At 65.2% G+C, this 46,084-nt stretch carries 37 protein-coding genes and 2 pseudogenes; 13 read left to right on the top strand and 26 right to left on the bottom strand.

Annotated elements, in window-relative coordinates; genetic code table 11:
- Positions 1–165: 165 nt before the first annotated feature.
- From A5724_RS16475 to A5724_RS34935, 14 genes and pseudogenes are all read right to left on the bottom strand, one after another.
- Entirely contained in the window at positions 166–1,131 is a 966-nt protein-coding gene (locus tag A5724_RS16475; RefSeq protein ID WP_067803913.1) for a sensor domain-containing protein, read from the bottom strand.
- A 51-nt stretch (positions 1,132–1,182) separates the two neighbouring features.
- Positions 1,183–1,497: a DUF4190 domain-containing protein gene (locus A5724_RS16480; RefSeq protein ID WP_232004866.1), complete on the bottom strand. Its 315-nt coding sequence runs from the start codon at positions 1,495–1,497 to the stop codon at positions 1,183–1,185.
- A 37-nt stretch (positions 1,498–1,534) separates the two neighbouring features.
- A complete protein-coding gene (locus tag A5724_RS16485) occupies positions 1,535–2,692 on the bottom strand; it encodes a hypothetical protein (RefSeq protein WP_067803921.1) in 1,158 nt (385 codons plus the stop codon).
- A complete protein-coding gene (locus A5724_RS16490) occupies positions 2,689–3,618 on the bottom strand; it encodes a hypothetical protein (protein WP_067803924.1) in 930 nt (309 codons plus the stop codon). The genes A5724_RS16485 and A5724_RS16490 overlap by 4 nt, the downstream gene beginning before the upstream one ends.
- Positions 3,618–6,041, bottom strand: a complete 2,424-nt coding sequence (locus tag A5724_RS16495) for a hypothetical protein (RefSeq protein WP_067803927.1) — start codon at positions 6,039–6,041, stop codon at positions 3,618–3,620. Before A5724_RS16495 ends, A5724_RS16490 begins: the two co-directional genes overlap by 1 nt.
- Complete coding sequence (locus tag A5724_RS16500) at positions 6,038–8,044, bottom strand: hypothetical protein (protein ID WP_067803930.1); 2,007 nt, start codon at positions 8,042–8,044, stop codon at positions 6,038–6,040. The genes A5724_RS16495 and A5724_RS16500 overlap by 4 nt, the downstream gene beginning before the upstream one ends.
- Positions 8,045–8,046: 2 nt before the next feature.
- A complete protein-coding gene (locus A5724_RS16505; RefSeq protein ID WP_082965078.1) occupies positions 8,047–10,701 on the bottom strand; it encodes a hypothetical protein in 2,655 nt (884 codons plus the stop codon).
- A 2-nt stretch (positions 10,702–10,703) separates the two neighbouring features.
- The gene (locus A5724_RS16510; protein WP_067803933.1) at positions 10,704–14,249 is read right to left on the bottom strand and encodes a tubulin-like doman-containing protein; all 3,546 of its coding nucleotides are present in this window, start codon (positions 14,247–14,249) and stop codon (positions 10,704–10,706) included.
- Complete coding sequence (locus A5724_RS16515; protein WP_197518687.1) at positions 14,250–16,925, bottom strand: vWA domain-containing protein; 2,676 nt, start codon at positions 16,923–16,925, stop codon at positions 14,250–14,252.
- Complete coding sequence (locus tag A5724_RS16520) at positions 16,926–17,456, bottom strand: hypothetical protein (protein WP_156752317.1); 531 nt, start codon at positions 17,454–17,456, stop codon at positions 16,926–16,928. It lies immediately after the preceding gene.
- A 5-nt stretch (positions 17,457–17,461) separates the two neighbouring features.
- Complete coding sequence (locus A5724_RS16525) at positions 17,462–18,112, bottom strand: DUF4190 domain-containing protein (RefSeq protein ID WP_067803939.1); 651 nt, start codon at positions 18,110–18,112, stop codon at positions 17,462–17,464.
- Between the two features lie 57 nt (positions 18,113–18,169).
- The gene (locus tag A5724_RS16530) at positions 18,170–18,862 is read right to left on the bottom strand and encodes a DUF4190 domain-containing protein (protein WP_082965079.1); all 693 of its coding nucleotides are present in this window, start codon (positions 18,860–18,862) and stop codon (positions 18,170–18,172) included.
- A gap of 221 nt (positions 18,863–19,083) precedes the next feature.
- Positions 19,084–20,202 carry a resuscitation-promoting factor gene (locus A5724_RS16535; protein WP_067804016.1) on the bottom strand — a complete coding sequence of 373 codons (1,119 nt, stop codon included), beginning with the start codon at positions 20,200–20,202 and terminating at the stop codon, positions 19,084–19,086.
- Positions 20,203–20,535: 333 nt separating this feature from the next.
- A pseudogene (locus A5724_RS34935) lies at positions 20,536–20,730 on the bottom strand (transposase); the annotation flags it as partial.
- Between the two features lie 312 nt (positions 20,731–21,042).
- On the opposite strand from A5724_RS34935, the gene A5724_RS16545 reads away from it, so the two are divergent.
- The 3 genes from A5724_RS16545 (at position 21,043) to idi (ending at position 23,259) form a co-directional block, all read left to right on the top strand.
- Complete coding sequence (locus A5724_RS16545; protein ID WP_067803946.1) at positions 21,043–21,381, top strand: hypothetical protein; 339 nt, start codon at positions 21,043–21,045, stop codon at positions 21,379–21,381.
- Between the two features lie 385 nt (positions 21,382–21,766).
- Complete coding sequence (locus A5724_RS16550) at positions 21,767–22,708, top strand: heme o synthase (protein ID WP_369830641.1); 942 nt, start codon at positions 21,767–21,769, stop codon at positions 22,706–22,708.
- Positions 22,705–23,259 (top strand): isopentenyl-diphosphate Delta-isomerase, encoded by a 555-nt coding sequence (gene idi / locus A5724_RS16555; RefSeq protein ID WP_067803949.1) that lies wholly within the window; start codon positions 22,705–22,707, stop codon positions 23,257–23,259. Before A5724_RS16550 ends, idi begins: the two co-directional genes overlap by 4 nt.
- Here idi and A5724_RS16560 read toward each other — a convergent pair.
- Genes A5724_RS16560 through A5724_RS16570 form a run of 3 tightly spaced genes read right to left on the bottom strand, consistent with a single transcriptional unit; the run spans position 23,240 to position 27,071 of the window.
- Positions 23,240–25,588 (bottom strand): FtsX-like permease family protein, encoded by a 2,349-nt coding sequence (locus A5724_RS16560; protein ID WP_369830642.1) that lies wholly within the window; start codon positions 25,586–25,588, stop codon positions 23,240–23,242. The two genes, idi and A5724_RS16560, sit on opposite strands and share 20 nt — an antisense overlap.
- A gap of 5 nt (positions 25,589–25,593) precedes the next feature.
- A complete protein-coding gene (locus A5724_RS16565) occupies positions 25,594–26,310 on the bottom strand; it encodes an ABC transporter ATP-binding protein (protein WP_067803956.1) in 717 nt (238 codons plus the stop codon).
- Positions 26,307–27,071 carry a class I SAM-dependent methyltransferase gene (locus A5724_RS16570; RefSeq protein WP_197518688.1) on the bottom strand — a complete coding sequence of 255 codons (765 nt, stop codon included), beginning with the start codon at positions 27,069–27,071 and terminating at the stop codon, positions 26,307–26,309. Before A5724_RS16570 ends, A5724_RS16565 begins: the two co-directional genes overlap by 4 nt.
- A 117-nt stretch (positions 27,072–27,188) precedes the next feature.
- On the opposite strand from A5724_RS16570, the gene A5724_RS16575 reads away from it, so the two are divergent.
- A complete protein-coding gene (locus tag A5724_RS16575) occupies positions 27,189–27,629 on the top strand; it encodes a PAS domain-containing protein (protein WP_067803962.1) in 441 nt (146 codons plus the stop codon).
- Between the two features lie 75 nt (positions 27,630–27,704).
- On the opposite strand, the gene A5724_RS35175 is transcribed toward A5724_RS16575, so the two are convergent.
- From A5724_RS35175 to A5724_RS16590, 3 genes are read right to left on the bottom strand one after another with little or no spacing between them, the layout of a single operon-like run.
- Positions 27,705–27,902 carry a hypothetical protein gene (locus A5724_RS35175; RefSeq protein WP_067803972.1) on the bottom strand — a complete coding sequence of 66 codons (198 nt, stop codon included), beginning with the start codon at positions 27,900–27,902 and terminating at the stop codon, positions 27,705–27,707.
- 10 nt (positions 27,903–27,912) lie between these two features.
- Entirely contained in the window at positions 27,913–31,011 is a 3,099-nt protein-coding gene (locus A5724_RS16585; RefSeq protein WP_067804022.1) for a helicase HerA domain-containing protein, read from the bottom strand.
- Positions 31,011–31,634: a hypothetical protein gene (locus A5724_RS16590; protein WP_067803975.1), complete on the bottom strand. Its 624-nt coding sequence runs from the start codon at positions 31,632–31,634 to the stop codon at positions 31,011–31,013. The genes A5724_RS16585 and A5724_RS16590 overlap by 1 nt, the downstream gene beginning before the upstream one ends.
- 97 nt (positions 31,635–31,731) lie before the next feature.
- On the opposite strand from A5724_RS16590, the gene A5724_RS34630 reads away from it, so the two are divergent.
- From A5724_RS34630 to A5724_RS16615, 6 genes are all read left to right on the top strand, one after another.
- Positions 31,732–32,136 carry a hypothetical protein gene (locus A5724_RS34630; protein WP_232004868.1) on the top strand — a complete coding sequence of 135 codons (405 nt, stop codon included), beginning with the start codon at positions 31,732–31,734 and terminating at the stop codon, positions 32,134–32,136.
- Positions 32,133–32,315 carry a hypothetical protein gene (locus A5724_RS34635; RefSeq protein WP_232004869.1) on the top strand — a complete coding sequence of 61 codons (183 nt, stop codon included), beginning with the start codon at positions 32,133–32,135 and terminating at the stop codon, positions 32,313–32,315. Before A5724_RS34630 ends, A5724_RS34635 begins: the two co-directional genes overlap by 4 nt.
- A gap of 764 nt (positions 32,316–33,079) precedes the next feature.
- A complete protein-coding gene (locus A5724_RS16600) occupies positions 33,080–33,274 on the top strand; it encodes a hypothetical protein (RefSeq protein WP_067803979.1) in 195 nt (64 codons plus the stop codon).
- A 191-nt stretch (positions 33,275–33,465) separates the two neighbouring features.
- Entirely contained in the window at positions 33,466–34,029 is a 564-nt protein-coding gene (locus tag A5724_RS16605; protein WP_156752318.1) for a hypothetical protein, read from the top strand.
- 34 nt (positions 34,030–34,063) lie between these two features.
- On the top strand, positions 34,064–34,555 hold the full coding sequence (locus A5724_RS33820) for an HNH endonuclease signature motif containing protein (protein ID WP_067803985.1): 492 nt from the start codon (positions 34,064–34,066) through the stop codon (positions 34,553–34,555).
- A 100-nt stretch (positions 34,556–34,655) separates the two neighbouring features.
- On the top strand, positions 34,656–35,540 hold the full coding sequence (locus A5724_RS16615; protein WP_156752320.1) for a hypothetical protein: 885 nt from the start codon (positions 34,656–34,658) through the stop codon (positions 35,538–35,540).
- Between the two features lie 36 nt (positions 35,541–35,576).
- Here the strand turns inward: A5724_RS16615 and A5724_RS16620 are convergent, their stop codons facing one another.
- The gene (locus tag A5724_RS16620; protein ID WP_067803991.1) at positions 35,577–36,482 is read right to left on the bottom strand and encodes a toll/interleukin-1 receptor domain-containing protein; all 906 of its coding nucleotides are present in this window, start codon (positions 36,480–36,482) and stop codon (positions 35,577–35,579) included.
- Between the two features lie 181 nt (positions 36,483–36,663).
- On the opposite strand from A5724_RS16620, the gene A5724_RS16625 reads away from it, so the two are divergent.
- Positions 36,664–37,032 carry a hypothetical protein gene (locus A5724_RS16625; protein ID WP_067803994.1) on the top strand — a complete coding sequence of 123 codons (369 nt, stop codon included), beginning with the start codon at positions 36,664–36,666 and terminating at the stop codon, positions 37,030–37,032.
- A 406-nt stretch (positions 37,033–37,438) separates the two neighbouring features.
- Here the strand turns inward: A5724_RS16625 and A5724_RS16630 are convergent, their stop codons facing one another.
- Positions 37,439–37,693: a hypothetical protein gene (locus tag A5724_RS16630; protein WP_067803997.1), complete on the bottom strand. Its 255-nt coding sequence runs from the start codon at positions 37,691–37,693 to the stop codon at positions 37,439–37,441.
- Between the two features lie 234 nt (positions 37,694–37,927).
- Here A5724_RS16630 and A5724_RS33165 point away from each other — a divergent pair, with 234 nt between their 5' ends.
- Complete coding sequence (locus A5724_RS33165) at positions 37,928–38,926, top strand: phage major capsid protein (RefSeq protein ID WP_082965082.1); 999 nt, start codon at positions 37,928–37,930, stop codon at positions 38,924–38,926.
- A gap of 17 nt (positions 38,927–38,943) precedes the next feature.
- Here the strand turns inward: A5724_RS33165 and A5724_RS16640 are convergent, their stop codons facing one another.
- The 4 genes from A5724_RS16640 to A5724_RS16655 all read right to left on the bottom strand — a co-directional run bounded on the left by A5724_RS16640 (position 38,944) and on the right by A5724_RS16655 (position 45,065).
- Complete coding sequence (locus A5724_RS16640) at positions 38,944–39,639, bottom strand: restriction endonuclease subunit S (protein ID WP_156752321.1); 696 nt, start codon at positions 39,637–39,639, stop codon at positions 38,944–38,946.
- A gap of 178 nt (positions 39,640–39,817) precedes the next feature.
- Positions 39,818–41,257: a class I SAM-dependent DNA methyltransferase gene (locus tag A5724_RS16645; RefSeq protein WP_082965083.1), complete on the bottom strand. Its 1,440-nt coding sequence runs from the start codon at positions 41,255–41,257 to the stop codon at positions 39,818–39,820.
- Positions 41,254–43,698, bottom strand: coding sequence for an EcoAI/FtnUII family type I restriction enzme subunit R (gene hsdR, locus A5724_RS16650; RefSeq protein WP_067804003.1), 2,445 nt, complete (start codon positions 43,696–43,698; stop codon positions 41,254–41,256). The genes A5724_RS16645 and hsdR overlap by 4 nt, the downstream gene beginning before the upstream one ends.
- Positions 43,699–43,823: 125 nt before the next feature.
- On the bottom strand, positions 43,824–45,065 hold the full coding sequence (locus A5724_RS16655; protein WP_156752322.1) for a hypothetical protein: 1,242 nt from the start codon (positions 45,063–45,065) through the stop codon (positions 43,824–43,826).
- Positions 45,066–45,457: 392 nt separating this feature from the next.
- On the opposite strand from A5724_RS16655, the pseudogene A5724_RS16660 reads away from it, so the two are divergent.
- Positions 45,458–46,084: pseudogene (locus tag A5724_RS16660) on the top strand (DUF3375 family protein); the annotation flags it as partial.

The following is a 46,084-nucleotide window of genomic DNA, read 5'->3' on the forward strand; positions in this document are numbered from 1 at the left end:
GATCACCGGACCCAACCACGCACTGCACGCCGTGCTCACGCTGCTGACCTTCTGGGCCTGCGGTGGCTGGGCCTGGATATGGCTGATTGTCGCCGTGGCTAACCGGCGTCGCGTGCATGTCGTGACCACACCCCCGCCGCCCCGGTAGGTGTCCCCCATCGCGCCTCAGCTCGGCACCCTGTCCAAGATGCGGTCGGCTATCGTCTGCACGCTGTCGCCAAGGTCGAAGCCCTGCGCGTCCACGTCGATGACGACATTCGCTTCCGATGTGATGGCCCGATCGGTGCTGAAACCGGATTTGCTACCGCGCAAAGTGTTTCGCAACACCATGACCGTGCCGTTTTGCACCGGTTCTCCGACGTCGAGCAGGAGCGGATTTCCGTCGACGATCAGCGTCACCGACTTCCCTGCGCAGCCGCGCCACTGGCCAACCGTCCGTGCCACGAGATTGGTTGCTGCTGCGGTGTTTTCAAACGTCGATGCGGTTTCGTTAAGCAGTATCATGCCGCTTTCCCCGTCACCAGAGAGCGCACGCGTGAAGGACGCGCGAAAAGAGCTGCGCTCATAGGCCGACGCACCCCCACCGAACAACGCGCCTATGCACTCGCGGGGGGTGACGTTGATTCCCTTGTCACCGTTGAGGCCTGGCCCCTCGTCTACCTTGGCGAGAGCGGGCGCATTGACCGCCTGCTTGACGTCGTCGATGCCCAGCAGAAGCTGCGGCAGCTGGGCCGCCTTGACCAGCCGCTCGTCCGGGGCGGCGGGACTCCTCGCAGCAGGAGGGGGCGACGCCGCGGTCGAGGGTCTGTCTGTTCCCGTGTCGACCACCACCCACGCGACCACCGCGACGAGCGCAATGACGATGAACGCGTAAGACAACGTCACCCCTACCAACGCCCGGTCGCGCCCGCGTTGCCCGGTGCGCCGGATCTGCGCAAGGCCGAGATGACCCAGCACGGCGCCGACGGGGGCGAACAGGAACGCGAATACCAGCGACAGCGTCGCGAACGTGTTCGTCTGCGAATGAGGCGGGGGCGGGGCCGATATGACCGGAGGCTCCGGATACGGATTAGCGCCGAACAAGTCATCGTGGTCGCGGCCGGCCGAGCCGCCATACCAGTCCTGGTTCATCTGCAGCTCACCTCCCCTCGACATTAGCGGCCTGGGCCATGCGAGCGCGCGTCATCTGGCGGGAACGCCTGCGGCCGCGACAAGCAGCGCCACGACGACCACCGTGATGAACACATACGACAGCGTCACCCCGACCAACGCCCGGTCCCGCCCGCGTTGCCCGGTTTGGTGGATCTGCGACAACGCGAGATGGCCGAGAATTAGACCCGCGGGTGCGAATACGAACGCAAACACCACCGACAACGTGGCAAGCGTATGGGTCTCCTGCTGCTGTGGTGCCGGCGTCTCGGGGGCAGCAGGAGCGCTCGTGAAGGGATCAAACGGATCGGCACCGAACGGATCTCCGCGGTAGCCGCCGTGCGTCATTTCCATCCTCCTCATCGACCCCCCAGGCCGCCACAGCTCACAACACCCCGGACCCCGATGTGACCCAACGTACGGGGTCCGCGCAGCGAAAGGGGGCGATACCGCGCGGGTGCAGGCGGTCACCGCTGGGCGGCTGGCCGAGTGAGGACACCACGAAGTACCGGTGCGTCAACCTCTTTCCGGTGGAAGGGTTTTCGACAGCGGCCACCATCGTCCCCGCATTCAGCCGCGTCAGCAGGCTGCGTACTTCTTCGTGCAGCAGTTGTCCGCCCGCCTCGTCGTAGGCCGGCCAGTCGGACGTGTCACGCGAATACGCCGCGCCGGCGTTGGACATGATCAGGCTCCACTCGGAGCCCTGCACATCGCGCAGTATCCGCAGGGCGTCGAATTTAGACAGGATCACCGCCAGCCTCGGGTGGCCGTGCCCGGTCGCCAACAGCACGTTGTTCAGCACGCTACGCGGGTCTCCCCCGCTGACCGACTGGGCGGGCAGCAGATCCTGCAACTGATCACGAATTGACTTGACCCGCAGTGGATCGAACATGAAGAAGACCGCGTCGGCGTTGGCGAAGAATCGGAACGGCGGCGCGCTCAGGTCCCCGGTCTCCAGATCCTCGCCCGCCACGTCACGCAGCACGAGGTAGCGCCGGACGTCATGCCAGATGCCGAGGCTGAAAATCAGGGGCTGCCGCTGCAGCGACGCCTGCGTGTGCACGGTCGGGGTCGGCGGGATGAGTCCGCGCTGCACGAAGAGCGGCGTCTCGTAGTGGGTGGAATACGCCGTGGCGGTGGCGCGCGTCGCGGGTTCCATTGAGGAGCCCAGGTTTTCGCACAGCAGCTGAAGTTGTTTGACCAGCACGGCGATGTACAGGCTCTTGCCCGTAGCGCGAGCGCCCGCCATGGCGATGCAGACGGCATGACCGTCGCGCCAGCCCTCCGGCAACGGGAAGTGACACACCGGGCACACTTCGACAACCGGGCCCTGCAGCGCCCTGCTGGCATCGGTCGCCGACGATGGCGGGCCGCGGTAGCCCGCAGGCCGGTCCCACCTGTAGAACGGCCCGCTCTCGGCGGGCGCGCCGTTGAACGCCGATGCGACCTCGTCGAGGTAGCGGCCGGCCCCGGCTTGCGGAGGCACCATCCACAAGTGGTGCGCCGAGGTCAGCACCGAAAAGCACCGCGGGCACTTCGTCACTTCAGCACCCCCACCAGAGCGGCGGTGATCCGGTCCAGCACCTGCGGGTGCGCCAGTAATTCAGCCGACGCGTCGTGACCCTGCCGGGGTGAGGGCAGCCGCGGCCCCGCCGCATCGAACCGGCGGTCATCAGACAAAACAATGATCGGAAAGCGTTGCCGCACATCGGAAGTCGGAATGTCAACGCAGGCGATGGTGCGGGGACCAGGCAGCAATCGCGACCAGCGCGCACCAGCGGACCACCGCGGCGTCGCGTTCCGCACCGCATCGGCCAGGCCCGCATCGTTGCGGCCGCCGACCACCACCGGCGTGACATCAGCCCCCACGAACACCGCCGACACGTTGCGGATGCCTGCCGCCGCGCCAACGCCGACCACGATGTCGGTGGCCGCGGCGGCGCTGCCGTCGGCGAACCACGGCCGCATCGACGCCGAAACGTCCAGGGCCACCACAACCGAATCGTCGGGCCGCGCCGGCGTGCGACCGATCAGCTGCCGCGCGGAACTGCGCGCCGCCGACCCAAGCGGGCTCAGCGGCACGTCGGCCACCGCGATGACGCCGACGTCGATGTGGGATCCGTTCGGCCGTAATGCGGCCAGCACCACGTCCGACTCGCCGCTCACGTCGACCGGATCGAACAGCACCTGCACCGGATCGACGTCCGCGGGGTTGTCGTGCGCGATTTCGAGATGAACGACGGTCCCGGCGCCGAATCTCGCCGCACCGACCGGTCGTACACCGACGGTCACCTCGCCTGCGATCTGCGGCAACACCGCGCGATGGGCAGTCGGGCGCACCACCGGCTGGTGCGCACCGGCGCGTACATCCAATTCCGCACCGGCAACGGAACCGGTGACGGACACCGCGAGTGCCTCGTTCTGAATGCTGACGCGCTGATTACGCTCGCCCACAACATAAATCGGCATCAGCGACGCTCCCTGGCCGCCACTGACGGCGCCACCCGCAGCTTGGTCAGCAGTTTCCGGTTTCTGCGCAGCGCTGCGCCTTCGGGTTCGGCGCCTGACATCTTCGCCATCAACACCGCCGCGTCGTCGATCTCCTGGTCGGTGAAGATCCTTGTGGCGGCTAGCTGTTGGGCGGCTTGCGCCAACACACCGTCCACGCCGCGGGCGCCCTCACGCACCAGACCGGCGGCCAGCACCGCCGGTGCCAAGACGACGTGCTGCTCGGTCAACGCCATCACCTGCGCTACCGCGTTGGCGCCGAGCGCCGGGTCCTCGGCCAGCGCCGCACATCCCGGCGGGTAGGGCTGACCCGTGATCGCCGCGAGCACCGCCAACGTCAAGAGGCGCACTGTGAAGTCCGGATGCAACAGGTCGGGGGCAACCAGGGAAAGTGCGGTGTCCCAGTGCGCGCTGCAGCTGGACAGGTAGGTCTCCGTGCGGCCTTCGTCGACCCACATCCGCGGCTCGAGCAGCCGCACGCCGGCGCACGCCACAGCGGTATCGTCCGCGTTGGCCTCCGTCACCGCAGCGGCCAGTTCTCGCAGTGCCGCCGAGTCCGGCGCGCCCACCAGGGTCAACAGCGCCGACTGCCCAGGCGGTGCGCCACCGGCGGCCGCCAGCAGCGCCGCCGGTTCCCACACGTGCGCGGCGGCCATCTGCTCAAAGCACGGCGATCCGCTGACGCGCAGCCACCACAACAGCAGCCAGCCGTCGACCGAGTCGGCCGTGGCGCGCGCCCCGCGAAGCGCCGCACGCGTCCATACGGCGTCCCACGGGCAGGCGTGCGCCAGCTCGGACGGAGCAGGCGCGGCGACACCCTCCGCCAGCCAGCCGAGTACGTCTTCGTCCAGCGCGCCCCGCAGCGACTCGGCGGCCAGCACCAGCCGAACCTGTGTGCCGGTGCGCTGCCCGAGCCGATGGACCAGCCGCGGACCGGAATGCGGGTCGGTCAGCGTTGGCACCACATCGCGGCGCAGCGCCGCCGGGAGCCGGTCGTCGTCGACACCGGCGCGCATCAAGAAATCGACCAGCCGCAGCACCTGCTCGGCGCCGACGTCACGCGCCTGCTCCAGCGCGGGCCCGATCGCCGCGGACAGTTCGGCCGGGATCGAGCCGCTGTCAAACTTCCTCGGGCCCAACGGGATTGGACCCAATTGACTCAACCAGGTGTCGTCGGTGATCGCGCGGCACGCATACGTCAGGTCGGCATGCTCAGCCGCCAGACCGGCGGGCGCGTGCTGCACCGCCTCCCAGGCGTCGGCGGTCCTGGTGCCGACCAACTGCGTCATGACTCCCGAAATGGTGGCGCCGGCCGCGGAGCCGGGGTCCACCCCGCGAGGGGTGTGCGCCGCGATGACGCTGCGCGCCTCGGTGTGGGCGTCGGCGTAGTTGTCCGCGCTCGCCACCGCCATCGCCATCGGCCAGGCCGGTGGCAGTGCGGTGTCCTGAACCTGGGTGGCGTAGCGGTCGATGTCGTCGAGCACCGCGCGCGCCGAGCCCGGCTCGAGCAGCACCACCTGCGCCATAGCCGACCAAGGCGTCACCGCGATGGGCTGCCCCGCCGACGTGCGATGTGGTTCTCCCCCAAGCTCACCCAACGACAGGGTCGCGGTCTCGTCGATCACCACCACCCCGGCGGGAACCGCGCGCACGTCGACGACCGGCACCGCGGTCAGGTGCTGCTCGTTGTGCAGCGCCGCCGCCACCTGGTCGGCGCGATCGAACGTGGAGAAGTTCAGCTGCGCGGCCGTGCCAGGCGACATCAGGAAACTCACCAGGCCGATCCACTGCGCGGCGGCGTCGACGGACTGTACCCCGAGCACCACCGGCGGGCCGCCGTCGAGCGCGGCGGCGACCGCGTCGAGCAGGCCGAACAAAGTGGCCAGCCGCCATGTGCTGGTGTCCAGCGCGAACGTCAGCACACTGTCCTTGGTAACCGCAACCGCCGGACCGGGCACCTCGTCGGGCAGGACGGCGCGCGCCACCGCGGCCGCCCCGTACGGACACAGCCAGCGCGGCGACCGCCAGCGCTGAATCGGCCGCTGCGGTGGCTCCGCCTCGGCAGCGCGGTCCAGCACGGCGTGGGCGAACACATTGCCGGGCCGGCCGGTGCTGTCGGATCCGGCCGGAACGGTATGCCAGTAGCCGGCTGTGCGGGCGTCGATGCGTCGGTACGCCAGCCGGCGCGGGCCCCGCTCGAGTTGTTCCGGTGTCGGGTAGGCCGGCAGCGGTTCGACGGCATGGAACGCGGTACGCATTCCGGCGAGCAGAGTTTGCGTTTCTCCGCCGGTCAACCCGCCTGCGACCTGCTTGATCTGCCAGCCGCCCGCGGAGCCCGGCGGGTCGAAGGACGTGTATGCCAGTTGGCCGTAGCGGTCGGTCATGGCGCCACCGCGGAGAGCCGCAGATTCTCGACCGGCGGGTCCAGCAGCGCGATCGTGCGCAGTCGCGCGGGCGACGGGGTGTTCACGAACAGCCGGATCCAGCCGCGCAGCCCGTGCACGTTGGCCGTCCACATCTCGCCGGTGCCGTGCGTCGTCAGCGCCGACCACCGCAGTTCCTTCGACGCCTCCCCGACGATCTGACCGTGTTCGTTGACCGGCACCGCGTCGACGGCTTGCCCGTCGTGCATCGACAGCGGGATGCGTTGCGGATTGTGGATCAACACGAACGCGGGAGAGCCGGGAAGCTCGTACTGCGAGCGCAACGCGACCGTGGCGTAACCGGGCCAGCCGTCGGGGTCCCTGGCGATCCGCACCGCGTACTGCAGGCGCAGCAGCCCGGCGTACTCCACGCTGCGGATCGCGCCCACAACGCGGCGGCCCGCCGAAAACGCCACCGGGGCCAGGTGCAGCGAGCACCCGGCGGCGGGTAACTCCTGGCGGGACAGCTGCATACCGCCGTATTTCTCGTACTCCTCCAGGGAGATCTCAAATGACTTGCCCGTCAACCCTTTTCGCGGATCGTGCCCCTTGGGCGCCAGATGCGCGACCACCGCCGCGGCGCCGGCAGGCCAGTCGAACGTGAGCACCTGTTTGTTGCAGTACTCCGCCAGGTTGACGTCGTGAATGACTCCGGTGCGTACCGAGGACACCGTGGTGCCCAGCAGTGCTCGACCGGTCAGCACGGTCACCGGGGTGAAGTAGGCCCGGCTCCAACTGTCGGGCCACGACACCCCCGACATCACCGCATTGTCGTGGCCGTGCTCGTCGCGGCGCAGAGACACCGGCTGCGTCAAGCGCTGGACCGGGTGCAGCCCGATCTGCTCGAGCGTGGCTTCGGGCAACTCGACCGCTTCTGCGCCCGCGCTGGGCGGGGTCTGGCTGCGGTAGATGACCACTGTGCCGGTCGGCGGCGGCGTCCACGTCAACTCGAAGCGCGTCCCGTCCTGGCTGTGGGCGCCCAACGACAGATCGGTCACCGGCGCCAGCACGGCCGACACGTCGACGGTCGCTTCGGTGGCCTCCGACAACCGGATGACACCGCCGATCGTGGCCGCGCAGCGCACCCGGTAGAGGTAGCGCTGCCCGCGCAGCGCCTCGGTGTCGACGAACCCGTCACGGGTGTCGCTGCCCCGCAGGATGCGGTGCTCGAGTCCCTCGCGGCCGGTCTCCTGCGCCGGGATGCGATAGACGAACACGTCGCTCACCGCCGACGGGACGGTCCACCGGCCGATGACCTGGCCGCCGTCTTCACGAATGGTGAAGTCCCGCACCGGGCTCACCAGCGCCGCCTCCGCGTGTTTGACCGGCTGAGCGGCCAACGCCTGTGCGCGGGTGGGTCCGCTGTTGACCCACACCTGGTAGTGGCGCACCGAACCACGCGGCGGCCGTTCGTCGAGCGCCGACGTAGCGGTGGTGACGCCGAGCAGATAGGCCCGGTCCGGCGAGTAGGGCGGGTCGTCTTCGTCGCTCACGATCCGATAGATGACGACGGTGTCATCCCCGGCGGGCGGGTATGGCGGCCACGTCAACTCGAGCGCACCGGACTGCGCTTCGTCGCGCCGCCGCCGCAGCCCGATGGGGTGCACGTCGCCGCGCTGCTCGCCCAACTGGAACGCCGCGAAATCATCTGTCTGATAAGGGATTTGCTCGGCAAGGGCATCGGTGGAAGGCGCGTTGTCAGTAACGACCGCAACGCTGCCCCTTCGGTTTTCCAGCTCGGCAAGCAGCCGGGCCATCTCGTCGGCGTGCTCGGCCGCCGAGGGCGGCAGCATGGCCCGGATCTGTGCGACGTCGGTGCGGCCCGAGCGCAGCACCAGACGAAGATGGGCTTCCTTGAAACTGGTGCGCGACACCGCACCGGCGTCGATGAGCCGCTGCCGCCACGCCATCAGCGCCGGCAGTCGCGGATCGTCGGCCGCGTCGATGTGCTGCGGGTCGGGCATCGCTAGAACACCATGTCCTGACGGGGCGGCACGTCGCGGCGCTCCCGCCCACCGGACGACGTCGCGTCCTGTTCGCCGTCGGGTGCCACGGCGACGCGGGGCGCGAACAGCGCAAAGTCGTAGGGCGGCAACCCATCACTGGCCTGCACCACCACGGCGTGGTACCCCAACCCGCCGCGCGCGACCGCGGCCTCGTCGACCGCGATGCTTGCACGACCCGCCGTCATGGCGGTGTGGGTGAACAGCGACGCGTCGAACGGGGCGGGCCGCCCGTCGCTGCGCTCGGTGATGCCCGCGCCGAATTGCCGGGCAGGCACGTGCCGTTCTTCACCGGGTATCAGGACCGTGCCGGTGAGCGCGTCGGCGACCTCACCGTGTCCCTCGGCGAACATCTGCTCGACTCGCGCCCACAGCGCGTCGGCGCCGGTGGGCTGAACGTGCCCGGAAGCGACCGCTGACGACCACTGATCCAGTCCGGATTGCGTGCCGATGCCCGGCATCCGGAACAGCATCTCGGGTTCTTCACGTAACCGTGCGGCCACCCCGTTGATCATGTCCTGCCACGGCTGGGTCAGCCAGCCAAGGGCGTAGAGGCGCCGCTGGATTGCATGTGCGGCGTCGGCGCCCTGCCGCTCGTCGGGGTCGGCGACACCGAGTTGGGTCGAGCGGGGCAGACCGTCCAAGAGCCGGCCGGGTGCGGGCTGCGCCACCGGTGCAGGCCCGAACGGCGCACGCAGCACCGCGCCCAGCACCCGGCACCACGACAGCAGCTGTCCGTACGCGGTGGACAGCCGGCTGACGTCCTGCAGCGCCGTACGCAGGTTGGCCTGCATGGTCTCCAGCTCGTCCAGCTGGGATTGTCGTAAGTGCTTTTCCGCGAACAGATCTCGCTGCGCGAACAGGAACAACGCCAGCGACGCCAGAATGTAGAGGCCGAGCATCACGCCGCCCGTCCACAGTGCGAACGGCCAGCGGACCCAACCCGCGGCCGCGATCCCGGCCAGCACGACGAGGACCAGAATCAGCGACCAGAAGAATGTTTTCAGGATGACGCCGATCGCCCGCTGGCGTGCCTGCAGTCGCTCGCCTGCCGACACCCGGTTGGTGGCCTGCTGGATCTCGCCCACCAATTGGGCGACCTCGCGGCGGGCCCGGTGCAGGAAGTCGGCGAGGATGGAACCGACTTGCCAGGCATAGCTTTTCGACACGAACCGTTGCCAGCCTTCTAATTCGGTTGCCGCGGTACGCGCTTCGACGCCGGCAGCGGGGTCGGAGTAGGCGCGTTGCAGCCGCTCGCGCAGGTCGGCAACGCCGAGCACATCGGCCGGTTCCACCGAGCTGACCCCGATGACTGCGGACAGCGAGGTGGGGATGGCCGAAAAGGATTCTGCGCCACTGGGAACCACGTCGGAGGCGACGGCGAGCACACCGACCCCCGAGCCGACCGGAACCGGATCCAGCCCCGCCGCGCGACGGCCCCCGTCGGCCAGGGTCAGCGCCCCGCTGACGAAATCCGTCCACAGCGCGCTGAGGTCGCGCTGCGCGAGATGTTGCGGCGGCTCTCCACCCAGCGCGGTGTTCAGCGTGTCGGCGCTGCGGCCCACGTGCTGCCAGTTGGCCACCTCGGTGTTGGTGACCACCGCAAAAGCTGAATCCCTGCCGCCGAACACCGTGCCCTGCACGGTGCTCGCCAGCACCGACGACACCGAGCCCGTCACCGCCGACCACCACGCCCCTGGCGCCTGCCGTAGCGCGGCGCCCATGAACGTCACGAACATCCGCAATGCCGCCCATATCGAAATGGCTTGAGGGCCAACACCGCTGGCTGATAGCCGCGGCCCGCGGAGGACGTCTCTATGCTTGGTCCACAGCGCCCTGGCCATGGTCTGCGTGGCGGCGGCAACATTCTCCACGTAGACGACGGGCACTTCACCGCCGCGGGGTAGTGGAAGGCGTCCGGCTGGGTCGAACAGCTGGGTGCGCAGGCGCTCTTCGACCTCGCTGCTGTCGAGCCGGCGGTAGAACGCCCGCACCGCGCGCATCGTCTGCCCGGGCAGGATCTCCAACCTGTCGAACGGTGTCTGCTCCAGTCCTGCCCACAGTCCGGCGAGGCCGGCGATCACCGGTGCGGTGCGTTGGGCGAACTCGAGCGGGTCGGTGGTCGGGCCGCTCGGCACCGCACCCAGGCCGGGCGCGGCCGAATCCTCAGGCGCGACAAGCAGGTTGTGCCACCCCTCGAGCACCATGGTCGAATCCGGGGCCGCCGGGACAGCGTCGCCCTGGGTCAGCAGCACACGCAGCAGAGTGATGCGCGCACCCATCGAACTGCTGCGCACGATCTGCTCCACGGTCTGTTCGACCGCCAGAGGCACGCGCTCTTCGGACGGCACCTCGACGGGCACCAAGATCACCACCCTGATCCGCTGGTAGCGCTCGGCGGTGAGCAACTGTTGCAGCACCGCCGGGACGGCTCGACCGTCACGCAGCACGGTGGCCGGGGTGCCCGCGCCACCGACGTCGGCGGCGTCCACCCACACCAACGCGGCGAGCAGTCCGACAGCGGAATAGTCGGCCAAGACCGCGAAGATCTCCTCCGTCCTGGCGTGCGGAGCGACCAACACCGTCAGCGCCTGCTGCGAACTGCTCGGCATCGACATCGTCAGAACGTTCCGCCCTCCGGGATCACCAGGGGCCCGTCATCGGCATAGCCGGTTCTGGCGGCCGCCGCGCCCTGCGCCAGCGCGGCGGCCTCGCGCTGCAACAACCGGATGAGGGCTTCCGTCGCCCAGAACACGTCAGGGGCGAGGTCGCGGAAGATCGGCGTCTTCGACGCCGTCGACCGGGTCGGGATCGATGTGAACACTCCGCCGGAGGCCGCCCCGGGCATGTCCCCCGGCAGATACTGCGCGGCGACGTCGCGCACATTCGTCAGCCACTCCTGCGCGGCGGCGGCGCGCTGCTCGGGGCTTTCGGCCGCGGCGATCGTCTCGATCCGCGGCGTCACGCCCGGCACAGCGGCGCTGCCGGTGAGGAACTCGCGCAGCACGTCGCTGGCCGACAACTCGACGATGCCGCTGGCCGGATCCTGCGAATGTGCGTCGTAGAGTTCCCGCAGCACGCCATACGGCCGCAGCGTGTGCATCACCGGCGGCTCGTGGGACTGGGCGATCGCAAGCAGGATGCTCTCCAGCACTGCGGGCAGCCAGTCATAGGTGGCGATGAACGCCGACGGCGGTGTCAACAGCGGGTTGGGAAAGTTCAGCCAGTGCCCGGCATCGGCGTCGTAGATGCGCACCGCGTCGGTGTACGGCGAGTCCGGGATGTGAATCCGGCCCACGATCTGGCCGAGGAACCATCCCGCGGTCATCGCGCGGCGCTCGTCGTCGGTCATCGGCAGTGACGCCGGCAGGGGTCGCGCGCGCCGATAGCGCCAGAACGTCCCGCGGCCCGGCCCGGCGATCCGGGCCCACTGCTGGGCAGCGGGCTTGAGCACCGAGTCGAACGCCAGCGGCGAGTAGTTGGGATAGGAGCCGAAGATGTCCACCCGTGTCACGCTGTCCTCGTCCGACAGCGAACGGTGGTAGTTGTCCTTGGTGGCCTGGTCGATACGCGGGTTGGTGCGCAGCACGTCGAACAGCGCGTCGGCGACGGGCTGGCCGGCGAAGGGCACCTCGGAGAACTTGTAGCGGTACTCGGTCTGCTGCCCGGGATGCACCCGCTGCAGCGCTTCGTCGTTCACGCTGGCCAGCGGGCGGGCCAGCGACAGCGCCTCGGCGAACTTGGTGGTGATGTCCCGGCGGCGCATGACCAGTTCCGATTCCGCCGCGCCCGCGCCCTGCACGAAGTCGCGCAGCGACACCTTGCAGAACTCGTCGAACGACTCCCCCGGCCTGCCCACATACAGCCGGGCCCGGGTCAGCAGCTCCGCCGGGCGGGTGTGCACGTCGAACTGTGCCATCGACGGCACCCGGGGCCGGCTCGTCTCGGGGTCGGTGCCCAGGGCGCGGGTCACCCAGGTCGCGGTGCGTTCGATCAGACCTCCCGGTGCGGACACCCCGCCGGTCGTGCGCCACTGTCCCAGGATCACCTGTGTCGTCGCGTCGTCGATGGCGGTGCGCAGCGGCACCATTGCGTTGGCACCTGCCACGGCCTTGGGCAGATCGAGCTCGTAGCGGCCCTTGAAGGCCGACGAGCTGATCAGCAGGACCTCGTTGTTGGCTTCGGCGAACCGCGCGGGCACCAGCTCGTCGGCGTCGGCGGGCCAGGCCGCGTACTGGTCGGTGGTCAGCCGCGCGAGCCCGACGTCGGTGGGCACCTCCGCGCGCGCCTGCTCCAGCAGCACCATCGCTTCGCCGAGCGCGTCGCGCAGTGGCCGCAGCAACTCGGCGCCCACCACTCTCATCACATCGGCGATGCGCCCGGCGGCGTCGGCGAACAGTTGGCGTCGCACGCCTGCGCGGAACCCGTCCAGCGCCGTCGCCAGCACCTGATCGGCGTTGGTCATCACCCCGCGCATCGAGCGCAGCGCCGCATCCACTTGCGGCGGCACCGCGACGATGTCCTGCGGGCCCATCGTCGCGAGCTGCGCCACCCCCGGGGCGAGCACGTCGTCGATGTGGCGGCGTAACCGGTCGACCAGTTCCCGGGCATAGGGCAGGCCCATCGTCGCGATCGTCCCGCCCACCACTTGTTCGATGCGCCCGGCGAACTCGCGGTGCCAGCTGAACGCCATTGCGTAGGCGGCGTCGTCGCAGGCTCGCAGGAGTTCGCTGCTCCGGTTGCGAAGAGCCTGACGGAAGATCGGGACCCATTGCTCTGCGGTCATGCCCTCCGGGTTGGGCAGATAGCCTCGCAGCTGCCGGTCGATGAGCCCGTTGACGGTGGCGGCCACCGACTCGGCGGCGAAGGCCTCAGACCCGATCCAGCGGCCGAGGATGCCGGTCCTGGTCTGCTCGTCGCCGGGGTTGGCCGGCAGATCCAGCTCGGCGCAATGCGCCTGCCACTGGCTGCTCAGGAGCGAATCGAGTTGCTCGGTGCTCGACGCCGGGTTGCCGGCCTGCAGATGTCCGAACAGCAGCTTGTCCACGCAGCTGCGCGCCAGCCGTTGCGCGGCGTACTCGGCGTATCGGTCGCGGCCCATGCTCAAGCTGGCAAAACCGTAAGTGCCCCAAGGTAATACGTCCCACGCAGAGATGCCCCAGCCGAGCAGGTCGCGGTCGCCCTCCGGCGACGCCGTATTGCCCAAGTCGTAGGAGACGAACTGGTCGCTTGCCGCGCCGCTCATCATCAGCCCCGCCAGGCCGCGGGCCAGTCCGCGGTACACGGCCCACTGCGAGCCGTCCCCGAACAGTGTGCGGTCCGCGCCGATGAACCGGCCCACCGGGAACACCCGCGCGAACGGGATCGGCTCTCCTTCGCCGTGCTGGTGGCCAAGCGCCCGCATCAGCCGGACGTCGTGCTCGCGCGCCGAGCCCGCTTGGCTGGCCACGATCTCCCCAAGCATGGCAAGCGAATTGGCGCGCACCCCGACGATGGAGCTTTGCGGAAGCGAATCAAAGATGTCGGGCGTCACCATGAAGACGCCCATCAGTTTCGGGTCGAGTCCCGACACCAGCGTCAGCAGCCGGCACACATCCAGCGCCATCGACGCCCCTGCGCCGCCTGCCATCGACGAGACCACCAGCACCAGCGGCGGCTCGTTGGGGTCGAACTTGCCCATGCCCGGCACGTCGACGGTGGACATCTGCGAGATCGTCTCGACCCGGAACAGGGCATCCCACGCGTCCTGCAGGCGGGTGTGGATCTCGGTGGCCTTGCTGAGCGTGATCATCCGGCCGATGGCCCGGTACTGGCCTGCGCCCGCCGAGATCGGGATGGCCACCTCCTGCGGGTTGCGTGGCGCCCAGGTGGCGATGGTGTCCAACGCCGATTCGGCGGCCAGCCGCTGCGACACTGCCCCGTCGAGGATCGCGTAGCTGCTGCCCTGCGGTCCGCACCCGATGTACGTGCCGCCCTGCTCGGGCACGTTGGCCAGCCCCTCGGGGCCGGTCTCGGGCGCGCTCGGGACGTCGATCTGAACGAATTGCCAACCGCCCAAGAGCCTTTCGATGCCTGCGGCGTGCAGCTCGGAGCGCAGCTGATCCATGATGAACGCCAGCGTGGCACCGCCGGAACCACCGCATCCCACTATGAGGAACCGTCGCATTCACTTTCCTTCCCTGAACGGGTCGAACGGATCTGGGTCGTAGGCCGCCGGAGCACCCGTCGCGGGTTCGCCGAACGGCGAAACCGCTTGTCGCGCTTCCTCATCCGAGACAGCCAGGCCGGCTTGGACCGCCCGCAGCCGCAGCCCGTCGAGCAGTTCGGGCAGTCGACGGCCGACGTCTTCGTAGAGCCGCTCACGTGCCGCGGTGTCGGTGCGCCCGCCGACCAGCAGCAGCACGTCGGCGACGTTGGCCGGTCCGCGGGGATCGTGCAGGACCACCCATTTGTTGTGCACGGCCAGCGGCAGCACGGCGCGCAGCCCGGTGCGGTCGGTCGCAGGCAGCGCCGAACCCACACTGATCAGACCGTCGGCGTCGACGGTCACATGGCCGGGGCCGAACGGGCTGCGGCCGATGGTCGTGGTGAGCGTGACGCCTTGCACCGAGACTCGGCGAGCGCCGCCGGCCAGGCCGGGCACCGGCCGGATCAGGTCGGTGTCTGCCAACGCGAAAGGTTGCCCGTCGCGCAGCACCACATCGTTGGTCACCTCGACCGGGATCCGATCGGCCAGCATCGGCGTGTCGGGGATCTTGCTGACCCACCACTTCGCCGCGTACAGCAGCGCCAGCGGGATGCCCGGACCCAGCAGTAGCGCAGCCAGGAACACCAGGACGAAGTTGGTGGTGTTCAACGGCTTGATCAGCGATGCGACGAACGGCACATCCACGACCTGTGCATCGCCAGGGTTGTCAAGGGCGGCAACATGTATCGGCACCGTCCCCGTCAGCCCACCGTGGCCGTCGCGGTCGGTGCGCAGCGTCACCGGCAGCTGCCCGGTCTGGCCCGCCTGCACCTTCACGCAGTTCTGAGCGGAGTTCGCCGTGGAGGACAGCTTCGCGGTGCCGATGTCATCGGGTGCGGCCGCCACCTTGGCGGCATCGGTGTCGGCGATCCAGGCGCAGCCCGGGCCGGTGATGGTGAGCGACGCGGTCGCACCCTTGGCCGCTTCCACGGTGCCGAAATCGATCCGCTCGCCCGGTACCGGCAGGCCGAGCTTGGGCAGGATCTGCACGGGGACGTCGACGTCCTGAGGTGACAGTTGGGTGCCGGGCGCGATCTGGGCGCCGGAGGGGTCGGTGGCCGGCGCGGTGGTGATCACCAACGACATCCGCAGCAGCGCGCGCCCGGGATTCACTTTCGTCAGGTCGGCGTCGACCGGGTTGGCGATGTCGGTTTTGGCCACGGATTCCAGCAGTGGGATGGGTGCCGCGCCGTCGGGTGCCAGCGCCGCCGACATGGTGGCGGTCCCGGCCAGGTCCGTCGGTTGCATGGGCTTGCCGGAGCCGTCGACGAGACCGAACGTCAGACCCTTCACCACTTGGCCGCTGCGCCACGGAACTTTGTCGGCGTTGGCGAGCGCCGGAAAGATGTCGGTGGTGATGTGGATGGAGACCCGCGATACCGCGTCGGGGTGCTGACCGGTGGTGTCGACGTAGACGATCGCCCACTGACCGGGCCATTGCGGGCCGCCGGTGTTGCGCAGCGAAATGGTCTGCGCTGAATCGGATTGCCACTCATAGCTCACCGGCACGCCGTCGACGTCGGTGGTGTTGCGGCCGTCCTTCTTGGGCAGTTCGACGGTCTTGCCCGACGGCGAGATCAGGTAGGGCACCACCCCGGCCACTCCGCCGGAACCCAGGATGTCGACCGACTTGATGGAGCGGTCCAGCGTGAAGTTGTGCCGCGCCTCCGGGCACACCCGCAATTGGCAGACCGGGCCCTGCCCGGTGGTGCCCGGGTCCGGGTTGAGCGCGTCGAACCCGAACAGCATGTCGTCGATGTTGGAGACGGGATAGAAGTCACCCGGTATCGGGTCGATGATGTTCCCGCACGCCATGCCGTTGAGTCCCTGGGCCGTGCTGATCGCCGACATCACGTCGAAGTCGCCGGGGGTCTTGTTGGCGCCCAAGCCGATTCCCAGCATGATGATGCCACTGCTGCGCAACTGGTCGGCGACGCCGCCCGGCCGGCAGATCGACTCCACGGCCCTCTTGGTGGTGTCGGCCACGCCCGTCGGGCTGTCCAGGCTGACCCCGTCGGCGTAGGGCTTGGAGGTGGCCCGCTGGGTGAAATCGATCTTGCCGTCGGAGAACCATGCGATGGCCTGGCAGCGCTGCCCGCCGTTGGGTCCTTGTCCGCGGGTTGCCAACTCCTGGCGGGCCCCGTCCAGCGCCAGCCAGTAATCGGTGTCGATACCGGTGTTCCTGGTGGCGATGCTGGACAGCTGGGCACCGACCTGGTCGGCGGTGGACGCGGTCAGCTTCGTCCAATCCTGTTCGCGCGTATAGGTGTCCGAGAATCCCGCGGTGGCGACCTCGAGATTCGCGCCCACGCGGTCGGCGTATCTGCCCAGCGTCTGCAGCAGGTAGCGCGCCGCCTGCACCCGGGCCGCCTGAGGATCGGTGCCCTGCAGGCTGCTGGACTCGTCGAACAGCAGCACCAGGTCGCCAGCCTTCTGGGCGGCCAGGCAGGCGCCGAAGCGCTTTGCGCCGCCGCCGGACGGCTCGGCATGCGCCGACTGGATCGACCAGCCGGCTACCGCCGCGATCATCAACGCGACGGCGAAGAGCTGCGCGATTCGCTTGAGCGGCAGCATGATTCGCGGTGTCTTGGACATCTACTGCCTGCCCGCCCACAGCGCGATCTGCCACGCGCCCAATGCGATGCCCACCAGACACACGACGAGCACAGCCCAGTACAACCGTGCCGCCCAGCGTGGCGCCGAATAGATCGACTCGGTGCGCCTGCGGGTGTCGACACGGGTGTAGACCGCCAATGCGCCGATTGCGAGCGGACCTGCCAGAAGCCAGCCCGCCAGCGCGGGCGCCAAGACGCCGCCACCGCCGGTGGCGCTGACCACGGCGAGCACCACCCCAGCCGCGGCCGTCACCAGCGCCACGCCGAACCACTTGAGCGGTGGCCCGGCGGTGGGCAACGTCTCCGCCGTGATCGCCTGGCCGAAGGTGTCACGGTCGGAGGCGTCCTGGCGTCGCTGCCGCGGCTGGGTCTTCGGCTGATTGGCCCAGGGATCGAAGCCGGTGGAGAAGTCGGCACCCGACGGTCGCGAACCCGAGCCGGTGCGCGGTCCGGCGGGACCTCCAGCGGACGGGCCGAAGTCGCTGAAATCGAACGGATCGGGTTGACTCATCGGCATCAGTAGGGGTTCAGGCACAGGGCGAAGGAGTGGTCGCGCGGCGCGGCGACGTAGACGGAACGGCATTCGTAGTTGGCGGAGACCCGCGCGGTGACGGTGTACACCCCTTCCTTGTGCGCGCAGTCGACCTTGAACAGGTCCAACGCGTCGTTGCCCTCGTCGCTGCGCAGCTGAATCTCAACGCAGGTGCCGACCGGCACCGTGGCGAGGTCGAGTTTGATCCGGGGAACGACTGGCGCGGGGGCCACCGAGGTCACCGTCGAGGGTCGGCGCGGAGCCTGATACGGGGTGGTGGGCGTCGACGACTGGGCGATCCCCTGGCCAGGGTTCGAATCACTGGCCAGCCACCAGATGAGGGCGGCGATCAGCAGCACACACATCAGATAGCCGATGACGAGTCCAGCGATCGCGGCGTTGCGTCCGCGTTCGCCGGTGCGGCGGATCTGCGGCAGAGCGAGGTGCCCCAACACCACCCCGGCCGGCGGTACCACGACGGCGAAGATCGGCGACAGCACCGCGAAGGTGTTGTAGTCGGCAGACGGTGGACCATAGCGGAACGGGGTTGTGCTCGGTGGCGCGGACTGGTCTCCGTACGGCGTCCCGAACGGATCCGCCGACTGCGGCTCGAAGGGATTACCGCTGGGGCGCATCGGAGCACCTCGCCAGCGGCCCGCTACGGCCAGTCAGTGAACACAACCTCATCATCATCAGCCTCGGAAATCCGAGATGCACGCGAATACAGTTTCTCCCCTGTCGAACAGTGTCTGGCCAGGGCATGCACTGCTCCGCAAGATCTGGTCTACCCGAAATACGCCGTCGCGGACCTCGCAGCGCACCGGAAAAATGAGGATGACGTTCGTGTCGGGCCCTTTGGTGGGGTCCGGCTGAGTCTGCTGGACCTCGACGCAGTCGCCCACTCGAAGCTGCTCCACTCTGACCGTCGGCCGCTGCGGCGGGGGCGGCGTGAAGACCGTGGTGCGTGGGGGTGGCGCGGGTTGTGTCGGCGTCATTGTGGCCGTCGGTTGGTTGGGCGGTGAAGGGGATTCCGAGCCATCGGCGAGCAGGAGCCAGATCACCAGCGCAATCACCGCCAACACGATGATCACGTAAGAGATGGTGATGCCCACTATCGCTCGTTCGCGACCGCGTTGCCCGCGCCGCTTTATCTGTGAGAGCGCAACGTGGCCCAGGGCCGCGCCGACAGGGGCGAACACGAACGCAAACACGATCGACAGGGTCGCGAACGTGTTGACTTCACCGCCTGGCGGGAAGACCGGACCTGTCGTCGTAGGAGGACCGGTGGTGAGCGGCGGCAGGTAGCCCTGGGTGCTCGGCGGACCACCGACGGGGTCCGGACCGAACGGGTCGGGCTGACCGCCCCCGTACCCCCCGTGCGTCATCTGGTTACCTGCCCTGCTCCGACGTCCTTGTCGGCACCGATTCCATCACCATCAATGGTGCGCCATCCGCAGAATTAGGGTGCGAAATGCGATCGTGATGCAGCTGGGCCGAAGCCGTCGACAGCCCGGAAGTCAGGCTGTATGACGCGCTAGCGCATCGTGCGCCTCTGCGGGCGATATTCGACCCAACGACTGCCGATCACCGCTGAGCACGCGAATGGTCAGCGCAACCTCGCTCTGACGCTGCATACCGGCCAGGCGCCCCAGCCCTGAACTGCCCGAGTCACCTCGGCGATTGCGATCTGCTCTTCCCGGGTGGCCAGGTCTGCTCGCGGCGCGTAACGCAGTCCACCGTGCCGGTCCCACGTGCTCTGGTCGAACTGCACGCCCCCATAGAAACCGTTGCCGGTGTTGATCGCCCAATTGCCTCCGGACTCACAGGCACTCAGCGCGTCCCAGGTCGCACCGTTGCGCACCGGCGGCACCTGGGTGCCCGGCTTGGCACCGACCCGCAGCACCAAGGGCCGGGCGGGTGCCACGATCTCGTTCTTCACGGGCGACCGCGCGGTTTCGACGCCGTTGACGGTCGACACCGTGAAGGTGACAACCTGGGTTCCAGTGGTGCCCAGGTCCTCCACAACGTGGCGGCTCATGTTCATCGTCGGATCCTGGATGTGATACGCCCGGGGCGGCAGCGTGATCCGCGTGGTGACGGTGAACGTCCGGATACGAGTGACCGCGATCTTCATGCCCTCGGTGACCGACGTCGACGCCGGCGGGAACACTTGGTCGCGTTGCGCGAGCGGCGCACCGGCCGCCGCTAGCAAGAGCCTCACATTAGGCGCCGCCAGCCGCCGGTCGCTGGCCACACCGCCGTCGACGATATGCACCTTCTTCGCGCTGACCAGCGACAACACCATGCCGGCCAATGGCACTCGGCTGAAACGAGATGCCGCGGCAGGCGCGGCGTCGCGCATCGACAACTGCTGGAGGGCCTCGTCGACCGTCGAGGCCGTCGTCCACGTCTGCCTGATCGGCCCACCGTCCACCGACACCTGCAACGGCCGGCCGCGTTTCAGCACGATGGTGTCGGACTGATGGACCGGCTGATCGGCGGACGGATACAGCTGGTCGTGGTTGTCGACAGCGAAGCCGTTTTCCCGCACCACGTCAATCACCCGCGACTTCATCGTCGAGACCGTCATCGGTGAGCCGTCGACGGTGAGCGTGAGCGTCTTGTGCATCGCGACGGCGAATCCTCCCGCGAACGCCACCGCCAGCAACAGCGCGCCGACCACCGCCCGCCGCCCCTTCGGTCTCGCGGTCGTGTGCCCCGCCATCCCACTGGCCGCAGCCCTGTCGCCGCGGACATCGGCCCGGGCGCCCAACACCCGGCCCGGCCCGGTCTTGACGTCCAGGGACGCCTTGGTCTCGTAGATCCTGGCCAGCCCAATATCTCGTCGCCGCAGTCGCTGCGGTTGCCGGCCGACACGACGATTTGTCCCGAACGCCGCGTCCTCGGCTTCATCGACCCGTTCGGCGCCTATCAGGAGGGCCGCGACCTCCTCCACGAGAGCCCTGTCCTCTGCGACACTCGTCCCGTCGAGAGCGGCCCGCCGTGACGCCAACGCCTGCTCGCACAGGTATCCGAGCGCAGACAGGTGCTGTCTGCGGAAATCGGCGATCGCTCGGAAGCCCGGGGACGCGCCGGCGGTCAGCCACCGAAAGGCCACATCATCGACGCATTTGCGTTCAATCATCCGCGACGAGCACACCCCGGTGGTGTACGCGTACAACAGGAGCGCCATCAGCCGCGGATCGTAGGGCGGCGCACCGCGCGGCTCGTCATACGCAACCCGAATGCGCACAAGATCCAAATGCTCGTCGACCAACTCGGCAACGAGCCGGGCGAAGTGATTCGCCGGCAAGCGGTCACTAGGCGGAACGCACGGAATGTCTTGTTCGGCGGGCAACTTCGGCCTCGCCGAGCTGGGCGTCTGCGCGCTGTTCAAGACCTACCTTGAACAACTTGCCATCGGCGAGCTCATCAGCCGCACATCATTCCGCGCTTCGACCCTCAACCCGATCACCCCGCCCGGCGTGTTGCCGACTCAGGTTTGCGGCGCACCGACACCAACTACGCTCGCCGCAGACCGAGTTTCGTGACCCGTTGCAGGCCGATGACGACATCCGGCGACAATTCAGCGCGGGGCTCGATCTTCACACTTGCGATTCCGGTGGCCGTCGCCGGCACAGGAAACGCCGTAGCAGCCGGCGCGGCACCGCTGCTCACCGCCGACCGGCGTGTGGGCGCCGACGGCGACTTCACGATCGGTTTCAACGAAGCCGCCGTTGGCCTACCCCTTCCCGAAGCCTTATTGATGCTGGCACGGGACCGGCTTCGAAAAGAGGTCTTCGACGAAGCCACTACAATCGTGAAGCGGATGCCTCGGCGAACTCGTTTGGCTTGCACAGGAATTGAGAGTCTCGGGTGCACTGCGGCACAATGCGCGACCTGAAGATCGAATTGGTACCACCACCGGGTAACCACGTTTAGCGCCGTGTCGCCGCTGAATGACTCTTGCGGATGCCCGGCGACGAGCGACATTATCACTAATTATGTAGTCGCTCACACGGATCGAGCGAGTTTGTCGCTTCGGATAGCTAGTTCGATCGACGCGACGCCGCGAACGCCGCCGTACTGACCGTTCGACGAACTGGCCGACCCGGGGGTAGCCGAGCTTATTCACACAGCAACGAGCGTACCTGCGGCGCAACGCCGATAGGCCATCCGCGCACCTGCGCTCAACCGCGACGACGAGAAGTCGAAATCCATTGAACCCGTGCCGTCCACAAGTCGTGTCATTGATGGGACGGGACAACTTTGACAGACCGAGTTCTACCGTGAGCATTCATGAGCTATCCGTGTCGCAGTGGGGCGGTCACTTCCGCGCCACCCTGAAAGACTGTGTGGCGCTGACCAAGCCTCACACTCTTCACCTTGTGGTCGGAGTGATTCCGGCCATGCTGTTGGCGCAACGCGGCGTCATCGCACCGGTGCTCATCGGCAACGTGGTCGGGGCCACGATCCTGATGACGGCGGGAGCCAACACGCTGAACTGCGTTGGCGACGCGGACATCGACAAGCTGATGGTTCGCACCGCGGGCCGCCCGCTTGCGCGCAACGCGCTTTCCACGCGATTCGCACTGACATTCGGGATCGCGTTGAGCGCAGGAGCAATTCTGTGGCTATGGCAGGCAGCCAACCTGTTGGCCGCGCTGCTGGCGGCGGTGACGATCGCGTTCTACGCGCTGATTTACACCCTGCTGATCAAACGGCGGACTGCTCACAACGTCGTGTGGGGCGGACTCGCCAACGGCATGCCGGTGCTGATCGGCTGGTCGGCGGTGACCGGCGCGATCGGTTGGCAGGCCGTAGTGATGCTGGCGATCGTCTTCTTCTGGACGCCACCGCACAGCTGGGCGTTGGCGATCATGCGGAAACAGGACTACGTATCAGCAGGTGTGCCGATGCTGCCCGCGGTCGCCGCCGAGCGCAACGTCGCCAGGCGGATTCTGATTTATAGCTGGCTGACCGGTCTGACCACGGTCGTGCTGGCGATCGGAACAGGGGCGATCTACGACGCCGTCGGCGTGTTGGCCGCATCCTGGTTCGTAGGAACGGCATACCAACTCGATGCCAGGACGCGTCGCGGGCAGCCCATCGACGCGCGACATCTCTTTTGCCGGGCCAGTATCTATCTGGCCATGGTGTTGTGCGCTCTTGCAGTCGATTCGGCGCTGGCACTTCCAACGACTCCGCACTGGCCGGCTAGCCGGACATGACCGATTTCGTCGAGAGAGTCGTCTCCAGCGAAGACGATTGCCTTGTCGTCGTTGACAGTAACGACGTCGAGATCGGCTTCATGACGAAAGCCGCGGCCCATGACGGTCGCGGCACGCTGCGCCGGGCGTTCTCGGTGTTCGTCTTCAATCCGGACTGTGAACTGCTTCTGCAACAGCGCGCCGCGGAAAAGCGGTTGTGGCCGGGCTGGTGGTCCAACAGCTGCTGCTCGCATCCTCGCCGCGGCGAACCGATGGCCACCGCGGTGCGTCGGCGGGTACATGAGGAGCTCGGCCTGTGCCTGACGACGGCGTTTCTCTTCAAGTTCGAGTACAGGGCGCAGTTCGATGCACACGCTGCCGAACACGAACTGTGCTGGGTCCACGTCGGTCGCAGCTCTGACGAGCCGAGAGTGAACCGTCACGAAGTCGCGGCTTGGCGTTATGTCGACGGGCCCACGTTGCAGGACGAAATCGCCGCAGCACCAGACAAATTTACGCCATGGTTCAAAATCGCGTGGCCACTGGTTTCCGCTACAGCGCACGTTCTCTGACAACGCGCGCGACGTCGATCCGCTTGATCAGCCGTGCCGCGGGCAACTGGGACACGGCGGCGGCCAACATCACGGCGATCACGGCAAGGCTGAGCGCCACCGGCCCGATCGACAGGTGCAGCGCAAACAGGTCGTTGTTGAACGAGCGCAGAAAAATCCACGCGACGGCGACACCGGCCGCAAGACCGAAAGGCACGGCAAGCACAGTGGCACTGAGGTTTTCCAGCGCCAACGCGGCGGTGAGGCGCCGGATCGGTGCGCCCGCGGCGCGCAGACCGGCCAGCTCAGTTGTCCGTTCGGTCACGTTGACGGTCATGATGACGTAGATGATGGCGAAGGCAAGTAATCCGCCCAATACCAACATGCTGCTCGCGAACACCCAGAAGATGACCAGATATCCGTTGATCTGCCGGTGCATCGCGCCGGTGTCGGTGTACGCCAGGACGCCGGTCAGGCTGGTGACCGCATCCCGCACCCTGTTCGGGTCCGCGCCGGCAGCGAAGCGCAACAGGTATCCATTAGGTCCGGTGCTCGTCACCGATTGCGCCACTCCAGTTGTCGCGTACAACGCGGTGCCCAGGGGCTCGTCCACAAGACCGGCCAAGCGCAGGGTACGGCTGACACCCCCGGCGGGGACTACCGTCATGGAGTCACCGACGTGTAGGCCAAGCTGCTGTACGAGGCCCGCACCGGCCAACACACCGTCGGACGGTAGAGACCGCGGCCGGCCGTCGACGCCACGGAACCCGTGCATGACCGTGGCAGACTGCAGACCTGTCAGCGAGGTCGAATAGACGTGCCCACGCGCGGTCACGGTCACCCGCGCCGACGTTACGGGCTCGACCAAATCCACCCCGGGAATCGACTTTATCCGCGCTCCAACATCATTCGATATCGGCGCGACCAGGACGGTGGCGTCCTGCCGCTGTACCGCGCCGAACTCAACAGCCAGCATCGCCTGCACACTGGTGAGTTGACCCACTGCAGCCAGGATCAGCGTCAGGGCGAGCACGCAACCGGTCATTGTGGCCGCAGTCCGGCGGCGGCTTCGGGCCAATGACCGCAACGCCATTCGCACTACAACTGGCGTGCGGGTCCACCGCGCGGAGAGCCGGGTGAGCCGTCCGATGCGGAAGGAGCGCACGGCATCACCGCGCATCGCCGAGGCCGGCGCGAGGCGACCCGCGGCGATTGCGGGTGCCAGCGCGCCCAGTACGCCAGCGGTGAGCCCGAGAATCACACCGATGAACGCGGTTGAAATACGGTGTTGGACAACGGTATCAGGAAGATGCAGCAAGGACGCATAGACTTTGGTGTAGGCCGACGTCGCGGCCGCCCCGGCAACCACGCCGGCCAGTGCCCCAGTGCTGGCGACGGCGACGCCGTAGCACACGTAGTGGCGGACGAGGGTGCCGCGGCGTGCGCCGAGTGCGAGCAGCGTGCCGATGATCGGCCGTTCGGTGTGGATCAGACGTGTGAGGAATACGTACTCGGCGACCATGGCGGCGGTCAAGAACAGTGTGGGAAAGCCGATCGCCATGCCCGACAGGCCGTGCAGACTCTCTTGAAGCGCGGCATCGGAAGGTTGATCGCCGCGATCTTCGATCGCTGCCGCACCGTGGGCACGCAACATGCGAATGAGACCCTCGCGATCTGACGACGTCGCTGCGTCGCTCATCGTGATCAGCGTCTGGTTGGATCCTTGCCGCGCCGATAGTGTTCGGGCGACCGGCTCGGATACGAACAGCACAGCGAAGGCGTGCGGATCCCCCAGCAGGTCCTGTCGATTGCGGGCGGGCCACAGGTATTCGGGCGATTGCGCCATACCGGATACCGTCACGTCGTGCCATCGCATGCCGTCGAACACCTGCAGGGCCGCCCCGCTGGTGAGGCCGAATGTGTCGGCCGTGTGGCGCTCGACGACGACTTCATCCTGGGCTGTCGAAGCGGGCAGCCGCCCGGCGACGATGTCAATGGCATCGATGTCCTGGCCACTGACAGCCGGCATCCCGACCAACCGGCCAACGAGTTTGGTCCCGCCGATCATCATCGGTTGATCGACCTGCGTGCGGGTCACGACCCGATCGACGCCGGCGGCGCCGTGGACGGCTGCCGCGATGCCGTCGGCCTGCGCACTGGTGACGACCAGGTCAGCGAAATGCGTTCGGGCATAGGTCGCCGCGTAGGAGGCTTGAATATTGCGGAACGAGTCGTAGCTGGTGACGAACAGCAGCACGCCGAGCATCACGGTCAGACCGATCGCGGCGACCTGCGGCAGTCGCCGCCACAGGTCGCGTAACGTCTTGCGCAACAATGTCGCTGCTGTCACGGGGCTCACCACCGGATCGTCGAAGCGTCGACCGGCATTGTGTTGCGTTGCGAGGAGATGATTTTGCCGTCGCGCATCCGGATAAGGTGATCGGCGATCTCAGCGGCCGACTCGTTATGGGTCACCATCAGGACACCGCGCCCGCTGCGACTGGACTGCTGCAACACCTCGAGGACGCGTCGCCCCGTCGCAGCATCGAGGGCGCCCGTCGGTTCGTCGGCGAGCAGTAGGTCGGGGTCGGTGGCCAGCGACCTGGCAATTGACACCCTCTGTTGTTCTCCGCCCGACAGCTGCGCCGGGAAATGGTCCATGCGGTCGGACAAGTTCACGGCGGCAAGCAGTTCCGCGGCGGCACTCCGCTGCCCTCGCCCCGTGAGCTCGCTGATGATCTGCACGTTCTCCAGCGCGGTCAGGGTGGGGATGAGATTGAAGAACTGGAACACGAAACCGATGTGGGAGCGGCGAAAGCCGCCCAGATCCCGCGGGCGGCGTCCGGAGATGTCTTCGCCGGCCACCAGAACCGTTCCCTCATCTGCTGATTCGATACCGCCGATGACGTTGAGTAGCGTCGTCTTACCCGAACCGCTCGGCCCCAGAATCGCGGTGAAGTGGCCGGCCGCGATGTCCAGGTCGACATTCTGCAAGGCGTGAACGGTCGCCGAGCCCTCGCCGTACACTTTGCTGACACTGCGCAGCGTCAGTTCACCACGGGCCTTTTTCATCGCAGTGAGCGCACCTGTGTGAACTCAGATCGCGCTGGGCGGCGAGCGGTAATGAACTGTGACACTCCTCGAACGTGCTGTTCGATGTCCGTCATTCCGGCCGACTTCAAGACTGCGGGGATGGTGGTGGCATCGAACACGCGCACACCACAGACCGTGGCCGCAAGTTTGATTGCCTTGCGGCTCAATGCGGATTGGCCGCCGCAGCTCGTCGAGACCACGAGTCGCCCGCCCGGCGCAAGCACCCGCACCATGTCCTGAAGCACCACAATCGGTTTTGCAGACAGATGCAGCCCCGCCAGGCACGCCACCACGTCGAAGGACTCGTCGATGAACGGCAGCCGGCACGTGTCTGCGCGCATGTACACCGCCCGAGGGCCGCTGCTGGCCCGGACTGCGCATCGCATCATCGACGCTGACGAGTCCACGCCGATCACGAACCCGCTGCCCTGAAGTTGGCCGGCAAGAAACGCGGTTTCGCGTCCCGGTCCGCACGCCACGTCGAGAACGCGCGCCTCGCCACCGAGGCGCAGGCTCATCCCGATCAGTGCCCGCACGACGGGTACCGACAGTCCGCCGGTGCGCAGGAGCGCGCACGTGAACGACCGCCGGGCGCGCTGGGTCAAACCGTGCCGGTGCCGTTCGCTGGATGCGAGCAGATCTGTATACCCGTCGCGATAGCGCATCGAGCGCATGTCCTCGTCGCGGATCAGCCCGCGTGCGAGCGCTGGCGCCCACATCGCGAAGGGGTCAGAATCCACCCTCAGCTGCCGGGCGGTCATAGCCTAGACACGCTGCCGAGCGCATTGCGGTTCACCTGCGCGGCAAATAACCCTTCGAATTGAACTGCGCCCAGTCACTCACCCGTGATTGTGGGTATGGAGGCTTCTGGCGCGAATACCGAGAACCGGCCACCGACCGTGACCGTCGATCGGGCGGGCATCATTCGGCGGTGGGACGATCAGGTGACCGAAGTGGTGGGTCGCTCAGCCGATGAGGCGGTAGGTCGCAGCCTCGACATCATCATCCCGCCGGGTCTTCGCTCACTGCATTGGTGGGGTTTTGACCGGGCCATGAGCCGCGGACGAATGAGCAGCGGAAAACTGACAATCCCCGCGCTGCGAAGCGATGGCACCATCGTCGTTGCCCACGCGACCATCGAACTCACGTACGCCGATGGCGGGGCGACCGATGGCGCAACGGTCACTTTCACCGGCACGGGGCCTCGGTGGCAGAGCAAGGCGTGGGAAGCCCTACTAGCGCCGGTCAAGGTCACCCATCGCGGCTGGCACCGAAGGCGCCATAACCGCGACCGGTAGCTTGCTTCTGATGGCGTCGTTGAATTCAGCTCAGGCTTGCACGATTGGCCAGAAGAGATCGAACAGGCGCTTCTCTTAACCGGTTGCGACCTTGCCCGAGCGGGTGCGTTCGACGATGTGTGCACCGACAATTGCGTCGACGAGCGTGGCGGCGTCGACGTCGGCGCGAAACGAGCCGTCTGACTCGGTGCTCGCATGCGGACGGCGTCCAAGTCCCCGCCAGCGAACCGACGCGGCTGATGGATCGGCGCGCGGCCTGACCGCTGCGGTCAACGACGCGACGTTACGGTTTGGCCAGTGCCACCACTTCCTCCGGCGACAGCGGGTTCGGCGGGTGGTGGGACAGGCACCACGGCGTGACGATGCGGCGGAACGCCTCTCCTTCGATCGCGACATAGAAGTTGCCGGAGCGCAGCCTACTGATGTCGGGCATGAGCCCGCCCTTCGCTCGTGCCATCTCCTGGGCAGCGGTGATCTGGGCGGGGGCGCTGAGCAGGCCGTAAAACTGCGTGACCGCATTGCCGGGTATCTGGTTGTGCAGACCCTTGGGCGCCTGCGTCGCGAAGACCAGCCCCAGGCCGTACTTGCGCGCCTGCGATGACAGTGCCAGCGTGCTGCGAGTACACGCCGTGAATCCTCTTGACGGCGCCAATGTTTGGGCTTCGTCCATCACCAACAAGCCGCGCAGCGGACGGTCGTCGGCCGGGTTGCGCTTGATCCAGGCGAACAGCGCCATCTGCAACTGGTTGACGAAACTCTGCCGCTGCTCATCCGACGACAGCCCGATCATGCTGATCACCGACACCCGAGCGCGGCGCTCAGATGACGGTGTCAGCAGTACACCAGGATCCAGTGGCGTGCCCGCGCCGCCGAACATCTTGTCGTTGACCATCGCCGCGCGCAGGTTCTCCGCCAGGTTCGCCGCGATCTTGCGGGCACCGGCCAAATCACTTGCGTCGTCGGGTAAGTCGCTGAGCATGTCCACGAACCCGCCGAGCGAGGGGTCCGGCTTTCGGCCGTACAGCTCCAATGCATTTCGCAGCACCGCCCGCTCGCGATTCGCCTTCTGCGTCTGACCCGATATCGACGCCCGCGGCTCGAGTGCCGCGGCGGCCGACTCGACGGCCTCGGTGAATTCGTCATCGTCGTCGACGACGCTCGGGAAGTCGGGCAGCGGTTGGAAGACCAACGGACGTCCCGCGGCCTTCCGCGGCGTCCAGATCACCACCTCGGTGTTGTCGAGATACTCGGCGGCACGACGATCGTCCGACTTTCGCCAGCCGTCAGGCCGTTGCGGCCAACCGGTGCCCAGGCGGGCCAAGTCGTTGTTGGGGTCCAGCACGATCGAAGACACGCCCTGTAGCGCACACTCCTCGATCAGTCGCCGGAGCAGCACTGTCTTGCCCGAACCCGTGCCGGCGAATATCGCGACGTGCTTCCGCAGCGCGGCTACATCGACCGAAACCGTTGCGTCGCTTCGACTATCGGCGCCCAGCGGTATCGCAGAATCCGGGATGTCATACTCGACCTCGACAACATCCGGCTCTTTGTCGTCCTCCAGCGGAACCACCACGTCATCGGGTTCGAAGCCGAGCGCATCCTGCAGAATGACCAGCCCATGAGCCGGCCGCCGGATGCGTAACCAACTCGCGAGATCCGCGGGGTCGTCGGCGATCAGGTCACGGAGCGCCACCATGGTCCGAACGTCGTCGTCGGAGATCCCAAGCGTGCGGCCACCGGCGCGGTGGAAGTCGTCGACCAGTTGCGCGGTCTTCGGGCCGGCTGGCCACGGTGAGTTGCGAAGCAGGAACAGCTGTCGCCGGTCGGAGCCCATGCCGAGTCCCGTTGCGCTCCAAGCCTTCTTGATGCGATTCTGGGCGGCGACGGCGTTCGTCGCGGCGACGGCGCGAAACGCCCAGTGACGTTCGTCTTCGGTGGCGCGGTCGAGACTCTGCCGCAGCCGAGCGTGCAACGCGATGTGGCGACCGGGCGGCGGGTCGAAGGAGTAGGTCTGGTCGCCGTCACGCTCAGCGACCCACGCCGTGAGCGCCGCCCCCAGCAGCTCCGGCATGGTGGTGTCTTCACCTTCGTGGTCGAGCGCCGCCGACGGCACGGCCCGACGGCGGTACTCCGCGAACCGCCGGTCGAGTTCTGACGAAAGGGTTTCGTCGGTGTCGTCGTCGGAGTCCCAAATCGGTTCCTCGTCCGCATGGAGATGGTCGAGTTCGACTATTCGGTTGTGCTGGAGGCACTCTCGGACATGACTGTCGGCGCGCATCAACAGTTGGCGCGGTGTGTAGTCGGGAGCTTCAGTGAAGGCTGCGGGCAGGATGGGCCAGCTGGGGTAAGGCGGCTGGAACCCTGTCTCGGCGTAGCTTGCGACGAAGCGGCGCTCGAGGATGGCGCGGCCGATGTCCGGTGTAGGCAGCGGTTTCAGCGGTACGGTGACCCGAAACCGATCGGCCACCGTCGCGGTCGCATGACTCCGAATGCCTTCCCACACGGCAGGCAGGCAGGCGACCACCGCGACCGTGCGTCTCATCTTCTGGCGGACAGCCATCAGTCCGTCGGCGACCTGATGCAGGACGTCGTCGCCGTCGGCGCGGGCGTCTTCGGTGCGCGTCAAGGATTGCGCCAACAGCGTGTCGATCTGGTCCAGCGCCAACACCGCCGGGCCGGCAAGGGCGACGAGCCGAGAGATCTCTTGAACGCACTGCTGGGACGAGGAGGGTGAGGTGCGCAGTCGCCATTGCGCGCGCTCGTCGTTGCCAAACTCGTCGCTGGCTTGAAGGTAGGCCTCGCCGACGTCGTGCGCGGCGAGGTCCGTTGCGCCGAGGAGGACGAGCGCGCGCAGGGTCTGATGGCAGTCCCGAACGGGGTCGCGGTGTGCTTTAGCGAGAGCGTTGACGAAGCGGTCGAGAGTGTCGGGTTCGAGATCGTCGTCGCCGATGATGGCGCGGCGGTCGGCGCGGGACACGTGCGCGATCGAGGACAACTCCCAGAGCAGATCCTTGAGCTGCGTCTCGCGGGTGGCGCCGGGACGGCCGAGGCTGTCGACGATGGCGTTGCGCACCGACTCCCAAAAGGTCGCTGCGTCAAGCAGTTCCACGAGGAGGAAGTAGCCCCCTGCGGCTTGGATGCGCTCGCGAACCTGCCCGAGCAGGTGCGTCTTGCCGGACCCCGCGCGGCCCTGGACGACGACGCCGAGCGGCGAGGAGATGGGGTCACGCGTGGCGTCGCCGACCGCGTCCATGACGTCGTCGACGGCGGACTCGTTCAGGCCGGGAACGTGGGTTGCGGCCTGAGGTCGCCAGAGGTCGTCGGCGGTAGGGGCCCACGTCAGTCGAAGCGAGGCGAGCGCTTCCCGTTGTGCTTCCTGCATCACGGCCCGATCGCGATGAGGTGCTTGCTTTCGTCACCGATCACGACGGCGGCGCCTCGGTCCGCAGCGGTCAGGACTTTCTGGTTCTCCTCGGGGATCAGGCTCACGTCAGGCGCCCGAAACAGGCTGTGGAGTGCAGCGTCGACTTCGGCGCGAGGCGTGTCGGCGAGCTCGGTACGAAGTAGGGTGAGGCTGACCCAGCCGCCTGGCCGCGGGGCGAGGTCGGCATAGGCGCGACGGATGCGCTCCTCGGCGGTCGCGGGCGCCTGGCCGTCGGAGCCGAAGACGTCGGCCAGGCTCAGGTCGGCGCGACGCAGGTAGCGAGCGAGGGAGCCGAGCACGGTGTAGAGCGTCTTCGCGGGACCGGTCGACCGCGGCGGCGGGCCGGCAGCCAGAATGTCGTGGCACAACCGCCAGCCGCGGTCGGTGAGCTCGTGGACGAAGCGGCCGCTGCTGCGATCCGACTCGATCAATCCGAGGGCGTTGAGTTTGTCGCGTCCAGGCTTGTCGAGTTTGGGCCCGAGAGCTACCAGATCAGGGTTGGGAACAGGTCGCGCCTCGGCCATCAGGACGAGCAGTACGGATCGTTCGGTTCCGGTCAGATCCGCCGGTGTGAAAGTCACGTTTGCAAACTTATCGACTTCTCGGAAGGCGGTGGTCGGGGGCGGCCAATCCGGCGGCGGCGCTGCTCCGAATCGCTTGGTGATGGAGACGACCACGATGAGAGCAGAACCAAGGGCAGTGCGGGCGTGGCGGTGGATCGCCGCGGTGCTGGCGCTGAACCTGTTGGCCGCGCCGTTCGTCGCCGACGCGGTCGCGGGGAACTTCCTCGAGTCGGGCGCGACGAACGAGGCGCTGATCACGCCGGCCGGGTATGCGTACGGGCTGTGGGGGTTGATCACAGCGTTGAGCGCGGTGACGGCCGTGGCGGTGCTGCGTTACGGGTTGGGTGCGTGGTGGGAGACGAGCCTGCTGATCGACGCCAGTGTGGTGTTCGTCGGAGTTCAGCGTGTGGCTCCTGGTGGCGGCACAGGACTGGCTGTGGGTCAGCGTGGTGGTGTTCGCGGTGATGCTGTCGGCGTTGATCCACATCATGCGGCTGCTGGTGCGGCGGCCACGACATGACGTGCCCGCGGTGGCTGGTGGTGTTGGCGACGGCGACGTTCGGCTTGTATCTGGGGTGGAGCAGCATCGCGGTGTTCGCGAATGTGGCCGCGGCGTTGATCAGTTCGGGCATCTCGGCGTCAGCGGCCGGGTGGCAGTTCATGGTGTTGGTGCGGCCGCCGTGTTCGCGGTGGCGATGACGACGATGTTGCGCGGCACTCCCGGGCATGCGGCGGGCGCGTTGTGGGCGCGCTGGTGGCGATCGCGGTCAGCGCCGCCGGGCGCGGCAGTACAGCGTGGGCGATCACGGCAGCCGTTGGGGCGGCGGTCGTCGTGGTCGCGGCGATCGCGGGGTGGCGTCGATGGACTCGTTGACGATCGCCAATTTTCCGTCCTACGCACCCACCTTGCTCGACTAGATGGTGTGAACAGAGCGATGCTGGACGACCCATAAGTCTCGCGCCCATTTGCAGGTCAGATTGCCAACACGCCGACGGTACGGGTACCGACGAACTTGATCGCGTCGTGCGAACACACCGCGATCCCACATGGCCATTATCCGACGGACCCAGCGACTAAGAATTGGTGTCGAGGCGCCCCTTCTGGTGGCCATAGGCTTGTTGACGTCATGGATCATCTGAACGTCGATACCGACCAGGCGCACAACACCTCGCGTGCCGTGGGTAACGACGCGCAGGAGCTACGCGACGAATTGGCTGGGCTGCAACGTGATTGGGCGTTTATGTACGGATTGCGTATACGTAGGGAATTAGTTGGCCGCGCCGCTAAACACACAGCGCCCTAACTCATTGCGCCTCTCGGCATTCCGCTACGAGCCACCCGAGCGGCGCGTACCCTGGCATACAGCGAGGCCACGTTGCCAATGTGCTTCGTTCGTCGCTGATGCGCCGAGCCGTAGACGTGCCACCCGGTAATCACCGCTGTCTACGACAAGGACCATCCGATGGCTCTCCCTACCCACGAACGCCGCCAGGAACTGCTGCGCGCGCACGCCGAACTTCTCGACGCCACTGACCCGCTGACAGCCGCAGCGACCCGCCGCGGCATCAGCCTCCAGACACTGCGCCGCCGTATCAAGCGCGAAGAGATCGAGTACATCGAGGTGGGTCGCGACCACCGCATCTGGCGGGACGCATGAGATGCGTGACTTCGAGGACCTGCCGCCGGAGTAGCAGGCGCGCATCAGAGAGTCGACCGCACGAGGCTCACAGCTGAGCGACCGGCAGCGCGAGCGGGTGCAACTGCTCTTGCGTAGCGGGGCCGAGGAGTGTGATGAGCCCTCATCATGACGAAGCCCCCCAACTGATGAGGGGGGCCACGTATCCGACTATGGATGAGCAGAATGTACCGCCTTGCGACGACATCGCGAGGGTGGCGCTGATGTGGTCGAAGATCGACGACAAGCTTCACTCATCGCAGCAGCAACGCACCGCGGGTTTGGAAGGGATGGGCCTGTGGACCCTCGGGGAGTCCTACTGCGGCGATCCGCTGACGGACGGATTCATCCCGGCGTGGTTCGTCATCGAGAAGGTCGGCAAGCGCAAGGGCATCGCGCTGGCCGACCGATTGGTGGCCGCAGGGCTGTGGGAAACGGCCGAATTTTCGGGCGAAAAGGGCTGGAACTCGGTCGGCTTCCTGCCTCGCAACTGGTCGCGCGAGAAAGTCTTGGCTGAGCGCGAGAAGACGGCAAAGCGCCAGGCAGCGTGGCGGGAGCGCCAGAAGGACGACGGCGCGAGTAACGGCGTTAGTAACGACTTTGGTAACGCCCACCCAGACCAGACCAGGCCAGAAGTGGTGGTTCTGCTTGTGAGAACACACCAGGACGCAAGTCCTGCAGGGCACCCGCGCGCGAGGACGAAAACGACGTGCGAAATCGTCAGCTCAACGCTCTAGAGGCACGCTACGCGGCCGACTTCAAGGCGAAGCCGTGAGCCGTCTGGATCGCTACGGCGATCTCATCGAGGACGACGACAGCCCAACGCTGTTCGACCAAGACCCGCCACCCGAGCGGCACGAGCCACCGCTGCTCTGCGAACTTTGCGACACCCCGCTAAAGGTGGAGAACTACAGCGGGTGGTGTCGCGAGTGCTCCCTCATCGTGAGCCAGCGCCTACGCCTGGTGGTTGAGGAGCGCTGGCGCACCCTCCCAGACGGCGAGCACGTCGTCAGCGAGCGCGGTCGGGTGGCGCGGCTGCTCAATGTCGATCGCTCGCATCGCTACCCGAGGGTCAGCATTGGTGGCAGGAAACGCTACGTCCACCAGCTGGTCGCTGAAGCGTGGCACGGCCCGCGACCGGATGGTGCCCAAGCTCTGCACTGGGACGACGACCCGGACAACCCGAACGCGGCCAACATCCGCTGGGGCACGCCCGCGGAGAACGCTGCCGACGTCAAACGCAACGAGCGACGCCGCACTTAGGCGACCACTGCAAGACCGTGTCGCAAAGGACTGCGACACCGCGCCGTCAGTAGTCTTTTGTGCCAGCGCGCTGTGGATTCGCAACACAGGGGAGGACGCGGTGACACAACCGCCAGCGCCGCCGAACGCCGGGGGCCCAATCAAGCGATCCTTTTTCTGGCTCGTGAGGGCCTTCTGGTGGGTCCTCGACAAGCTGACCACCATTGTGTCTGGCGAGTTCATGCTCAAGCTGGGCAGTCGTTTAGGTCGGCCCAACGGCGGCACAATGATCTTCCTCCGCTCCGTGTGGGTGTCGGTGATCCTGTACTCGGTGGCGCTGCTGCTTCGCTCCGGGGACTACGCCGAATGGACGTGGCGGTTCTGGGAGTGGCAAATCGACCTCGAGAAGCTCAAGGGCGAAATAACGGAGACGGTGCCGTGGCTGGGCGCAATCTTCGCCGGCGTCTACGTAGCGCTGTACGCGCGTTTCTCAGCGCAATTCAGTTACCTCGCCGGCGTCTACAACCAGCTGATGGAGACGGCGGCGTCGTCACCGCGAGACGAACATAAGGACGAAATCCTTGACACCTGGTATGCGGGCTTCATCGAAGATGCGGTGGCCCTGCATCTGGCCTCAAAGCGAATGTTTTCGGTGGCCGTCTGGTTCCAGCTCGAAATTCCCCGGGTCTACCAAATGTTCACTCAGTACACCGTCAACGGAGACGAGAAAGTGAAGAGACTCATCAGGTCCCTGAGATGGGCCATCGGCGACGAACACCTGCAAGCAATGGGGGCTACACCTGAACTGATGGCAGGTGGACCACCGAGACCTTCTGTCTCTCCGGCATCTGTCTCGACGGTTACGACAGTTAAGGATGGCCCCGCGACCTCTGCAATGGATCGGGGGCACGTCGCACTTGCCGCGTTCGCGGCGGGCTGCATCATTGGCGCGGGCGTCGCGAGCCCCTTACCCCCGGGAAGAAGAAGCCGTCGCGCGGATCTATAGCCCGATGTTTAGGGGTGGTACAGCAAGTGGGACCGGTCAGCTTTGATCGAGCTCACGATCTGTCAGCACTGCGACAGTCACCCCACGCCCTCTTGTCTGATTCATCAAGTCCTTGAATTGTCCCTGACTCAGTCCTTCGCCATCTGCGAACATGACCCCCAATACCTTTTCGCCTTTTCTTTCCATCGGGGTCACGTATCTCACGGGCTTGTACTGAGAGGCAATCTGTTCAATTTCATCCTGTATCGCCTGCATGAGCTGGCCGTCGTGCCACGGTGACCGGCCGTGCTTAACAGCGTTCACGTTGGGCGACAACGGGATTGACACGACCGGGACTGAGTTAGATAGTGCGACCACCTGTTTCTCGAGGGTGCGAACAGCAGAGAAAATTCCGCGGAGGAGGTCTTTTTCATCGACTGGCGGTACCTCAGGCTGCTTACCCGCCGCGTGCTTCGCTTGGGCGATGCTCTTCTCAAGATCCGGCCACGCCCAGAGAAAGCGTGCATCGACTTTAAGTGGATCGAGGCCAATAACCGCTGCTATAGACCGGCACAACCCCCGCATGCCGGTTTGATCCAGCTTGATCGCCTGAAATTGGCTAACCGGTCCTTGGAGGTCATAGACGTTCTCGAAATTGACGAGCAAAGGAACGACCGGATTCCGCTCTTCTTCTAGCCGCTTCGACAGCGCACCAGCCTCGAAGTTGAGCCACGGCTTGTTCATGTTTTCGGTGGTAACGACGATGATGCCGAAAGAGCTAGCGTTCAAGCGATCCTGAATGACATCAAGTCCACGCATGCCGGCGTCGATGTCCACCTCAGATGCCCAAGGGTCGATGTGGTCGAACATCTTCGGCAGCCAGTCACGGAGAACCTTGGTGATCTCCCGCGCGAGGTCGCCGGACCAGCTGATGAAGATCTTTAGATCCTGCTCTATCGCCATGACGTCAGGGTATCGACTGAGAGGGACGCAGCTAACCGGACCAACGCTGGACAATGTGGGTCCGCCGCGAGGACTCCTGTCGTCGTGCCGGACGGCTTGCGCCGTGGTCGACGGATCGTTGTGCGTGCTCGCCGCCGTCCAGTCCTGGCAGAGCAGCCCTGGTGGGGCGACACTAACTCCGATGAGCGCCACGCTGCTCCTGTGCCTCCGGCTGCCCGTCGACCACAAGTCGGGTTGCGCCGCTGCGACCGTTTGGTCCAAGTACAAGACGCTGAAGGCCGGAGTCACCGCGCTGCGGGCGTGCGATCCGTACTGCGACCCGGACTGCCAGGGTGCGCACCTGCTGGCGTTCGCGGACGAGTACGGGCACCCCCACGTCGTCGGCAGCCCGCCGCCGATCGCGCAGCTCGCCGAGCTATTGAGCGAGGCCTACCCGCGCGCGCCTGTCGACTGCTACGAACGATGGGACCGCGCAGGTCCGCCATCGCGTGGTGATAGCGGAGCTGCTCACCCTCATTCATTTCGCGGTTGGCGGCTCTGCACTCCATGAGCATTTCTTCACAGGTGCTGCGGATCGCTTCGCGGCGCAGCTCAAGCTTGTGAAGCAAGTCATTGGACGGTGTGCCAGCCATCATCGGACTTTCGGGTGGGGCGGAAACCGACATCGAAGGACAAGGTGCCGGTTTCCGCTGACGTCAATGGATTGGTGGAACGCCCGTTCCATTGGCGGCACCCTTCACCACCGCCGCGTCGAGAGTGCCTCCGGCCCGGTCGTCACCGGGCCTCCCTCGTTACACCGAGTTACCGACGCCGTTGATGGCTAAGGGTAAGTGTCCGACTATGTGACGACTCACTCAAGACCCAGACGGGGCGTGTCGGCCCCTGTCCGGCGGAACACGGGGATTGGTCAACCTCAACCGGACGCCGAGGAGTGCGTCCTCCCACGGAGGGTCGGTCTAGCCGGTCCACCATTCGGGGCTACCCGGGGGATTCGTGCCCGGCCCCGGGATGCGAACCTCGGGCACGTAGCCGGCCTCCGTCGCCGACGGGAGGCCGGAGAGGTCGGGTTCGGGTGTTAATTCGGCCAGCTGCTCACGGGCTGCGGCAGCCACCGATGCCTCCAGCACGGCGGCGAGTGCGTGTGTGCCAGCGTCGTCGGATAGTTCGGCGGCGGCGCGGGCGTCGCGGGCGGCGTCTGCGAGACCAGACATGGTTCCTCCTTGGCGGGCAGTCGAGCGTACCGGCTGAAGTCGGTGATGCGCCGTCGGTTTGTAACGGAAAACCGCAGGTCGCCTGTGCGGCTGGAAACGGCGGCGGCTACCCGCCATACCAGCCGTAGCCGTTGCTCCCGCCACAGGCCGAGCTGGCCGCCGTGTTGGGGGAACCACCGGCGCGTTGCGCAACAGCCGCGCGTGTTCCTCGCGCTCGGTGAGCGGTGAGCGCATGTGCGCTCGTTCCCCGAACGGTTCGTTCAGCTCGCTGGGCGTCATCCCGCGTTCCAAGAGCACCGCGATCTGTCCCGTGTGGACGGCCAGGATGGATATGCCGTGCCGGCCGCGTCGTTGATGAACCAGTACGTCGAATTGGCAAAGCCTGGAAGGGCCTTTGCCAATCTGGTGCAGCGTCAGCCGCTGCCCGGTGGCACGGACTCGATCAATATCCCCAAGGTATTGACCGGGACGCGGACCGACGTGCAGACCGCGGATAACGCGCCGGTGGTCGAGCAAGACCTCACCGACACGTTCATTAACGCGCCGGTTCGAACGATCAGCGGACAGCAAGGTGTCGCGATCCAACTTCTCGATCAAAGCCCGATTGCCTTCGACGACTTGGTGGTCCGGGACCTTATTGCTGACTACGCAAGCCAGCTCGACAAACAGTGCCTGTCCGGCAGCGGGATCAATGACCAGGTGCTCGGCATTCGGTTGACGCCCAATATAGGTAGCATCGCCGTAAGCACCGTCGACGCGCAGGGCGTGTACTCCGCGATCGCCAATGCAATCCAGCTTGTACATACCACCCGGTTCCAGCCCCCCGAGGTTGTCGTCATGCACCCGCGCCGGTGGGGCTGGTTCCTGTCGCTGCTCGACAGCCAGCAGCGCCCGCTGTTCCTGCCTGACGCCAACCGGCCATCGAACGCCGTAGGAATCCTGGAAGAGGTCGCCAGTCAACAGGTGGTCGGCAGCATTCAAGGCTTGCCGGTGGTGACCGAGCCCAATATTGAGACGAACCTGGGCGCGAGCGGCGATGAGGACCCGGTGTATGTGCTGCGCGCATCCGACGTTGTCTTGTGGGAATCGGGAATCAAGGCGAGGGTCTTGCCGGAGACGAGGGCGGAGACCCTGACGGTGTTGTTGCAACTGTATGGGTACCTGGCGTTTTCGGCGGCACGCTATCCGCAGAGCGTTGTTGAGATCACCGGCCTCGGTGCGCCAACTTTTTAGCGTCAATCGAAGCAATGCTAGTCCACGTCGCCGTCGTCGCTAGTCTCGAGCTCCGATCCATCGCCTATGGGGGCCAGCAGGACACTTAGCCTGGCGATCTTCATTTCGGTCTCGTCTACTGCGCTCACAATCCGATCCTGTTCTGCGAGCGATGGTATTGGGATTGGCATTGCATCCAGAATCTTCTTCGTTAAGTGCTTGAGACCGACCCCTCCGCGGGCGGCTTCCAACGACTTACGAATTGCCTCGTTGACCGCAATCTCAAAGTACCGTGCATTTAATGGCGCGTAGAGCTCGCACTTGAAAATGTGCTGATTAAGCGCTGCGGGGCCTCTCGTCCAGATGAAGACGCCAAACGAAGTGCCCGGCGTTCCAGACCAACTAAGAAGCACGTCACCAGTGTCAATCTTGTGGCGGTCAGCCACCGTCCCGGGGTCGGTGTAGTTGAATGGAGCATGAAGCTTGTTCAGGTTCTGGATACGCACAATTGGAAGGCCGGACGTCTTCCATGTGTGAGCCTTGAAGGCGTAACCGTTATACATAGCAGTAACTTCGGACAAAGGTAACCATGTCCAGTTTGATGGCACTTCGTACGGCTGTTCGCTGTTCACGCTCGTCGCTGCCAGTCTTCTTCGCCGTGATGCTCCATCGACCTTGGCTTTGCCCTCTCGGAGTTGTCTAGCAAGATCTTGAACCTCATCGTCGCCAGACACGCGCTCCGATAACGCTCCGCGAGTTGCCAGGCCCGCTATCGCCACTCGTAGGTCGTTAAGATCCTCCCGTGTGGCGATTAGCTCGGGAAGATGATCGATTGCAAAGTCGGATTCACCTTCTGCCAGCTGCTTGAAAGCGGTTGAAACCAGTTTGCGTCGGACTTCGTACAGCGAATTGCTAATCAATCTTTGCCCATGCTTTCCGCAGCTGAGACTGCAATGCGACGACCAAGCTTTCAACCTCGGTTTTCTTATGCTTCAGCGCGTCAAGCAGCACAGCTGGATCTAGATCCTCGTCGTCGGGAGCGTTCGGATTCTCTACGTTCAGGTTGAAGCCTCTGTCGCGCAATTCTTCGAGTGTCACCGACCAGGAGCGCGGCGTCTCGCACCGGTTCGACCACCACGCCCGGAGCTCGCCGAACTCGTTGATGTTGATCGGCCGAGTCTTGTTGTATGCCTTGACTCCGGGCGGCAGGCTGTGTTTCCAGAACCATACTTCTTTAGTTGGTTGTCCTTTCGTAAAGAAGAACAGATTCGTGGCTGCTGAAGTGTATGGAGCAAAGGCGGTTTCGGGGATACGAACGATGGTGTGCAAATTGCAGGTCGTTAACAGCTCCTCTTTAATGCGGGTCTTGACACCCTCTGCGAACAAGAAGCCGTCGGGCAGAATGACGCCAGCCCGCCCGCCTGGTTTCAGCAGTCTCATAATCAGGACAAGGAAGAGGTCGGCAGTCTCGCGGGTGCGAAAGGACTGTGGAAAGTTCTGCTCAATGCCGGGTTCCTCTATGCCCCCGAAGGGCGGATTCGTCACGACCACGTCTACTCGATCACTCGGACCATAGTTGCGGAGGGGACGGGCTAAGCTGTTCGACCTTCGTATCGAAGTAGGTGCATCGAACCCATGAAGAATCATGTTTGTGAGGCATAGCAGATGAGGCAGTTGTTTCTTCTCGGTCCCTAGAATCGACTTCTGAAGCGTCTGTTCATCCTTCGCGGTTCGAACCGATGTGCGTACATGTTCGATTGTGTTCGCAAGGAAACCTCCTGTGCCGCAAGCGGGATCGAGAACAATCTCACCGAGCTGGGGATCGACCATCTCGACGATCAAGGAGGTAAGTGCCCGCGGGGTGTAGTACTCACCCGCGTTGCCTGCGCTCTGGAGGTCCTTCAGCAGCTTTTCATATAAATCATTGAACTGGTGACGATCAGACTGCGCGTTGAAGTCAATTCCGTTGATTTTGTTGATGACCTGTCGGAGCAGAGTCCCGCTTTTCATGTAGTTGTATGCGTCTCCGAACGCCTGCCGCACGATTAATGTCCGTGGATTCGCCGTCGCAGTCAGGTTTCGTAATGCAGGGAACAGGTCGTTGTTCACGAAATTGTTGAGTTCATCGCCGGTGAGGCCCTCTTCGTCACCGGCCCAGTTCCGCCACTGGTACTTACTCGGAACTGCCGGCACGTAGCCATCGCTCACCAACTCGAGCTCTTGCTCAGTGTCGTCAAGGATCTTGAGGAAGACCATCCAGACGAGCTGGCTCAAACGCTGGGCGTCCCCGTCAACACCTTCGTCTTGCCGCATGACATCTTGAATCGACTTGATCAGGGTTGACGAAATCACGCAGCCTCCCTATACAGTTCGCGTTCAAGTTCGCGGACGGTGTTCTCGAATGATTCTCGTGTGCCGCCGAACAGCTTGATAATCTCCATCGGCGTACCGATTGACCGGAATGGGTCGACGCGCAATACGCCAAAGTCTTCGACTGACCGGATACCAGAGTCGGCATACTTATCAAGCAGCGCATCGATCACCGCCCGGGCCTTTCCCTGGTATTTGTGCATGTAGTTGCTAGCTCGTACGTTGGCTGCACGGTCGCGCCTCCGCATGGGCTTCATGTCGTAGGCGACATGCAGCACGACGTCAAATGGATCAAGGTCTGCACCCACTTGTTCGAGTAAGTCATCGATGGGTATCCCTTTGTCCGTGAGCTCATCAAGCAACGCCGATCGTCGGTCGGCTGCTGACCATGCTGTCAGGAAGTCGTCAAGCGTTGCGTACTCGCCGCGGACGTTCCGCTTAGTGTAGTCCTTGAGGCTCTCGGTGATGAGTTTGCCGTCACTGCCTATCAGCTGGACCCGTTCGCCGATGATTTCTACCTTTTGCCCACTGACGATGAGCTTTTTTCGCTTAGGTTGGCGCTCTTCTGGCAGCTCGATCCAGTGGTCTCCGCCGTCGTCTTGAGTTTGATCTACCTCGTCCAACTCCTCAACGACGTCCTCCATCTCGCCGTCGTCAGACAAGTCGATGATCTTGACGGGGTCCCCATCGAATGCCGGATCGGCGAACAGTCGCGTGACGTTGCGAAAATCGAGGATGACGAAGAACCACTTGTCGTAGTCGGTGCGTACGCGTGTGCCCCGACCTATCATCTGTTTGAAATCGGTCATCGACTCGATCCTGCTGTCTAGCACGATCAACTTGCACGTCTGAGCGTCGACGCCTGTGCTGAGAAGCTTTGACGTAGTAGCGATTACCGGGTAAATGGACTCCGGATCGATGAAATTATCAAGCTCCATCTTGCCCTGCGCGTCGTCACCCGTGATCTGCATAACATACCGCGAGTCGTCGAGCACATATTCCTTGTTCAGGTTGGCAAGCGCTCGTCGCATTCGGTTCGCGTGGTCGATGTCTACGCAGAAAACGATGGTCTTGGCGAAGGGGTCTGTGTTCTTGAGATACTCCGTGATGCGTTCTGCGACTCGCTTGTCTCGCTCGGGCAGCACGATCGTCCGATCGAAGTCCTTCTGGGTGTACTCCTGGTCGGGTATAGCCTCCCCTACATCATCCAATTGGTTTGGGGATGGGCGGAACCCAAATGTGTCGACGTCTGTAGCTACCCGAATGACCTTGTATGGCGCTAGGTAGCCGTCCTCGATACCTTGCCGAAGCGAATAGGTGTATATGGGATCACCGAAGTAGTCGATGTTGCTGACGGATGTCGTCTCCTTGGGTGTAGCAGTTAGCCCAATCTGCGTCGCGGAAGCGAAATATTCTAGGATGTCACGCCACGCGCTATCGGCCCGAGCGCTGCCGCGGTGACACTCATCAACAATGACTAGGTCAAAGAAGTCGGTACTGAACTGCTTATAAACATTACTGACTTCCGTTGTGCCAGTTACGGCTTGGTACAACGAAAGGTAAAGCTCGAAGCTTTTGTCGATAATCTTTCCGCCGCTCATCCCTAATTCGGGGAGACCCTCGGCGACTTTCTTTATGGTTTTATGGGAAGTACTCAGCTTCGCCATTCGGCCCTTGAACATGGCAAAGTCGTTCACCATGGTCTGATCGATCAAGATGTTGCGGTCGGCTAAGAAGAGGACGCGAGCTTGCTCGTTTCCCGCGTGGAGCTGCTTGTAAGCCTCCATGAATCGCCAGATGATTTGGGCTGCTGTGTACGTCTTGCCGGTTCCGGTGGCCATGACAAGCATCAAGCGTTTCTGCCCCGCGGCGATTGCTTCCATAGTGCGGTTGACGGCGATCCGCTGGTAGTAGCGGGGGCGGCGTCCCGAACCATCGTCGTAATACGAAGTCGCCATGACCGGCTCGTCATCATCCGAAATGTTGCGCCAACGCCGGTATATGTCCCACAGGACCGCAGGAGAGGGAAAGTCCTCGAGGGAAATGATCTCTTCGACCTGGTCGCGCGTTCCGGATCTGTCGTGCCAAACAAATGAGTCGCCATTGGTTGTGAACACAGAAGGGACGTCTAACTGTTCTGCGTACTGAATCGCCTGTTGCATCCCATCGCCCGGAGCGTGCCGGTTGTCCTTCGCCTCGACCACAGCCACGGGCTGATTCGGACGCCACTCAAGCAGGTAGTCGACGCGCTTCGGTTCCTTCCGGACACCTGACTTTCCCACCACTTGAATGCGGCCAGCCGAGAAGTAGAAGAATTCCTCTCTCAAAGACTCAAGCGGCCAACCTGCTGCGCTAAGTGCTGGCGTCACGTACCGTGTCCGGATCTCTGTTTCAGTTAGCTGAGACTTGTCCGGTTCCCCCACAGGCCGTCAGTCTAGAGGAGCTACCCTCACCTCAGCGGAGAATCGGTAGAGACCGCTTGCTCCCTGTAACCGCGTCCATCTGGCAGTTAAACAGTGACCTCCAGGAAAGCGTCCGCGTCCGTTCGTCATGTCTTCGCCGCCTCCTGATTTGCTGCCTTGTGCTGCATGTCCTCTAAGTGTGGCTCGTCCAAGGCGGTTAGCAGCTGGTTTATCGCCGCGCGGACTTCCGCTGTGAGTTGACCCGTACTATCCCGAGCTACCGCATCGGCGAATTGCCAGGATCGGGTGACCTGGATGCTCGGGCGAATGTCGAAGTGGTCCATTGGCAGTTTGTTTGCCCACTCGTCAAGACTGTCGATCTCGTCCGAGCTGGCGTATTTTCGCTCGACTAGCCATTGCCGAAACTCCGGGTCATCAACTTGCTCGCGTGGTCTGCGTCCGGCGCGTTTTTCATGGAAGTCCTCAATCCATTGCTTCACATACTCAGGGCCCAGAAGGTGTCGTGCTGGATACCACCGTTGTGGCCCGCTCGCGCGCCAGTACGCGAGATAAAGATTCGCGTTTACCTGCCAGGCCGGGTCGTCTGCCAAGGCGTTGAGGGCTTCCGCGCGCTTCGAATCCGAGTAGACACGTCTGTACTGCGGAGCAAGTTCTGCAGGCCACGCGCTGACGATAAGTTGGTCGTCGTTGATATACAGGCTCACTCGGTCGAAGGCGACCACCTGACTACCCGGAAACTTGACTCCGGCGTGGCCCAAGACATCGCGGACCTCTGCCGAAAACCCTGTTGCCTTCTCCAGGATGGCTCGGAGGCGACGCAAACGTCTCCCTCGATTGTCACCACAGCGCTCGAGGTCGGTGTAGGGAAGTAGGTCACCGAAGTTCTCTTCGGCATTGTTGAAGAAGTCGTTCATGAGTTCTGCCTCGGCGGGACCAAGAACCCCTAGTTCCATCAGATTCCACCAGCGGTCGAGGAGCACCTGCCACCTGACAAGGTTCCTGCGATCCTTTTTGGCCATGAGACCTTTGGTATTGATATCGAGCGATTGTTGGTCACTGGCGTTGGCGTAGAGCTTGCTTTCAATCACGACCAACAGACGCGACGCGTACTGGATTACGCCGTCGTACCGAGCCCTGCGTTCCGAGGCCAAGTTGGGCTGCTGGGTCTCCACGAGGTTCTCGTGAGGCGCAAGGAATACGCTAACAAGCTCAGCCACAGCCTGCCACACAGGGGATTTGAGGCGAGTTGGGACGAGATATACCTCAATTCCATCACCACAGACTTCGAACGGCACCACGGCCTCAAGCCGCGTGAGGCAAGGCTTGCCGCCTCTGAGCTGATCGCCAAGAGCAGATCCCTTTTGCACCGACGACTTCCTCTCGGGGAGCAGCTCAAGCGGGACGACTAAAGCACTCAGCCGTTAGGTTGCCGACCGGGGCCGCGCCGTAAGGGGACGGCGGCCACAGATCACGGCCTCGTGCATGCGGGAGACCCATCTATCGCATATTTGCCGATCGCAGTCGGCACACTGGGCGGCTTCGCTCGGCCACAAAGCATCGAACACCATGGACCTCATAGTTCACAGCGGCACCAGCCGTGAGTGAGCGCAACGCCTTTTGAGCGGACATCCCGTTGACGTCGGCAACCACCTCGCCCACATAAATCGCCGCCGACGCGTTCCCTGTGAGCGCAAGTGATGTCGCCTATCGCCTATGTTGGGGCGTCGGACTAAACGACGCAGACAGATGAGGAACGGCAGTGAACGAAAACGCGGGACTGCCCGACCTGCTCGAGCTCAACCGCGACCTGCAAGGCTCCCGCGCCATCCGCCTGCTCGCTACAACCAATCTAAGCCTCTACGCCACGTTGATGGAACGCCACCTCAGCGACGGGACGCTTCTCGAAACCGAGCTCGTCATCCGCCTCGAACGCGACCTGGCCGACCTCGACGATCCCCAGTCCGGTCTCGCGCTCTCAAGTCCTGGGCCGCCCAGGGCTGGCTGCACCGCGTCGTCGATGAACGCCACGACACCAACGTCTGCTACCTCACCCAAGACGCCCGCCGCGCCTTGGATTTCTTAAGGGCATGCGCCGCCAGGACACCATCGCCACCGACGGCTCTATCACCGGCATCGCCGCCCGCCTGAAACAAGTCGCCGTCAAGGTCGACAACGACCCCGCCCGCATCCGCAAGCACATCGAAGCCGAAATCGCCTCTCTCCACGAAGAACTCGACGCTCTCGACGCCGGCCAACGCCCCCAACCCGATGTCACCGACTGCTACGACGAAGCCCGCGCCATCGCCCTACAGATGGAACGCCTCATCACCGACATCGGCCAATACGGCACCATGATCGAACAAGCCACCGCCGCCCTCGACGAACC

The sequence above is a fragment of the Mycobacterium sp. ACS1612 genome (assembly GCF_001667505.1).
Classification (GTDB): Bacteria; Actinomycetota; Actinomycetes; order Mycobacteriales; family Mycobacteriaceae; genus Mycobacterium.

Coding starts and splice junctions, on each gene's coding strand:
- A5724_RS16475 (WP_067803913.1), bottom strand. CDS start 1,131: ATGAACCAGGACTGGTATGGCGGCTCGGCCGGCCGCGACCACGATGAC.
- A5724_RS16480 (WP_232004866.1), bottom strand. CDS start 1,497: ATGACGCACGGCGGCTACCGCGGAGATCCGTTCGGTGCCGATCCGTTT.
- A5724_RS16490 (WP_067803924.1), bottom strand. CDS start 3,618: ATGCCGATTTATGTTGTGGGCGAGCGTAATCAGCGCGTCAGCATTCAG.
- A5724_RS16495 (WP_067803927.1), bottom strand. CDS start 6,041: ATGACCGACCGCTACGGCCAACTGGCATACACGTCCTTCGACCCGCCG.
- A5724_RS16500 (WP_067803930.1), bottom strand. CDS start 8,044: ATGCCCGACCCGCAGCACATCGACGCGGCCGACGATCCGCGACTGCCG.
- A5724_RS16505 (WP_082965078.1), bottom strand. CDS start 10,701: ATGTCGATGCCGAGCAGTTCGCAGCAGGCGCTGACGGTGTTGGTCGCT.
- A5724_RS16510 (WP_067803933.1), bottom strand. CDS start 14,249: ATGCGACGGTTCCTCATAGTGGGATGCGGTGGTTCCGGCGGTGCCACG.
- A5724_RS16515 (WP_197518687.1), bottom strand. CDS start 16,925: ATGTCCAAGACACCGCGAATCATGCTGCCGCTCAAGCGAATCGCGCAG.
- A5724_RS16520 (WP_156752317.1), bottom strand. CDS start 17,456: ATGAGTCAACCCGATCCGTTCGATTTCAGCGACTTCGGCCCGTCCGCT.
- A5724_RS16525 (WP_067803939.1), bottom strand. CDS start 18,112: ATGCGCCCCAGCGGTAATCCCTTCGAGCCGCAGTCGGCGGATCCGTTC.
- A5724_RS16530 (WP_082965079.1), bottom strand. CDS start 18,862: ATGACGCACGGGGGGTACGGGGGCGGTCAGCCCGACCCGTTCGGTCCG.
- A5724_RS16535 (WP_067804016.1), bottom strand. CDS start 20,202: ATGGCGGGGCACACGACCGCGAGACCGAAGGGGCGGCGGGCGGTGGTC.
- A5724_RS16545 (WP_067803946.1), top strand. CDS start 21,043: ATGACGACATCCGGCGACAATTCAGCGCGGGGCTCGATCTTCACACTT.
- idi (WP_067803949.1), top strand. CDS start 22,705: ATGACCGATTTCGTCGAGAGAGTCGTCTCCAGCGAAGACGATTGCCTT.
- A5724_RS16565 (WP_067803956.1), bottom strand. CDS start 26,310: ATGAAAAAGGCCCGTGGTGAACTGACGCTGCGCAGTGTCAGCAAAGTG.
- A5724_RS16575 (WP_067803962.1), top strand. CDS start 27,189: ATGGAGGCTTCTGGCGCGAATACCGAGAACCGGCCACCGACCGTGACC.
- A5724_RS16585 (WP_067804022.1), bottom strand. CDS start 31,011: ATGCAGGAAGCACAACGGGAAGCGCTCGCCTCGCTTCGACTGACGTGG.
- A5724_RS34630 (WP_232004868.1), top strand. CDS start 31,732: ATGAGAGCAGAACCAAGGGCAGTGCGGGCGTGGCGGTGGATCGCCGCG.
- A5724_RS34635 (WP_232004869.1), top strand. CDS start 32,133: ATGACGTGCCCGCGGTGGCTGGTGGTGTTGGCGACGGCGACGTTCGGC.
- A5724_RS16600 (WP_067803979.1), top strand. CDS start 33,080: ATGGCTCTCCCTACCCACGAACGCCGCCAGGAACTGCTGCGCGCGCAC.
- A5724_RS16605 (WP_156752318.1), top strand. CDS start 33,466: ATGGATGAGCAGAATGTACCGCCTTGCGACGACATCGCGAGGGTGGCG.
- A5724_RS16620 (WP_067803991.1), bottom strand. CDS start 36,482: ATGGCGATAGAGCAGGATCTAAAGATCTTCATCAGCTGGTCCGGCGAC.
- A5724_RS16625 (WP_067803994.1), top strand. CDS start 36,664: ATGAGCGCCACGCTGCTCCTGTGCCTCCGGCTGCCCGTCGACCACAAG.
- A5724_RS16630 (WP_067803997.1), bottom strand. CDS start 37,693: ATGTCTGGTCTCGCAGACGCCGCCCGCGACGCCCGCGCCGCCGCCGAA.